Origin of the sequence: Acinetobacter terrae (assembly GCF_002135195.1) — a bacterium.
GTDB lineage: Bacteria > Pseudomonadota > Gammaproteobacteria > Pseudomonadales > Moraxellaceae > Acinetobacter > Acinetobacter terrae.
This window is the reverse complement of the sequence record NZ_NEGF01000006.1, coordinates 1-57,671: the sequence shown is the minus strand read 5'-3', so window position 1 is coordinate 57,671 and position 57,671 is coordinate 1. Positions and strand designations below refer to the sequence as shown.

The window sequence follows — 57,671 nt, the reverse complement described above, 5'->3', positions numbered from 1 at the left end:
CTCAATTCCGGTCTCTATGTACTTGCACCCAGTCTACGTCAAATTGTTGAAAAATATCCAAAACTCCATGATAGACCTCTCACACCATTACTGCACTTTTTAGTTGGTGTTCTAAACGGTTTACTGGGGGATTATTTATTAAAATATCAAAACCCGCTTGCCTTACCGATGGTGCTATACGACCACTATGGTGAACTGCAAAAAGGTGATCTATCCGGTCGGGTAGTGATCTTTGTACATGGTTTATGCATGTCCCATTTAAAATGGTCCAAACATCGATATGGCGGCATTGGTGAGAAGCTTTTGGCACAGCGTGACAATAACACCATGCTCTACCTCAACTACAACACCGGGCGTCGTATCTCTGCCAATGGCCGTAGTCTTTCCCATACCTTAGAAGATTTGGTTCGTCGCAACCCGCTGATTACCAGCATTGATTTAATTGGACATAGTATGGGGGGCTTAGTATTACGTAGCGCCTTATTTTATGCCAAACAAAACATGTACCCATGGGTACATCTGACAGAAAATTTGATCTGTTTAGGTTCACCGCATCATGGTGCCGTTTTGGAACGTTTTGGTTTTATCCTGCAGGATAAACTGGGACATTTCCCCTTTGTGAAAATCATTCGCCATATCGTCAATATTCGCAGTAACGGTATTTTGGATTTGCGTTATGGCAGCGTACGTGATGATGATTGGGAACATAATCATGCGCGAATCGGCGGTATGGATGACAATCGCAAACCTGCTCCCTTGCCTTCCCATATCAACACCTTTTTTGTTGCCGGTTCAATTGCGTATGAAAATAGAAAAAATCGTCCTTTAAATGTGCTGGGTGATTATCTGGTCAGTATTAAAAGTGCTTTAGGCGAACATCCAAATCCACGCTTTCAATTGAAAGTGCCTGAATCCCATAAAGCGATTTTCTATGGCTTAAATCATTTTGAACTTCACTATCACCCCAGTGTGGCTGAACAAATTGTGAAATGGCTTTATCCACCACAAAATGAGCAAGTGAAAGAACAGGTGCATGAATACAGGCTGAAATTGGAAGATTTGTCTGGTATTGCCCTAACTTAAATGGGTAATAAAAAAGCCAACTTAAAGTTGGCTTTTTTATGAAAATCTTTATTTCTTTTTGGCAGATTTTTGCGTTACAAACGGATATTTACGCAACAATTGCCACAAACTAATCACAGCAAGCACCGCAAAAAAAGCCAATGACCACACTGGAAGGGATTGCCCCAAGAAAGTCCAGTCCACTTTGGCACATTCACCTGAACCTGTCAGCACTTGTTCAAACACCGACTTTAATGGCAACGTTTCTACCCAGTAATCTAAGCCTGGACCACAACTTGGAACTTGATCGGGTGGCAAGTTTTGCAGCCAAACATGACGTGCTGCCACGCCTGCTGACCAAAGAATACTGATTGAACCCAACAAGGTATAAATACGTTTAACCGCATTTGAACTCGGGTTATGCAAAAAAGCGACCAGAGAAACAATCCCCAACCCAATCAGTCCAATGCGTTGAAATACACACAGCGGACAAGGTTCAAGCCCTTGTACATGCTCCAGATACAGCGCAAACGCCATTCCAATGACGCTGGCTAAAAACAAAAAACCACTCACGAAGCGATAACTCCATTGCATGGTGAATCCTCTTAATTTTATCGATAATCGGCAAGATATTGCTCAAAACTGAGACTGCTATCTTGCTCGAGTTGCTGTTGCTGTTGCAATGACTGCCCCGCTAAATCATCAAAATAAGACAATGTATCCGGGCTTAATTTATGCTGCTCATAGGTCGTTGCATGTTGTTGTGCCATGAAACTACCAAAGCTCCATGTGCCGCCATTTTCTAAAGTATCGGCAATCACTTGAGCAGACAGGGTTTCATCCACTTCATCAATACGTTTCAGCATGACAGTCAATGCGGCTGAATACATGTCTGTACTATAGGTCGCATCCAGTAAATCAGCCAAAGGTTGCATTTCTGTGACCTGAGCACGTGACCAGTCTTCAATGGCATGTTCACCCGTTGCATCAATAATCAATGCATTTGGCGCACGACCACGATTGACCACTTCCGCCTGATTGCGCTCAATCTGTTCTTGTTCTTGATCCAGTAATTCTGGGCTATCTTGTAATAAACAATGCAGTGCCAACACTTCCAGGAAAGCCGCTGTGTGTTCATCGATCCCAATCGGGCTATATGGATTGACATCAACCGCACGCAATTCAACATAGCTTACTCCGCGATTTTCAAGCGCTTCAGATGGGGTTTCCCCAGCTTGAGGCACCTGTTTCGGACGGACTAAGCTGTAGTATTCATTTTCAATTTGCAGCACATGGTCATTAATTTGAATTGGCTCACCCTGTTCATCAGTTAAACCTAAACGGCTAAACGGTGCATACGGGGTTTTTACTGCTTTTTTCAAGCCTTCTAAATAGCCAGACAGACTATTGTAGTGAATGCCCAATTGTTTCTGTGCAGAATTCTGATAACCAAAGTTGCCCATACGCAGTGCTGTCGCATAGGGAAGGAACAAAGTTCCTTTTAATAATGGCAATAAATGATGTTCACGCCCGATCATAAAACATTGACACACTGAAGGACTGGCACCGACCAAGAACATCACCAATGGGGTTAAACGAATAAAGTTACGAATTAAACCAAAGTAACGATGACTGCGATAATCCTGTAAATTTAAACTTTTTAAAGCTTCATCGCTTTCATGCTGTTGCAGCGCTTCAAAAACTTGATCAGGGAAAGATAAATTATAATGTACCCCTGAAATGGTCTGCATGCGACGACCATAACGCACGCCTAAACCACGACGATATAAAGTCTTAAAGCGACCGACATTAGACGTGCCATATTGGGCTAAACGAATACTGTCTTCGTCATCATCGAGCATACATGGCATCGACAATGGCCAGAGCTTTTCACCATTTTCCAAATGACGATGGGCAATGGCATGAATATCTTCTAAATAATCTAATGCTTTTTCAATGCTGTCTTGCGGAGGAGTAATAAACTCCATCAAGGCTTCAGAATAATCCGTAGTGATGTGCGGATGTGTTAAAGCCGACCCGAGTGCTTTTGGATGCGATGCTTGCGACAAAAAACCATTGCTTTGCATACGCAGGCTTTCGCGCTCAATACCGCGCAACATGCCTTTAAACAGCGAAGAATCCACCCAAGCTGGTAATACAACTTGAGAGGTCGATTCGGGTTGACTCATTACAATCTCGCTTATCGGAAGATAACTAATAAAATAAAATCATCAGTTTATATCAGTATAACGTGATTTGGGACTGTCACATTACACCCTGTATAGTTTTCAAGCAAAATGTCGATTTTATTTCTGGCAAATTTTTATCACAAAGTTACTCTATAAGACACCTACATTTTGTGATTGTATTGAATAATAAGTGCTAAGGAATTGTAAATATTATGAATTATCGGGATATTTTGGACTTTTGGTTTAATCCGGAAACACAACCCTTATGGTTTGAAAAAAGTGATGATTTTGATGCATTAATTAATCAAAAGTTTCGAAATATTCACCAGCAAGCTGCACAAGCCGAGCTTTGGTCCTGGCGCAAAACTGCAGAAGGCCGCTTGGCTGAAATTATTGTACTGGACCAGTTTTCGCGTAATTTGTTCAGGGATCAACCGCAAGCCTTTGCCCAAGATGCTTTAGCCCTGACGCTTGCCCAAGAAGCCATTAGCCTGGATTTAGATAAACAATTAAGTCCAGAACAACGTGCGTTTTTATACATGCCCTTTATGCACAGTGAATCGAAATTGATTCATGAATTCGCGTTAAAATTATTTCAGCGACTGGGTAATCCGATGAATCTGGATTACGAAAAAATGCATAAAGCCATTATTGACCGTTTCGGGCGCTATCCGCACCGTAATCAAATTTTAGCGCGTCCCTCGACTGCAGAAGAGCTCGAATTTTTAACCCAACCCAACAGCAGTTTCTAAAAATTTATTGTGTCTCCTCCCTCACACAGTAAATTGTATGGAGGTTTAACATGAAGAACAGCATTATGGGTTTGAGCATGGTAGTGGCAATTGCCCTATCTGGCTGTGCAACCACACCTTCAAAACCGCTGACTTTTGACCAATTGGGTCAATTCAGCAACACGCCTTTAAATGCGCAATCCTATCGCATCAGCTTCCAGGCCCGTCCCAATATGAGTTTTGGTACAGCGGAAGAAATCACTCTGGTTAAAGCCGCTCAAACCACGGTACAAAACGGTTTCCGTTATTTTAAAGTTTTGAATGATCCGAGTAATCGTAACCAGCCACCTCGCCAAGCGGTGGTCTACTCAACTCCAATGTACTATCCATACGGCTATTATCGTCGTTACCCGGGTTTCTGGCCTGACCCATTTTATGATATGCCACGTGTAGTCAATATTGACCCGGTACAAGTTTCCTATACGATTGAATGTTATAAAGATCAGAAAAAAGCACCCGGTGATGCCTTTGATGCCTATTTGATTTTACAATCTTTAGGACCAAAATATGGACTCAGTCCGACTGGACAAGTCTTGGCACCGCCCGTGCCAGCCAAAACAAAATAACCATGCGCCACACATAAACAGGAATACTGCATGACCACAGCGGAAGCGACCACCACTCCTAGTTTGCAACGCAGTAAACGCTTTGCCACCATTGCATTAATCATGGCTGTTGTAACATGGTTAATGCTGATGGTGGTTGCCAAGCTGATTCCTGAATATGTGTGGTTGATTCATATTCTCATGCTCGGTGCTGAAGCGGGTGTGGTGGGTGGCTTAGCGGACTGGTATGCCATTACCGTACTATTTCGCAACCCGTTTGGGAAAATGCCGATTCCTAAATTCATGCGTGATCACACCGAAATTATTCCGCGCAATAAAGCGCGAATAGCCGAGTCGATGGGCCGTTTTGTACAAGAAAACTTTTTATCGCCACAAGTGGTCGAGAAAAGTCTACAAAGCACCGACCTCAGCCTTGCTGTCGGGCAATGGCTAGCCAAAGCTGAAAATAACGCTCAAGTCACGCAAGTCATTCAGCAAACTGTGCCGAAAATTTTTGAATTTGTGGGACAGGAACAAATTGGACGCTTTATTCAAAATAATAGCGTGCAATGGGTTCGTAACACCCAAATCAATACCTTGGCCAGTGAAATGCTGCGCGCGGTGCTGGAAAATGACTTTCATCAGGATGTATTACAACGCGGACTCGATTTAGCCCATGAATGGGTGATGTCTCATCCCGAAGAAACCCGTCAACTCACCCGCACGTTGTTCAAAGAATTAGGAGTATGGAAACTGGCGAAAGGCGCAAGCTGGATTGGCATTGATGTACAGCAACGCACCATTGATTCACTAGTTGAACGCGTTGAATCGATGCTTGCCGACCCGCAGCATCCTTGGCGTCAAAAAATTGAAGACATGGGACATCAGCTGATGCTGGAACTGGCAGATGATGAAAGTAGTGCCAGTCACCGCTTAAATAGCACCAAAGATGCCTTGCTAGATAGTCCACAAGTGCTGAATTTTATTAGCGGTGCGGTAGTCATTCTCTGTGATGCGATTGAAGCCGATTTACGCAAAGCAGATTCAGGCATTGCACAAAACCTACGTGTGGCGATCCAGCAAGTAGGTGAAAATATCATTTCTAACCCTGCTGTACGTCAGTTACTGAATGACCGTATGAGCGGGATAGCAGTTAATTTGAGTGACCAGTACAGTGAAAAAGTCATTCGTTTTATCAGCGAACGAATTCACGAATGGGATTCGCGGGAAATGATCGACAAAATTGAAAATGAAGTCGGTGGCGACTTACACATGATCCGCGTCAATGGCGTGGTCGTGGGTGCATTTATTGGTTTGGTGCTCGGGATTATTCGTGCTTTGGTCGATGTGGTGCTTTAAAGACCTGTTTAAGATCAATAAAGCCTACACATACAAGCAACAAGTATGGAGTAAAAATTGATTTACTTCGGTGGATTCACAGCAGACATATCTACCAGTTTACCTGTCAATTTACGTACAAAAGGTAGTAGTGTTAATACAATTGGAAAAGCAAAAGCCCAAGAAATCATCCAGTTGTGGAACCATAAATTTATAAAACCGTCGATCCAACCCAGATTACGCAGCATATTAATCAAGGAAATAATGCCACTCATCAGGCAAGATAAAATAAACGGCATCACCACCATGGCCCATTTTGCTGGAAGTTTGGGAATATTGCCGATAATCGTTGGACGTTCAGGTTGCATATCGTCTGTTCTGTTCATTCCTTTAAGCCCTCCAATATGCCATAAATCATGCTTTTTGGGATCTTTTCCTTGTTTTATCTCCTGCACCTTTAGGTAGACTGTCGGACAAGATTCATTCAATACAAATGGGTTTACCTAAAGACGGTGAAATTTGCTATATTTACTGTTTTTCCGCGACGTTTATTTTTCGACTGATTATGAATACGGCAATCCAAGCAGCTCTCGATCATGCAGTGCAATCTCTTCAAGCTGAAGGTGTACTCCCATCCGACTTTAATAACAGTGGTAACTTAACGCGAACCAAAGACCGAACTCACGGCGACTTCGCATCAAACATCGCAATGATGGGTTCTAAAGCTGCGGGCATGAAGCCTCGTGATCTAGCGGAAAAAATCCTCGCCAGCCTTCCTGAAGTTGCCGATATCAGCAAAGCAGAGATTGCAGGTCCTGGCTTTATTAATTTCTTTTTAAATGCCGACCAACGCTTTACTGTCCTTGATCAGATTCAGGCGCAAAAAGATCAGTTCGGTCGTACCCAAGCCAATGCTGAAAAACGCATCCAAGTGGAATTTGTTTCAGCTAACCCGACTTCAAGCCTGCACGTAGGTCATGGTCGTGGTGCAGCGTATGGTATGACGGTTGCCAACTTGCTTGAAGCAACGGGTGCAAAAGTTGATCGTGAATATTATGTCAATGATGCCGGCCGTCAAATGGACATTCTGGCAACTTCAACCTACTTACGTTATTTGGAATTAACCGGTCAAGAATTGGTATTCCCTAAAAATGCCTATCAAGGCGACTACGTTAAAGAAATTGCACAAAGCATTATCGACAAAGATGGCGATGCTTATGTACGCCCTGTTGCTGATGTCTATAAAGATGTACCTGAAGATGTGCAATTTGCAGCGGAGCTTGATGCAGATGGCAACAAAGTTGTACTTTCAGGCGATAAAGAAAAACACATCGATGGCTTAATTCATAATTCGCAAAACCTGATTGGCACAGGCTATCGCGTGTTCCATCAAGCGGCATTAAAAGCCATTCTTGATGATATTAAAGATGACTTGGGTGAATTTGGCGTCACTTTCCACCAATGGTTTAGCGAAGCTTCTTTAACTGAAAAAATTGATGAAGCCTTAGAAACTTTAGATCAACGTGGCTTCTTATACGAACAAGACGGTAACATCTGGTTTAAATCGACTGAATTTGGCGATGAAAAAGACCGTGTAGTCAAACGCCGTAATGGTCAAACCACGTATTTCGCATCTGACATTGCTTACCATTTAAATAAATTACAACGTGGTTATACCGATATCGTGGATATCTGGGGTTCAGACCACCACGGTTATATTGCACGTGTAAAAGCTGCGATTGATGCATTGGGTTATGACTCTAAAAAATTGACTGTGCTTCTTGTTCAGTTCGTCAGCCTATGGCGTGGCGGCGAGATGGTGCAAATGTCATCTCGTTCAGGTCAGTTTGTGACTTTGCGTGACCTTCGTAAAGAAGTGGGTAATGATGCAGCGCGTTTCTATTATGTGATGCGTAAATCTGAACAGCACATTGACTTTGACCTTGACCTTGCAGTGTCACAAAGCAAAGACAATGCGGTGTACTACATTCAGTATGCCCATGCACGTATTTGTCGTATGCTTGAAAAAGCAGCATCTACCGATGTTAATTTTAATGCCGTGAATGCACGTCAATTTGCAGTAAGACTTGATCTTGATGCTGAAACTGAAATTTTAGCCAAACTTGCCGCGTATCCTGAAATTGTGATTCGTGCAGCGAACAGTTTTGAGCCGCATCAAGTCGGGAACTATCTGAAAGAATTGGCAGCATTATTCCATGGTTGGTATAATGAGCATAAAGTACTCAATGATGATGCTGACCTTACGCAAGCACGTTTACTCCTTTCAGTAAATGTACAACAAGTCTTACGTAATGGTTTAGAATTATTAGGCGTATCTGCCCCTACATCCATGTAATTAAAATAAAAGGAAGTCCACGTGTTTGGAAAAACGCAACGCGGTGTATCTGAGCGACCGAATAAGCCTAAAAAGCCATTGATTCCGGCATGGCTTGGAACACTTGTCGTCATTTTAATCGTGCTGAGTTTTGCTGTAGCGTTGATGCTATGGAAACCGTGGGCACCTGTTCAGCCGAAGAATCAGATTAATTCTGAACATTACCAAGAAGACACCAACAAAGATTATCGTTTCTACGATTTATTGCCTCAACAACAAGTCACGCCTATTCCTGATCAGGCTGTGCCTGAAACTAAAAACTCAGAAACTGTCGTGATTGTTGAAGCGCCTGAAGAAAAACCGACGATTAACACTGAAGCCACTGAGCCCGGTCTTGAAACTACTGAAGCACCAGTTGCCCATCAGCCAAGTTATATTCTTCAAGTTCGTAGCTATTCTGATCCAGATAGTGCCGATGCTCGTCGCGCTGAAATTATTTTGAATGGTTTATCTGCCGATGTGGTTAAATCGGTTGAAAATGGTCAAACTTGGTATCGGGTGATTTCCGGTCCTTATGATTCTGCTGATGCGGCATTGATTGCACAACAAACCTTACAGCGCAGCGGAATTGATTCTATTGTGGTCAAACGCTAATTTAGAAGATGAAATTATTATAGAACGTAAAAAAGCGCCTCAAATGAGGCGCTTTTTTATGCTTTGTGCTTCCCCCTTTAATAAAGGGGGAATGAGGGGGATTTACTGATAAAAGTAAATTCTTTAAATCCCTCCAACCTCCCTTTAAAAAAGGGAGGCTAAAAGCATTTAAACCGTATGCCCCAAAGCTTCACCCATCACTACAGTTGAGTTGGCTTTGAATGCTGCATCCCACTGCATTTTATCTTGTTCAAATAAAATCACGGCTGTTGAACCTAGATAGAAACGACCCAGCTCTGCACCTTTTTCAAGGAACAGGTTGTGCTGGTTGAGTTCCAGACGACCTGTTGGTTTAACCTTACCTGTCGCAACTGTTTCAATACCCGCAACAATCATGGCACCGACTAAAACTACAGCCATACGACCGAGTTCAGTATCAAACAGACACACCATACGTTCATTACGTGCAAACAAACCCGGAATATTTTCCGCAGTCGTTTGATTCACCGAGAACAATTCGCCTGGTACATATAAAGTTTCAGTTAAGGTTCCCGCAAAAGGCATATGCACGCGGTGATAATCTTTAGGTGATAAATACACGGTTGCGAACTGACCATTTTTAAACGGTTCAGCCAGTTGTGGATCGGCAATTAATTTTTCAACTGAAAAACTTTGACCTTTGGCCTGAAAAATATCGCCATCTTCAATTTTGCCCAATTGTGAAATTGCACCATCCGCAGGTGAAACCACACTGTTAGGATTGGTATCAATCGCACGTACACCGTCTTTTAATGAACGGGTAAAGAATTCATTGAACGACTTATATTTCAATGCATCGCCTTGTTCAGCAATCGACATATCAATGCCATATTGAGCTTTAAAAGCCTGAATGACAGTATTTTTGACAATCGGGTTTTCACTGGCTGCGAGTTTCCCCACCACACGTGATAATTGGTGTTGTGGCACAACACGTTGTGCTTGAATAAATAATTGTTTTTTTAAACGTGATGCGAAACTCAAGACGGTAACTCTCCGGTAATAATCGGACTGTCGAGGCGGTTGCCCCATTCACTCCACGCACCATCATAAGCTTGAATATTCCAACCGAGTAATCGACCCAAGATATAAGCCAAACCTGAACGGTGATGTGACTGACAATAGACCACTACAGGTTCGTTTAAATTGAATCCCAATTGTTCCAAGCGTTGTTGAGTGCGTTCTAAGGGATGTAATTTTAAATGATTTTCACGATTAAGGGCAGTACTCCATTCAAAATGTCGGGCATTTGGAATGTGACCGCCGCGTCGCGCTGCAAGTCGAAGTCCGGTGTATTCATCTTCAGTACGGCAATCCCACACTTGGGTTGTATTGTTTTGAACTTTTTCAAGAAGTTGTGGGTATTCAATACGGTAGCGATCGATTTGAGCCTGATTAATTTCAACCAAATTGTCAACCGGGGCTAATTTTTCGACCTCTGAAGAAGTTGGAAAACCCGCAGCCAACCAGGCATGAATACCACCATTCAGTAAACTGGTATTTTCAAAACCAAGGCAATGCAAATTCCAGATCAGGCGTCCTGCCCATGCCCCACCTTCATCATCATAGGCGACAACATGATGGTCTGGAGAAATATTCAGATATTCAATCAATGCTTTCAAGCCATCAATATCGGGAAGCAAACCTGAAGCTTGTTCTTCTTGGCGAACCAGCTGCTTAGGTTTGACATGAATCGCATGCGGAATATGCAATTGATCATAAACAGAACTACGGCTTAAATCGACAATACGTAATTTCTCATTACCCAGATGTGGCAAGAGGTCTTCTGCTTCAATGAGCAGACCAAAATTAAATGCAGGAACAGTCATACTTTTTCGAGTTTTATTTAGATCAACATTGCTGATCTTAGCACAACTCATTTTCACTATTATGCTGATTTTTTGCATTCTTTTAGCAAAAAATCAGCTATAGAAAAGTCACTGTTATTTAGTTTCAGTGATTTGGAACACCTGGCGTAAATAAGCAAGGAAAGTATCGTTATCGGTCATGGTTTTTCCGGGACTATCGGAAATTTTAGCCACCGACTGACCATTACATTCCACCAGTTTCAACACAATATTCAATGGGGTTTGCCCCAAATCATTGGTTAAATTGGTACCAATACCAAAGCTCACCTGGAAGCGATCTTTAAAGTACTGATGCAAATTCCATGCTTTTTCCAAGTTTAGCCCGTCACTAAAGGTCAGCATCTTGCTTTTGCTGTCCACTTTTAGTTTTTTGTAGTGTGCATAGGCTTTATCGCCCCATTCGTAGGGATCGCCACTGTCATGACGCAAACCATCAAACAGTTTGGCAAAATACAAATCGAAGTCGCGCAGGAAGGCATCCATTCCGACCACATCAGTCAAGGCAATTCCTAAATCACCACGATATTCCTGCACCCAGGTTTCCAGAGCCAGTTTTTGAAAATTACGTAACCGCACATCTAAAGCTTGAAAGGCTTGCAGGAACTCATGTGCCATGGTGCCAATTGGGGTAATTCCCAGTTCTTTGGCAATTAACACATTGCTGGTACCACGGAAAATATAGGGCGAGGCTTGATTAAACTCGGTAATGACATGTTTCTGCCAGGCATAACTATAACGACGACGAGTACCAAAGTCGGACACCAAGAAAGGTGGATCATTCGGATTTTGTTCTTGTTCGTACTTTTTAAGCAAAGCCACTTTGGCCTGCAAACGACGTTCACCTTCTGCCAAAACTTCAGGAGTGCGAATACGGCGGAAATACAATTCGTTAACCAGCGCCAGTACAAAGATTTCAAACATCATCGCTTGTACCATCGGGCCTTCAACCCAAATATCCAAACGGCCTTGATCATCAATACTGGCTTTAATAAAGCGTCGTTTCAGTTGGAATAATTCTAAGTAATCGACAAAGTCACTTTTAATAAAACGCAAGCTACGTAAATATTGCAACTCATCTTCTTTAAACTTGAGCTGACATAAATAATCGAGCTGCTCATTCAAATCATCCAAAATATCCGTGAGTGGATAAACGGTATCTTCTAAATTACGACAACGAAAATGGTAGACGCTATGGGTTTGAGGAAATTTATGCAGAACCACCTGTAACATGGTGAATTTATACAGGTCGGTATCTAATAAGGAATGAATGATTGCGGACATATAACTTTCAGTTTTTATCAACTATCCGCATTAAAGCATATTTTTTTCACTATAAAACCAATGTTTTCGTAAATACAAGAAACTATTGAATAAGTTATATCTCATTGATCAATGACTAAAATAACATTTACTCTTTTCAAATCACTCAAATCCGTCTTAAAAATAAACTTAACCATTTTTAAAAGAGTGTCTCTAAAGCCCAGACGATAAAAAGATACTTTCATCTTTATCCATTCATTTTGATTTTTTAAATTCACCTATACAAATCACGAGTTTTTAAAGCCTTTGAGCACGTATTTGCTACAATTCACAGCAAATTTGAAATAACTGATTTGGTTAAATTATGCGTGCATTATTGCAACGAGTTCTTGAAGCAAAAGTTGTGGTCGATGGTGAAACCACCGGTGAGATTGAAAAAGGCATTTTGGTGTTTCTGGGTCTAGGTAAAGAAGACAATCTGGAAAAGGGCAAAAAGCTGATCGACAAGATCTTGAAATATCGTTTTTTTGATGATGAACAAGGCAAGATGGGCTGGAACGTCAGCCAAGCGGGTGGCGGATTATTATTGGTTTCGCAATTCACCTTAATGGCTCAAACACAAAAAGGCTTGCGTCCTGACTTTGGTCCAGCGATGCCACCAAGTGAAGCCAAAGCACTTTATGAACAATTGGTTGAATATGCCAAATCACAATTTGAGAATGTGCAAACCGGCATTTTTGCAGCCGATATGAAAGTACATTTAGTCAATGATGGACCTGTGACCTTTAACCTGGAAGTTGAATAAACGACGCAAGATATTAGCCATTAAAAAAGCCCTCGAATGAGGGCTTTTTGCTTTAATCCTCCCCTCTTGCGAACTCAGAATATATTCTGAGGATTCTCACCTTTTTAACAGGAGGGGAACGAAAGGCATAAAATCTTATTTACCGGTTTTTTCACGAATAAATGAACGAACCAATTTCATTTTTTCTTGTACTGGTTTAGGCAATTTTGGTGGAATCAATTTGGCTACTTTGTTAAACCAAACCAAAAGACCAAAATCGCCTTCCATTTTAATAGTGCCATTTTGCATGCCTGTCATGAAAGCGGTTGGATCGCCTTTCATTAAGGTTTTTACGCCTTGCTCACTGTCTGCAAACTGCAAAATGAAGTCAGCTTTTTCAGCATCGCCAGACACAGTATCAATTTGTCCATTGTTTACGATAATTTGACGCGCAACACCCAAATCTGTACCAATTTGAATACGGAATTGGCGTTCATGAACTAACTCAATAAATTTTGGACTGGTACGAGCCAATTGCTTCATACGCAAAGCCAAGCCCGCAACTAATAAATCAAGCGGATCCGTGCTTACATCGACCAGTGGTAATTTTACGACAGGAATCGAAGATAGTTTCATGACATTTAAGCCTATTGTAATTGTTGGAAAATTGACGACTTATCCTAACATAAGTTATGTTTTTTGAAGTAAGGCTTTGTATAACAATATTGAACGAACAAAAAAAAAGATGTGCTCCTGGCACATCTTTTTTAGAATTCTTGAATACTTCGGTTTAACGGCTTGAGCAGTGCTGCTGGTCTTCTTCATATACAGGTGTATGTTCAATACAACGTCGTTCAGTTAAGGCACGTTCTGCACGACGATCTTCGCGTAACAAAAGCATGACCACCACAACCATTGCTGACATTAACGCAGTAAGATAGCTATAGGTCATGGGCAATTCAAATACCACTTGTGTACTGAAGCGGACAACTTCAATCAATCCCCAAAACAGCATACCTGCGAACATAAAGCTTAACAAACGACGATAAGGCGAGAAGAAAACAGCTATCAAAGCAGCCGCAATCAAGCTTAAGCCTACGATGGTCGCTAAATTCGCTGTAACCATAAAAACCTCCGTCTAAGATAAGATTTGGACATTGAATATTTGTCTAAACCTGATTCCCGATACCGTTAAATAAATGATGAATATGTCTATATCAATCTCTATGCAAGCATTATGCGTAGTTTTTTAAAGAAAAAAAGTCTTGTATTTTCAGAAAGCGACACACCTTGTCGCAACATTATTTTGTCATTACATTTTTTTATTTTTAACTTTTTCTGGAAGTGAGATGGGCAAGGACTTGCCGTGTCATTACAAAAAAACAACGCCTTAAAAGCATTAAAAAAATATTTTTTACGAACGGATTGATTGTTGTTTTTATCAGCAATTCAATTCAACCGCTCATCGTATTTTGACTCTTTTTACAACGAAAAACGCGACATCAATGTCGCGTTTTGTCAATAAACTTCAATAGTTAGGTGTGATGGTTAGGCACGACTCAGGTCTTTATCGTGCACACCGAGTAGATATAAAACACCATCTAAACCGACGCTTGAAATGGCCTGATTTGCATTTTGGCGAACCAAAGGTTTTGCACGGAATGCCACACCCAAACCGGCAATGGACAGCATCGGCAAATCATTCGCGCCATCCCCTACAGCAATGGCTTGTTCCAGTGAAATGCCCATGCGTTCAGCAAGTTCACGCAGTAAAAATGCCTTACGTGCCCCATCGACAATATGACCTTTAACTTCGCCTGTAACGATGCCATCTTCAACATCCAGGCAATTGGCATGGACTTCATCGATACCCAATTTTTCTTGCAGGTATTCAGCAAAATACTGGAAACCACCTGACAGAATAGCCGTTCGATAACCCAATGCTTTCAAAGTAGAAATCAGGCGTTCTGCACCTTCTGTAACGGTTAAGCGTTCTGCAATTTGAGGTAAAACAGAAGCATCCATGCCTTTTAACAAGGCTACACGGGCACGGAAGCTTTGTTGGAAATCAAGTTCGCCTTGCATCGCACGTTCAGTAATTTCAGCGACTTGCTCCCCCACCCCTGCTTCAATCGCCAACTCATCAATGACTTCTTGTTCAATCAGAGTGGAGTCCATGTCAAAGCAGACTAAACGGCGATTACGACGGTAAGCATTATCTTCTTGAACTGCGACATCGACATTAAGTTCAGTCGATAAACGCAGGCAAGATGCACGCATTGCAGTAGCATCCAACATTTGTCCTTTCAAACCAAATTGTACGCAAGAGCGTTTTGGTCCATCGGCTTGACCCGTCAGCTTTGGACGTTCCGACAAACGCGTTACGGTTTCAATATTAAAACCTTGGTTAGACACAATATTGGTGACTGCTTGTAATTGTGATGCGGTTAATTCTGGTGCAAGTGCAGTCACGATATAACGGGTCTGCCCACCCTCACTGACCCATTGATCATATTCTGATGTAGAGATTGGTTTAAAGCGCACAGTTAAACCAATATCATGTGCTAGAATCAAGATCTCCTTCATGGCTAATGCTGTAGCAGTTTGGTCATCTGACGAAACAACAATACCTAAAGTCAGTTGGTTGTGGATGACGGCTTGTCCAACATCCAAAATTTGTAAGGAATGTACGGACAATACCTGCATTAATCGTGTAAATTGATTAGGCTGGTCTGGTCCCAAAAATGATATAAGAATGATTTCTCGCATGAATTGACTCGGATCTGAGCTACAACTATTGTAAGAATCATAATCGAATTTGAATATAAATGCCTTGGAAGTTTACGTTGAATGCGCCTAGACAAGGGCTATTTGCTAGCCTACTGATTGTAAGTTTTGCTTTACACACCTTTTTACTGGTACTTGCGACGACACACCAACTGAATGCAAATCGCGCCAGTCAGGGACAGCTGATGACCACGCAACTGGTCACAGACAGTCTATCCGAGCTTGAACCTGCCAATACTGTGTCGTTAGCATTATTAGCCGACCGTTATGCAACCAACCCGAGTGTTGCCTCTATTCGTATTTTAGATGCGAATAATCAGGTACTGGCAACAGGTGGCCTAACCAAGACACGTCAAGGTGAAGTCTTTGTTCGTGAAGCACTGCAAAATGAAAAGAAAGTCGGCACGATTGAAATCACTTTAATCCAATCCAGTATTGGTGAAATTTTACGTACCCAATGGCTGGCGATTTTATTATCGCTGATGATTCACGGTCTATTATGGTTAGCTTATCGTGCGATTGCCCGTCCAAGTCGAACTGAATATTTGGCACGGATCAATAATGAATCACGTCTAAAACATGAAATTCAAACCTTGACCCAGGCTTTAGAACAAGAGCAACACAATGCCGCTGTCGCAGTGGCTCAAGCACAGCATAATGCCCAAGCAAAAAGCAAAACTAAAGAATCTAAACCTGTCGTCCTTGATGACAATTGTGTTGCATTAAATATTCAGTTTTATGATCCAAAACAACTTCTGGATTCGGTCAATAAAACAGTATCCGTTCCTTATTTCAATTTATGTCAGATTTTCCTGAATAAAACGGCTGAATTGTGTGTTCAACATTACAAATTAAACAGTTCAGATATTTCAACCGTACATAAATTTGATGAACATGGTGCAACCATCAGCATGTCGGTAGAAACACCCAATGCAGTGCAATGCTTGGTAATGATCAGTACCGTATTCCAGTTATTGTCAGATGTATTGTACAAACGCTATCGTGAAGAAAAGCGCTTTGTTTTACAAACCCGTAGTGCAATTTCAAGTCATGTCGAGGCTATGCACCTGACTCCTGTGCAAGCGGCAGAACGTCTGGTTCAACAGTTGGCGGCAAAAGAAAGCGCAATTCATTTACCGAATGAATTACTCAAAGATATTTCCGACCGTTACCAGTTGGTCAGCCTGCCAAATCCAACCAATGTACTGACCCGTCATGCCTTTATGATGAACGGGATGGACAGTGAAGTGGCAGAATTGGCACAAACGTTCAGAACTGAAATTTTAAAAGCCAAACAGTCCAAAGCTTCTTAAAATGGATTCATAAAAAAGCCGAGCTGATGTGCTCGGCTTTTTTTCGTCTATTGAAAATAGAGATTTTATTAAACCACTATTTCATTTTATTGACTTTACTGGCCCAATACGTCGCCAATGCAGGTCCTGAAATGTTATGCCATAAACTAAAAATAGCACTCGGCACAGCAGTAATCGGTGATGCCGCAAAATGCACCGCAGCCAAAGCGACGCCCAAACCCGAATTTTGCATGCCGACTTCTATGGCAATGGCTTTACTGTCAGCATAAGGCAGTTTAAACAGTCGACTTGCCCAAAAACCCAGTAAATACCCCAAACCATTGTGTAACGCGACCACGCCTAAAATCAGTAAACCTGATTCCAAAATTTGTGCCTTACTGCCCCCAATAATGGCAGCCACAATGGCAACGATCGCAAACACAGAAATAAGCGGCATCACTTGAATGTAAGCATCTACTTTTTGTTTCAGCACTGAACGAACGATTAAACCCAAAATAATCGGGAAAAGTACAACCTGCAAAATTGAACCCAGCATTGACATGGCATTAATTTCAATCCATTGACTCGCTAGCAGATAAAAAATTGTAGGCGTCAACACAGGTGCTAAAATGGTTGAAACAGAGGTACATGCGACTGATAAAGCGGTATTGCCTTTAGCCATATAGGTAATCACATTCGATGCTGTTCCGCCCGGACAGCAGCCCACCAGAATCACACCAATGGCAATTTCGGGTGGCAACTGAAATAATTGACACAACAGATAAGCCAGTCCCGGCATCACCACAAACTGTGCTACAACACCAATCACCACTGCTTTGGGACTTTGTAACACCCCTTTAAAGTCATCTACCGTCATGGTCATGCCCATTCCGAACATGATGATGCCGAGCATCCAGGTGATATAGACTTTAAGCCAGACAAAAGCTTCAGGCACAATTAAAGCGATACCCGCGAACAGCACCACCCATAGGGCAAAGGTTTTTTGAATAAATTGCGTAAAGCGCAAAAAAGCTGACATGATTCAATCCAATATTCATTCTAGCATCTGGTCTAAATGTTACCTTCTACAACAAGCACGAAGAAATTATTGATGATTCCTTTCGCCTAACTGCACACTTTATAATGCCTGTTGCTGAATAATATCTTTGACCAAAATACGTTTTACCCCTGCTGCGAGCATATCTTGCCAGGCATGTTGCAATGAACCATCGAGGTCAATGCCCTTGGTTGCATCTGAAACTACATAAGCCTTAAAGCCTAATTTACAGGCATCGATTGCCGTCCACGCCACACAAAAATCTGTCGCAATGCCGACGATAAACACCGTATCAATGCCACGTTCTTTTAAATAACCCGCCAAACCGGTTGTAGTCTTTTGATCCGCTTCCATAAAGGCAGAATAACTGTCGATATGCGCATGGAAACCCTTGCGAATAATCAATTGTGCAATAGGTAAGTTAAGTGCTGGATGCAGTTCTGCATCTGGCGTGCCTTGAACACAATGCGCAGGCCACAACACTTGGGTTCCATAATCTAATTTGATGGTTTCAAAAGGCTGTTTATCTGGATGGTTTTCAGCAAATGAAATATGATTTTCTGGATGCCAATCTTGGGTAATCACAATATTGTCAAAACACTGCGCCAATTGGTTAATGTTCGGAATGATTTGATCCGCATGTGCTACGGCTAAATTACCCCCCGGGGTAAAACCATTTTGTACATCTACTACAATCAAAGCGGTATTTTTTTGCATAATTCGCAGTCCATTATTTGCATGTTGTCATTTTTGTTAAGCATATAACAAAATAAATGGCAGTATTGAGGCTTGGCGCTAAAAATAAAATGACTGTGGATTGAAATAATAAAGCGACTTGGGCAAATTCGATCCCATGCATTTTCGATACTAGGCATGTTCAATACTATGCATGTTTAATCCTATGCATGATTCAAAGCAGAGGGGAGATTTTCGATTTGTTTGCGGCTAAAGGATAGAAATAAATTTTAAGTTAAAAAAATAGCCCGCAATCTGCGAGCTATTTTATACATCAAGAAATTAAGCTTGAGTTTGTAAGCGACGAACCAGAATCAACATAAATACGGCTGAAATTACGATACAAGGAATGGCTGCCGAGATGACCCCTGCTGCACCAAAACCTGCGGCAAGTAACTGACCTGCAATTGTGGGCCCAAGCATTGCGCCAACACGTCCCACGGCTGATGCCATACCAACACCTGTTGCACGCACTTCAGTTGGGTACACGATACTACCGAAAGCATAAAGTACACCTTGGCAACCAATAACGAATGCACCAACCAATGCCGAAGCCATATACATTTGTGTCAATGAACTTGCTGCATTCAAGCAGAATAAACCTGCCAAAATACCACCGTACATTAAGATAATTACGTACGCTTTTTTCCAGCGATCCGTCAGCATACCGAGCACAATCGTACCAACTGTTGCACTCATCATGAAGAAGAACTGTGCAGTACTACCCTCTTTACGGCTAAAGCCCAGTTCCATAAACAATGAAGGCAACCAGCTCAACATGATGTAAACCACCATCAATGTGAAGAAGTAGCTCACTGAAATTAAACAGGTGCGCATCACGTTCTGGCTATTGAATAAATCTTTAAAAGAACCTTGAGTCGTTACTGTAGTCGTTTGAGTTGTATTTTGCGCTTTTAAAAATTCACGTGATTCTGGTAAGAATTTAATCATGATTGGAAGCACAATAATCGGCAGCAAACCGCCTAAATAGAAAATGTTTTTCCAATTTGAACCAAAATCCAGACTCGCAATGTAGGACAAAATGGCTGCACCTACAGGCATACCGCAATACATCAACCCCACAGCACGACCGCGGTTTTCAGGTTTTACGGCTTCAGAAGCAAGGGTAATCAAGTTTGGCATTGCCGCACCTAAACCTGCACCCGCTAAAAAACGAACCAGTAAAAGGCTGTTAAAACTGTTTACCCATACGGTACATAAGGTAAATAAGGCAAATACTGCAACCGACCAAATCAGCACCTTTTTGCGACCAATACGGTCCGAATATCGTCCACCAATCAGCGCTCCAGGTAATAAACCCAGAATCCCTGCGCTAAAAAACACCCCCAATTGAGAACTATCTAAGCCAAAAGATTCACGAATACCGGCTGCTGCAATACCTGCCGCTTGAATATCCAATCCTTCAATCACCGCAATTAAAAAACAAATCGCGACGGTAATGACGGAATGTCTGTTATCTGATCTTTCCATTGGAAAATCCTTGTTCAATCAGTGTCCAAAATAGAACTCCATCATCTATGAGTCTGGAAATACAAATAACTACCAATAAGTTGAACAATCTCTAGTTTATGAACAAAAATAATGGATATTTAACGCTTTTAAACCCAATAACGCATAGTCGCAAAAACACTTAATCGCGATTAATCAGCACAAAAAATTTAACACGACAATCAGGATTTTAATTCTGAAAATCATCCTGCGCGAAAATGGTAAAAATAGATTAATAGTTTTAACTGATTATTCCTCAAGTTTTTGATGATGATTTTTATCATTTAAACTCTTAGTTTATATAGCTTTTAAGTCTATGCTCATCTTTATTAAATCTTAAATCCTGATGTTTTTACCCGGAATTGCCGATGTTGTTGGCTTTAAAGCACTTTTATGACAGCTTTAGCGGCACTTTTGAACTACACCAACCTGACACTTATAATGATGCTGATTAAAATTTTAGTGGAGTCAGATTTAAAAAAACCTGACTTTTGTATTGTTCAGTAAATTTTTCCATTGCTTTTCATAAAGTTTTTATATGGTTTGACTAAAGCATATTGTTCTTCATCGTTTGTTCGTTCATAATTTGCATAAGCATTATTCAATTACGCTCAATCGTAGTGAAATTGCTATAAATCAAAATACGCACCCATCCAAATTTATGTTTTTCTACCTCAGCCGGATGGACAAATAGGATATTTTTTCAAAATGACTCAGCAAGCACAGATCATCCAAGGTTCAATTGTCGCAATCGTCACTCCGATGTTTGAAGATGGCAGCGTAGATTGGAAGGGTCTAGAAAAGCTCGTTGAGTGGCATATAGCACAAGGTACCAATAGTATTGTTGCTGTAGGCACAACTGGTGAAGCTTCAACCTTAAGCATGGCAGAACACACCAAAGTCATCGCCGAAATCATTCGTGTAGCCAACAAACGTATTCCTGTGATTGCAGGTACGGGTGCGAACTCGACCCATGAAGCGATCGAACTCACCAAAGAAGCCAAAGAACTGGGGGCCGATGCAGCGCTCCTGGTCACGCCTTATTACAACAAACCTACACAAGAAGGCTTATATCAGCATTATAAAGCTATTGCTGAAGCCGTTGATTTACCACAAATTCTTTATAATGTACCGGGTCGTACTGGCGTCGACATGTTAAATGAAACGGTGATTCGCCTTGCCGACATCCCGCAAATTATTGGGATTAAAGACGCAACCGGTGATGTACCTCGTGGTCAAGCGCTGATTGAAGGATTACGCGGTAAAGACATGACCGTTTACTCTGGTGATGATGCCACTGCATACCAGTTGATGGGCTTCGGTGCAAAAGGCAACATTTCTGTGACTGCCAATGTGGCACCGAAAGAAATGAGCCAGATGTGTGCTGCTGCACTTGCAGGTGATGCAGAACGCGCTGAAGTTTTAAATAATAAAGTTGCAAATTTACACAATATTCTATTTTGTGAATCCAACCCAATTCCTGTGAAATGGGCACTTCATGAAATGGGATTAATTGGTACCGGTATTCGCTTACCATTAACTCCTCTTGCAGAACAATATCGTACACCGTTGCGTGAAGCACTGAGCGCTTCTGGTGTCATTAAATAAAGAGCACAACACTATGCAATTACGTTTTGGTTTAACCCTTGCACTTTCAGCATTCAGTTTAGTGGGTTGTAGTTCAATGGGAATCAGCAATGGTTCACTGGATTATAAAAATACTGCAACCCTTGAACCCCTGAAATATCCTGAAGGCTCAATGGTTCGACCTGCAACGCCATTGTATCCGTCTCCGATGGTTGACCCACTTGCAATTGAACATGCGCCTCAGCTTGAAAATAAACGTGGCAACCGTTTTGCTCTACCTCGCCCTGACAAAGCTCAGGCAAATGCGCCAACAGATAGCCAAGATGACAGCACAAATGTCAGTCGTCCACAATTAGTACGTGATGGAAATCAAAATCCATTGCTCAAAATTGATGGAAATTCTGCTACAATTTGGCAGTACACACTTGCTACCCTCAGCAGCCTTAACCATACCATTGTTGGTCAAAGTAAAAATCGTTACGAAGTAACTATTAAGGTCGATCAACAGATCTATGTATTAAGACTGACGTCTGTAGGAACAAGCAACAACATAGCTGTGTTCAATGCCGATAATAGCTTTGCAGACCAAGAAAAAGCTGCAGAACTGTTAACCCAGATTTACCAAAATTGGCCAGCCTAGTCGTACTAGGCATTTTTTTTTGAAAAAGGTTCCCCCATGTTGAAACAAACCTTGCTCTATACTGGTAAAGCGAAATCTGTTTATGAAACAGACAGTGCAGATCACCTAATCCTAGTCTTCCGTGACGATGCATCTGCATTTAACGGCGAAAAAATCGAACAGCTGGATCGTAAAGGCAAGGTGAACAACCGTTTTAACGCCTTCATCATGGAAAAATTGGCTGCTGCTGGCATTGAAACTCACTTTGAAAAACTTCTTTCTCCGACTGAAGTTTTAGTGAAAAAATTGAAAATGGTTCCTGTTGAATGTGTGATTCGTAACTACGCAGCAGGTAGCTTGTGCCGTCGTTTAGGCGTGGAAGAAGGTAAAGAGCTTGTTCCGCCTACTTTCGAATTGTTCTTCAAAGACGATGCTCTTGGCGATCCAATGGTCAACGAATCTCAAGCGATTGCTTTGGGTTGGGCGACTGCTGAACAACTTGAACAAATGAAAGTACTGACTTATAAAGTAAACGGCGTACTTAAAGATTTGTTCGACAAAGGCAACATGCTGCTTGTTGACTTCAAACTTGAATTTGGTGTGTTCCACGACCGTATTGTTCTTGGTGATGAATTCTCTCCAGACGGTTGCCGTCTATGGGACAAAGACACCAAGAAAAAACTCGACAAAGACCGTTTCCGTCAAGGTTTAGGCGGCGTTGTTGAAGCTTATGAAGAAGTAGCTACACGTTTAGGTATTGATCTTTCTGATATCTAATCAGTACGCTGATTCAAAAAACCGAGCCTGATGGCTCGGTTTTTTATGTTCCATTAAATCGTAAAAATAAATGTTACTAATAAAAATGATCGTTTTTACATTGTTAAGTTAAGCCCGTAATATAATTTGTATACCAAGCAACATCGGAATTGAATCTTCCTCTGATGCCTTGCCGAGCAGATTCCTGTTTACCCTCTAGGATGTATCTCCCCTAAGACATCCTATTTTCCGCCCAACTCGCTCTGAGTTGGGCTTTTTTTTATTGCTGCTGTTGTTCCTGCTGCCAGCGACGTTGCTGAAGTTTTTCACCTTCCACTTCACGTTTATTCCGCGCAGACTCATACAACTTGGTGCCTTTCAATTCAGGCGGCAAATATTCTTGCAAGACAAAATGCTCAGGATAATTGTGAGGATAGAGATAATCCACGCCATAACCCTGCTCTTTCATCAATTTGGTCGGTGCATTGCGTAGATGCAAGGGCACGGGTAAATTCGCAGTTTTTTCAGCTAAATCTAAAGCCTTATTAATGGCTAAATAGGTACTGTTACTTTTGGCACTGGTTGCCAAATACACGGCACACTGCCCCAAAATAATCCGGCATTCCGGCATGCCCACAGCTTGTACCGAACGGAAACATTCTCCTGCAAGAAGCAGTGCATTCGGGTTCGAGTTACCAATATCTTCAGAAGCGGCGATCAGCATACGACGTGCAATAAAGACCGGATCTTCGCCACCTTTGAGCATGCGTGCCATCCAATATAATGTCGCATCCGGATCACTACCGCGAATCGACTTAATAAAAGCAGAAACCAGATCATAATGCTGCTCACCGGATTTATCATAGCGGGCAATATTTTGCTGCGCAACTTTCACCACAATGGCATTGGTAATGACATTTTCAAGTTCTGGTTCAAAGGTGCTGGTGATGAGATCGAGTAGGTTAAGTGCCTTACGCGCATCTCCCGCAGCAAATTGAATTAGTGCTTCATATTCTTCAATTTGAATAGAGCGTTCTTTTAAAAAAGCATCATTTTGCAGTGCTTGATTCAATAAGGTCTGAATCGCATCGGCATCTAAAGCATTCAGGCTATACACCTGACAACGTGATAACAACGCACTATTCACTTCAAAAGAAGGGTTTTCTGTGGTTGCACCAATCAGCGTGATTTTGCCTTTTTCCACTGCATTCAATAAGGCATCTTGTTGTGACTTATTAAAACGGTGAATTTCATCAATAAACACCACAGGTTTGAGTAAATCCCCACTTTCAGCAATGATTTCACGGAGTTCTTTCACGCCTGTATTCAAGGCAGATAAACTGACAAAAGTTCGATCAACCGCCTGCGCAAGCAGCAAAGCAATGGTGGTTTTCCCGACTCCCGGCGGTCCCCAAAAAATAATCGAGGGTAAATGCCCTTGATCAATCATTTGGCGTAACGGTGCCTGATCACCTAATAAATGATCTTGACCAATAATTTCTGATAAATCACGCGGACGAAGCCGTTCAGGAAGTGGAATATGACTATCTGACATCTTGTTATTTCTTGAGTGTGCTTAAAACAAGTCTACTATGTAATTTTAATATCGCGTATTTCAATTGAAATGTTTTACAAAAAAATCATACTGTTTTTTAAAAGAATGGGCAATATTATTGATCATTATTGTGTCTGTTGTCTGAATTTACTTTTAAATAGAACTAAGTAGATTTACTGTGATAATCAAAATTAAGAAAAATATGCTTAATAATTCCACTTCTTATTTATGAAGTACATAATCATTGCGTGAAATGCATGACGCTTTTTGACATTTTGGTCGTTTTTAATGGGTGAGCTGCATGAAATATATTTTCAAAAACAAGCCAGTACCGCTTATACAGAATTTTAAAATTAAGCCAGATCACACCACTCAAGCCAATAATGCTCAATTAAATACAAAAAATTTAATTCTTCAAAATGTATTAGATCAATTACCGCAACTTATTATTAAGCCGATTAGATTAACGCACCCAACGGACAATATATTCTTCAAGATCATCTTCATTGACTTCGACTTCTGAAATACAGCGCCCTGCTGCCGACTTTTTCGCTTTAATCACACTCTCACGTGTACCGGTATTTAAATAATGCCAAGACGGTAATTTCTTGCCTTCTTTTAAGCGGCGGTAAGCGCAACTTGGTGGTAACCAGTGAATCGTGGCTAATTTTTCAGGCGTCAGTTGAATACAATCAGGAACATAGTCAAGACGCTGTGCATAATTGCTACAACGCGCTGTTTTACAATCTAAAAGTTTGCACGACACTTTGGTATAGGCCACTTCGCCGAGTTCTTCATCTTCCAGTTTGATCAGACAACATAAACCACAGCCATCACAAAGTGCCTCCCACTCGGTGGGATTCAGTTCCGCTAAAGGATATTTTTTCCAAAATTCCGGACGTAATTGTTCAGTCATAAAACTAAAAAGAAGGAGAAGTTAGGCATTATTATAACGTGTTCAAGTTCACAATGTATGGATGTTATTTTTACTTTGAATCATATATTTACTGTCAAAGTGAACATTTTTTAAACACAAGCATAACACTTTTAGGAATTTCTACGCCCTATACTGAATCTACTTTGAAAACAACAACACATGGAGAAAGCTTATGTTTCGTTGGGCGATTATTTTTGCAGTGATTGCACTTATAGCCAGTCTACTAGGTTTCGCTGGTGTCGCAGGTTTATCTAAAGATTTTGCAATTATCTTACTCGTCGTTGCGGTTATTTTAGCAATCGTCGGCTTCCTTTCCCGAGGAAAAATATAATTCCTCATGTTTAAAAAACATATTAAATCTCGTCAAAAGAGCCTATTTAGGCTCTTTTTTCATATTAAAAATTCAGCTCTTGCATCATAAAAAAACCTGAATTAAATTGAGCAAAATTAAAGTAATTTTCACCCATTTAATTCAGGTCACTCTTTCAGGATAAAGGATAGATTCTTTATCTATTCCTTATGGTCTTAAATGACGTGGTCTAAACCCGGTTACGAGCAGACCAATCGCATAAGCTAAAACGCCCACCACACAAAGTCCGATTACTTCGAAAACACGAATCCATTGCGAAACATCGCCGTTATACCAAGTTAAGGCATACCAAAGTGCAGCGATCATGATTGCATTGGCAATGGCAAACTGTAGGAAAAGTTTTTTCCAGTGCGCCCCAAAACGAAAAATATTGCGTTGGTGCAGATAAAAATACAGCATCCCGGCATTCACCAGTGCAGAACCTGAAGATGCCAAGGCCAATGCCATATGTTCTGCTTCCCAATGAATCAATTTAAAGAAGCCAATAAAGATCACGTTTAAAATCGCATTGGCTGCAACAGCCATTAAGCCTACACGAACTGGTGTTCGGGTATCTTGTTGCGCATAGAAACCTGGAGCAAAGACTTTAATCAACATAAAGGAAATCACCCCTGCACTCATACATTGCAAAGCCAATGCCGTCATTTGAGTATCTTCAAGGGTGAATTGCCCGCGTTGGAATAGTGCTTGAATGATTGGAGTCGATAGCATGAACAAGGCAATACTGGCGGGAATACCGACCAGCATAATTACTTTGGCCGCCCAGTCGATCATGCCACGGAACTTCGTTTTATCTTGCTCGGCATGACGCATAGAAAGCGATGGCAGGATAACCGTACCAATCGCAACACCAATTAAACCTAAAGGTAATTCAGTCATACGCTCGGCACTGTATAGCCATGACACTGAACCGTCTTGCATGAAGGATGCCCAGATGGTGTTCAGCAGCAAATTGATTTGCGTCACCGAAACGCCAAAGAGTGCAGGCAGCATCAGTTTCATTATGCGATCCACACCTTCATGTTTAAAATCAACTTTAGGTGGAATCAGCAGATTTTTACGCCATAGCTCCGGGATTTGAATGGCCAGTTGCAATACCCCTGCAACCACGACCGCCCAACCCAAGGCCATAATCGGTTCAGCCATATATGGCGTTAACCACCATGCCCCTGCAATCATGGTGACATTCAGTAAAACTGGCGCAAAGGCAGGGGTCGAAAATGAACCATAACTGTTTAAGATACTGCTCGCAAAAGCAGTCAGCGACATAAATAACAAATATGGAATCGTCAGACGGAACATATCCGTGGCTAAAGCAAATTTTTCCGGATCACTATGAAAACCCGGTGCATAGATATACATAATTGCAGGGGCAGCAACCATCGCAATAAAAGTTAGCAGGGTCATAAAGGTTGCGAGACAACCAAATACCCGACTAATCAGAATTTGAACTTCAGCATGCGTTTTCGTGGTTTTATATTCGGTTAAAACTGGAATAAAAGCTTGTGAAAATGCCCCTTCGGCAAACAGCCGCCGAAAGAAGTTCGGGATACGAAAGGCAACCACAAAGGTATCGAAATCTTTACCTGCACCAAACACATTCAGCAAAACCACATCTCGGACTAAACCCAAAACCCGAGACAACATGGTCATTGCACTGACAATAAAGGTCGACCGCCACAGCGCCATCGTTTCCACCTAGTCTTAAAATAAGTCGCTATTGTAAAGAAACTCCACAGGAATTTCGTTGTTAAATCATAAAGTCGAACAGCTATTGATCTGCTTTGCATTGTTGGATTAATGCTCTGGTTTTCGGCCAATCAAAAAATGGACCCGGATCAGTTTTACGTCCTGGGGCAATATCTGAGTGCCCGGCCAAATGTTGTAATATCTTCGGATAGGTTGCCTGTAATGTTGCAATCACTTCTGCCAACAGGCTGTATTGCACCTCTTCAAAAGGCTGGTCATCGCTGCCTTCAAGCTCAATGCCAATCGAATAATCGTTACATTCTTTTTTAGCTAAATAGCTCGAACGTCCTGCATGCCAGGCGCGATCATTGAAATTCACGAATTGCAAAACTTCGCCAGTGCGCAAAATTAACAGATGTGTCGAAACCTGCATGCCTTCAATGCTCTGAAAATAAGGATGCTTTGACCAATCCAGCTGATTTTGAAAAAACTGTTCAATATAGCCGCCACCAAATTGTGAGGGGGGCAAACTGATATTATGCACCACCACCAACTGAATTTCGGCGTGTTCGGGACGTTGATTATAGTTCGGGGATGGTACTTGCCTTGCACCGATTAACTGACCATCGATGACCTGAAAAGACGGTGCCTGTTGCATATTCCTATCCTGAGTCTTATTTTCGCGTAAGTAGATGATTTTAGCGCAATCCTAAAACTTTAAGCTTAAAATCTCAAATTCCAAAGATAAAAATGCGTTGAAAAAACATTTCTTTTAAATGAACAATGCTAATATAACGCGCAATTTCCATGGGTTAAAAAAGATACGGAATTCTAATGAGCATATCTCAATCTTTGTTGGAACACGCAATCCAGATCAATATTCAACAGGCTTTACAAGAAGATATTGGCGAGGGTGATATCACCGCTTTATTGACCCCTGAAGATGAGCAAGCCACTGCAACCATCATTAGCCGTGAAGACATGGTGCTTGCTGGTCAGCCTTGGGTCAATGCACTCATTCAAGCTTATGATGCCAATGTGCAAGTGACATGGCTTAAAAATGATGGCGAGCGCGTACAAGGCAATGAAGCCTTTTTGAAATTAGCCGGTTCGGCACGTAGCTTACTCACGGTTGAACGTCCTGCGCTGAATTTTGTACAAACACTGTCTGCGGTAGCCACTAAAACAGCTGAATATGTCAAACAATTAGAAGGTTTAAATACCAAATTGCTAGATACCCGTAAAACCCTTCCCGGCTTACGTATTGCGCAAAAATATGCTGTCGCCATTGGGGGGGGGCAAAACCATCGTCTCGGTTTGTTTGATGCCTTTTTGATTAAAGAAAACCACATTATGGCAGCGGGCGGTATTGCGCAAGCAATTGCCAAAGCACACAACATTGCACCGGGTAAGCCTGTGGAAGTTGAAGTAGAAACTTGGGATGAACTGAATCAAGCCCTAGAAGCCAATGCCGATATCGTGATGCTGGATAATTTCAGTCAACAACAAATGATTGATGCGGTTAAGCATGTTGCCGGTCGTTGCAAATTGGAAGCTTCGGGCAACATCACCATTGAAAATTTACGTGAAGTAGCCACGTCTGGTGTCGACTATATTTCGATGGGGGTTTTAACCAAGGATGTCAAAGCGATTGATTTATCTATGCGCTTTAATGCTTAAGTCTGCTCAGTATCATTTTGCGGTTTAGATTTTTGTTTAGAGGTTGAATCCTGAATTTCACTGGATGGTGTGTTCTGTTGCCAAGCGGATTGGATCGATTCTTGTTCTGAAACCCTTGGATCACTGGTCATCAGTGCCAGAGTTACCACGGATACAACCAAGATGATGATATTTAACATCTGATGCTCCTGTAAATAAGCATCAGTCTAGCCACTGAATATGAACTGGATCTTAAGCCTGCGTTTCAAAAGGGGCGGAAATTGCAGCATTTTTGTATCAAGCTTTTGACTAATCCATAAAAAAACGCACCTTAAGATGCGTTTTTTTATTTTCAAATAAACAACTTACCAGCCTAAAGCTTCCTGTTGTTTTTTAATCAATTCTTGAATGCCTTTTTCCGCCAATTCAAGCATCTCGTTACATTGTGCACGAGTAAATGGTTTTTCTTCAGCAGTACCTTGCACTTCAATAAACTCACCTGCTTGTGTCATCACCACATTTAAGTCAGTTTGACAGCTTGAATCTTCTTCATAACAAAGATCCAACAACGCTTCGTCTTGGTACATACCTACAGAAATCGCAGCCACCAAGCCTTTCAGTGGATCTTGCTTGATTTTCTTTTTCTCTAGCAATACATTCATCGCATCAATAAGAGCTACGGCTGCACCGGTAATAGATGCGGTACGTGTACCGCCATCTGCTTGAATCACATCACAGTCAATTGTAATGGTGTTTTCACCCAGTTTTTTCAAATCCACCATGGCACGTAAGCTACGACCAATCAGACGCTGAATCTCTTGAGTACGGCCACTTTGTTTACCACGGGCAGCTTCACGGTCACTACGGGTATGGGTTGAACGTGGCAACATACCGTATTCAGCGGTTACCCAGCCTTGTCCCTTGCCTTTAAGGAAACGTGGCACCGAATTATCAATACTTGCAGTACAAAGAACTTTAGTATGACCAAATTCAATCAATACTGAACCTTCCGCATAACGCGTATAGTTACGGGTAATTTTTACGTCACGTAATTGATCTAAAGTACGTTGGTCGATACGCATAATGGGTTCTCTTTGGCTAAAATTCATTGCGGCTTAGTATAACAGAAGCAAGCTAGAAGGTTTTGCCGGGACATTGTCCATTGGCAAAAACCATAAAATCATGCTGCTTTTATTTAGCCATCAGTTGAATGAAACACCCATTATGCACGACCTCAAAATCCCTCTCTATTTCACTTTAAAAGCGAAATAATGTTTTTAACTTTTGTTTGGATTGCACAACCGAGGCAGTCCAAGAGTTTGGTAATGAACATTTGGCTAAACGTACCCAAACACTGCCAAACTGTTTCATGAAACTGGCTTCATTATAGTTAATTCCATACTCTGCGCATAAGGCACGAATTTTCGGTGCAGCTTCTGCATAACGATTAGCAGGCATATCCGGGAATAAATGGTGTTCAATTTGATGACTCAAATTACCACTTAAAATATGCAACCATTCTGTGCCAGTAAAATTACTCGATCCGCGAATTTGGCGTAAATACCATTCCGCACGGGTTTCATTTTCAGTATTGTCCAGTTCAAAGGTTTCTGCATCTTCAGTGAAGTGACCATTAAAAATGACCGCTGATGCCCATAGACTACGAATCACATTCGCTACAGCATTGCCGGTAAATACCGGGATGGCATTTGGACCGGCAATTAATGGGAAAAATACATAATCTTTGGCTACCTGACGTACCGCTTTTTTACGGAATTTCGCTGACTCGATCCAAACCTCTTTCCAGGTTTTGGTTTTATAGACAATCGCATCTTCTAAATGTAAATTTTGTAAGCCCACATACCATTCAAAAAACACCATTAGCTGAATGGTTAAAGGAATATTGAATAAAAAACGCGGTTCCCATTTTTGTGACTCACTGACACGAATCAGGCCATAACCGACATCATGGTCTTTGCCGACAATATTGGTATAAGTATGGTGAATATAGTTGTGCGTATATTTCCAGTCATCCCCAGTCGACATGGTATCCCAGTCATAATTGGCACCATTCAGATTCGGGTCATTGAGCCAGTCAAACTGACCATGCATCACGTTATGGCCTAATTCCATATTTTCCACGATTTTGGACAGCCCCAACAAACCGGTACCCGCTAACCACACCGGTGGAATCCAGCCGCCGAACATCAACATTCCGCGTGACGCAATTTCGCTATAACGGACAAAATCACGAATTTTATAAATGTATTTGGCATCTTGCTCGCCAATGCTGTCCATAATGTCACGGCGGATCGCATCGATTTTTTGCCCTAATTCAGCAATTTGTTCAGCACTCAAATGTCTTGATTTACTATTTTCTGGAAACTTAACTGACATATTCATTGTTTTTCTCCGAAGCGGGAATCAGGCACTGCTTTTGTACAAAGTGCGAGAAGTCGCTTAAATGCCCTAAAATTATTGTATTTAAAGGTTGATCACGACCGGACTGACGGCTTGGCTAATACACAACTTAATTTGGGTATTGCTATCGTGGTCAATTTCACCGGTAAGTAAGTTTTTGGTTGAGCCGCTGACTTTAGTACAGGTACAGGTATTGCAAATCCCCATACGACAACCATGTGCCGGCTTCAAACCTGCCTGTTCAGCGCTTTCAAGTAAATTGGTTTTTGCTTCAAACTCTTGTTGTGCACGTAAAAATACCACCGGTTGCACTGCTGCTTTTTCATCCACAACTATCTGAAAATATTCCTGTTTTAATTGATTAGCAATACCCAGCTGTTGATAAATCTGATTCAGGCTTTGCATCATGCCTTTGGCACCACAGGCATAACTCTGGCGTTGCCCGAAATCCGCAACTGTACTTTCAAGCAGTTCTACACTTAGATGTTGTTTCTGTACAAGTGTATTGAAATGGTGATACTGAAACTGTGAATATTGTTCTGACAATTGCTGTAATTCGGTATGAAAAGCGTCATCACGGGTAAAATACAGCAGATCAATTTGACTCAGGTTTTGACTGAGTGCCTGTTGTAATAGCGAATAAATCGCTGTGATGCCACTACCTGAAGCCAGTAATAGAATAGAATCTTGAGATGACGTTAATGTGAAATCGCCCTGAACTTGAGAGATTTCCACCACGCTGCCCACTGCCAAATGGGTTAAGGCATTGGATACTTTACCCTGACGTTTCACTGCAATCACGATGTTGCCAGTCTCGGTGATTTTCACAATCGAATAATTACGTTGCTGACGAACACCTGCAATCACTAAAGTCACTAAAATACTTTGTCCAGCACGAAACGCTTTTGTATGAAAGTTATGATTTGGCTGAAGCTGAATTTGATAAAAGTCTTCACTCAGCATGTTTAGCTCAACAATACTGGCTTTCACTTTTTTCCATGCCCAAACTGGATTCACTTTTTCAGCAATAAAATCGACGAAATCTTCTCGGATCCATTGCGGTTGGTACTGCATCACATGACTCATATGAGGTTCCTCTTTTTTATTGCTGGTTATTTATTTGAGTGTACAAGTGTTCTTACAGTGAACACTTGTACACTATAATTATTTTTTAATTCAGTCAACACATGTTCACTGACATTCGTCGTTTAATTTGTTTTTTTTTGATAGACTTCATGCAGAATTTTTTTAGGGTAGTCGAATGTCGATACGGGATGAGCGTAAACAACAAAGCCGCCAAGCACTTTTGGATGCCGCGCTTGCTTTAAGCACGTCTGGACGTTCTTTTAGTAGTATCAGTTTGCGTGAAATTGCTCGTCATGTAGGGCTGGTACCTACTGCGTTTTATCGCCATTTTCAAGACATGAATGAGCTTGGACTGGAATTGGTCGATCAAGTTGCCCTGCATTTAAAAGGCATTTTGCATCAACTTGGACAAGCCTATATCTATCAACCCAACACCAAAGCGAAAATCAGCCTAGACCTGTTTTTCCAGGCGGTTGAGCATAATCCTGAACCTTGGGTATTTATGATTGCCGAACGCTGGGGTGGATCAGAAGTAATTCGTCAGGCCATTGCACGGGAAATTAATTTTTTAATTGAAGACTTGGCCAATGATTTATGCAAAATGGAAACTGTACAGCACATCCGCAATGTACAATACCTGCAGGTGATTTCTAATATTTTAATTAATTTATCCTTTACCTGGGCGATGACCTGGATGGACATCAATCGTCACTATCAAGCCGAAGAACGTTTAGAACAACAAAAACAATTTAAATTACAAACCATGACTCAGGTGCATGTGATTTTTCGTGGTATCTCGAACTGGGATACTTCAAAGACAATCACTGAGTAATTCACTAAAAATAAAACGTAAAAAAACCCGCAATGAACGGGTTTTTTAGCGCATAAAACTTATTTCGCTTTACGTTCTTTTTCCACCAGGTAGCTCACCACTTGAGTCACTTTAGCATCTTCACCTTGAACTACATATTTACCATTCACAACCACTGCAGGAACACCGCTCAATTGATATTGCTGTGCCAATTTCTTAGATTGCGCTACTTTTGAAGTAATCGCGAATGAATTAAACATGCTGTTGAATTTTGCTTCAGGTACGCCATATTTCACAAAGAATTTAGCTTGTGATTTTTGGTCAAAAATCTGTTGACCACCCGCATGAATCGCATGGAATAAAGGCAAGTGAGTTCTCTTGCGAACGCCTAATGCTTCAGACACATAATAACCGCGAGCACCTTGCTCCCAGACTGGATTCATCGCAGCAGGTGTACGCACAAAGTTGACATCTTTAGGAATTTTTCTGAGCCAAGCTTGCATATGTGGCTCTAATTTAAAGCAGTGGGGGCAGCCGTACCAAAAGAACTCACGTACTTCAACTTTGCCAGGAACTTCAACTTTGCCCGGGTTGGCAACCACGGTGTAATCTTTACCCGCGACAAAATTGGCAGCCATTGCCGTGCCTGAAAAGGCAAAAACAGCAGTAGCAAGACTACCTAAAAGGAATTTTTTCATTGAACTTATTGTCCTCTAAATCGTTATGATTAATTTATGCGATTACTATAAATCAATTATGCCGAATTCGTTTTCATTCTGTGAACTTTTTTAAGGCTTTTATCGCTTTTTTGAGAATAAACGCTACACTAAGCCCCTATAACTTTTTTTAAAATATAACGACTTGATTGAGGTGGTACCGATGTCGCAATTGAATGTTGATCCACAAGAAATTGCCAAATTTGAAGCATTCGCAGCCATATGGTGGGATCAGCATTCTGAGTTCCGTCCACTGCATCAAATTAACCCTTTACGCTTAAATTGGATTGATGAACATTCAGGTGGCATTGCCGGCAAAAAAGTCCTCGATGTCGGCTGTGGTGGCGGCATTCTGTCTGAAAGCATGGCACGTCGTGGTGCCCAGGTTTTGGGTATCGACATGGGTGAAGCACCCTTAAATGTGGCACGTATCCATGCAGAACAAGAAGGCGTTGAAAATATTGAATATCGCCAGGTTCCAGTAGAACAATTGGCTGAAGAACAAGCCGGACAATATGACGTGGTCACTTGCATGGAAATGCTGGAACATGTACCCGATCCAGCATCGATTATTCTAGCTTGCCAAAAGTTGGTCAAACCGGGTGGCCATGTGTTCTTCTCGACCATTAACCGTAATCCAAAATCTTATTTATTTGCGATTATTGGCGCGGAATATGTGTTACGTATGCTAGCTAAAGGCACGCATGATTATCATAAATTCATCAAGCCTTCTGAACTTGCGCATGACATCCGTAGTGCGGGTTTAAAACTAAAAGATATGACCGGTTTACATTTCAATCCGATTACCAAACGTTATTGGCTGGCGCCGAATGTGGATGTGAACTACATGGTTTATACGGTAAAAGAAGGTGCCTAATGAAAGCTGTACTGTTTGACCTAGATGGCACCCTGATTGACACCGCGGCCGACTTTATTCGCATTATTCAAGACATGTGCCGCGATAAACAATGCGAGATCGTGGCTGCAGATTTGATTCGTACCCAAGTGTCTGAAGGCGCACGTGCCATGGTAAAACTGGTCTATCCGGAACTGGATGTTGAAGACCCAGTTTTCCTTGCGCATAGACAACGTTTTTTAGACTTGTATGGTGAAGATATTGCCGTGGATACTGATCTGTTCGAAGGCATGTATCCCCTGCTTGAAGAACTGGAAAGCCAGGATATTCCTTGGGGCATTGTCACCAATAAACCACGTTGGTTAAGCGAATCCTTGCTTAAAGCACTGAACTTGACTGAGCGCTGTGCGGTTCTGGTTTGCCCTGAAGATGTCAGCAAAACCAAACCCGATCCTGAACCGATGTATCTGGCAGCCAAGCACATTCAGATTCAGCCAGAAGACTGTATCTATGTCGGCGACCATCCGCGTGACATTGATGCCGGCCGTAACGCAAATATGTACACTATCTTGGCGGGCTATGGTTATTTACCATTGCAACACAAAGATGACTTAACAGCATGGCAAGCTGATTGTATAGTCAACACAGTTGCCGAATTACATCAAGTGATTAATCAGTTGGTCTCATCAACGCAACATAATAATTCTCTGATTTCATAACGACATAACAATATATAAACGAGGAGGTAGGCAATGAAATATTCAGAATATCAACCTCGCCCCGATCTGTTAAAAGATCGCATTATCCTGATTACAGGTGCGGGCGATGGTATTGGTCGTGCAGCTGCAATTAGCTATGCCCTGCATGGGGCAACCGTCGTACTGCATGGACGCACTTTAAATAAGCTTGAAGTCATTTATGATGAAATTGAAAGCCTGGGTGCGCCGCAACCGGCTATTTTGCCTTTGCAACTCTCCAGCGCCTCTCCTCGAGACTATGAGTTACTGGTCGATACTTTAGAAAAACAATTTGGTCGCTTGGATGGCATTTTGCATAATGCCGGTATCCTGGGTGAACGCACAGAACTTGCCCATTACCCGATTGATGTCTGGGATGATGTGATGGCGGTGAATCTGCGTGCGCCATTTTTACTCACTCAAGAACTGTTACCCCTGCTGCATAAATCAGAACATGCCTCTGTGGTTTTTGCCAGCTCTGGTGTAGGTCGCGAAGCACGTGAGCGTTGGGGCGCATACTCGGTATCAAAAATTGCCATTGAAGCGGTGAACAAGATTTTTGCCAAAGAAAATGTTTATCCAAATGTGCGATTTAACTGTATTAATCCGGGAGCAACACGTACTGCAATGCGTGCCAAAGCCTATCCAGATGAAGATCCGAAAACCTTAGCAACACCTGAAATGATCATGCCGGCTTACCTGTATTTAATGGGTGATGACAGCTTACATCTGAATGGTCAAAGCATTGATGCACAGGATTAATCCTTAAAAAGATCAAAAGGGAGTCATGCTCCCTTTTTATTTTATTGCCGCTCCATTAAGGAGAAAATTTTCAGATAAATAAAAACTTATAAATCGTATTTTTAAATAACTTTCATAATAATATTCGTTTTTCCAAATCAGTAAAATAAGCCTATGCTCACTCCTATTGAAGAACACAGCATATGAGGAACAGGTTATGGCTGATCAAAAACGTAAAATTGAAACCATTCGTTGTATTAAAAACTTACAGCTTTCAAATACATTGATTACAGGTCTTGATGATGCAGGACAAGCAGAAGCAATTGCACAGGCTGTGAGCTCACTTCAAGATTTGGCTGAGCAATGGAACTAAAGCAATTTTATTGAACAGTCGACATAGGCTGTTCAGGCCTTTTGCCAGCACAATTTTGAATAAATAAAAGCAATATCAAAAAATTGATACAAAGTTTTCATCAATGCCCTGTTTTTCTAGTATTTAATATCGACTATAAAATTCTTAAGATTTTTAAATCGTGAGATATTTCTGCATAATATCCTTATTATCTCTGCATTTTTTAAGAAATTAGGGATTTATCTTCACAGTTTCTCTGCAATTTTTTCGTACATTAGCATTATTGAAATTAATAAATTTTCTATGAGGGTTCAACATGAAAAAGATTTTGACAATTTTGGCAATCTCTTTCAGTGCATTGATGGCAAACAGTGTAACCACTGCTGCACCTCACGATAAACACGATAACAATCGTGGTTGGGATCAACCGCGTCATCAGCAGTCGAATAATGGGCGAGATTTTCGTAACCATGATGATGACGATGATCGTATGCAAGATAAACGCCGTGGTCGTGAAGAGCGTGGGGTAAAACGTCTACAGCAGCATAAATGGCAAACCGGTTATGTCATGCCACAGCATTATCGTGGTAATGGTTATAAAGTCGATTACAAAAGCCATGACTTGCCAAAACCCTCGCGTAACCAGCAGTGGTACAAAATCAATAATGACTACATTTTAGTGGATACTGACAGTAATAATATTGTGCGTATTCAAGGTTTCTAAACTCAGTTTTAAATTCTCCAAGCTCAAACTCCGGTTTGAGCTTTTTTTTGTTTTGCATCCATCGTTCATTTTAACAGCAAGTCTTTAACTGCAAGTTTTTCAACATTTTACAATCTTCTTTTTTTCTCCATGAATTTCACAATTCAACTATAAAGCTCTCATTTTTTATCTCTACTTTTTAGTTAATTTAGTTTCAACGAAATAACTGTTCTCTCTGAAAATTAGGTGAAAGATATGAAAAAAATTCTAACAACAATTGCGCTTTCTTTATCTGCATTGATGGCAACTTCAGCAATGGCAGCACCGGATCATCGTTATGATGATCATCAACGTTATAATCATGCTCCATCAAAGCCTGTAAAACAGGATGATCACCGTTGGGACAATAACAACCGTTATGACCACAATCGTTATGACAACAAACGTTATGATAATAAACTTGTAAACCCAAGTCGTGATTGGCGTACAGGTCAAAGCTTCCCGCGTGTATTTAGCTCATCTAGCTATAAAGTCAGCGATCGTGAAGCACACCGTTTACCCAATACTGGCCGTTATCAACAATGGTACAAAGTCAACGGCGACTATGTCTTGGTAAATGAACGTACCGACCGTATTGTACGCATCATCAACTAAAATCTGGTTTAAGTTTCCTCTTCCCTAAAAAACACCTGAATTCGATTCAGGTGTTTTTTTATTTTTAGCTTCCCCTCAATCATTTTTTGATTAGAATCAGAGAAGGAAATTTTTTAATTTTGAGATAGGTATGCAAACGAATTCATCTGAAACATCACAAAGCACAACTTTGCAATATGTGCATTGGTTTCGACATTCTGCGCCTTATATCAATGCTCACCGCAATAAAACCTTTGTTATTATGTTTGATGGTGAAGCGGTTCAACATGAAAATTTCCAGCATATTATTCATGACATTGCTCTACTGCATTCTTTAGGCATTCGTCTGATTCTGGTTCATGGCGCACGTTCACAGATCAATCAGAACTTAAAAGCCAGTGGCATTCAAACGCCATTCCATAATCATCGTCGTATTACCACGCGCGAATCTTTAAGTTGCGTGATGAATGCCGTAGGTTCTATCCGTTTGCAAATTGAAGCGCTGCTTTCGATGGGGCTTGCCAACTCACCGATGTACGGCGCACGTATTGATGTCATCTCAGGCAATTTTGTCACTGCAAAACCTTATGGCATTCGTGATGGTGTGGATTTCCAGCTTACCGGTGAATTACGTACCGTGGATACCGAGGCAATTCAACGCCATCTTAAAAATCATAATATTGTATTGCTTGGCCCAACCGGTTATTCCAACACAGGTGAAGTGTTTAACCTGGTCGCGGAAGAAGTCGCCACCAATACCGCTATTTTGCTTAAAGCGGACAAGTTGATTTTCTTGGGTAAACAACAAGGTCTGGTGAATGAATTCGGGCAATTGCAACGCGAAATTCCGCCTCATCAACTCGATCAGCACATTTTGCAGTACCAAGACTCCAATCCAGATATTGCTTTGCAGTTACGCGGTGCAAAGAATGCCTCACTGCAAGGCGTGCGTCGTGTGCATCTGATTTCTTATACCTATGATGGCGCATTGCTGGAAGAATTGTTCACCCGTGACGGTGCAGGCACAATGATGACCGATGCACATTATGAAGAAGTGCGTACTGCAAATATTCAGGATGTCGGTGGTCTGATGAATTTACTTCGCCCTCTCGAAGAAGAAGGCATTTTGGTGTATCGCTCACGTGAACGATTAGAAAGTGAAATTGAGCAATTTTCTGTGATTGAACGGGATGGTATGATTTTAGCCTGTGCCGCGCTTTACCCGATTCCAACTTCAGCCAATGAAATTAAATCGGCTGAAATTGCCTGTGTCGCTGTAGATCCAACCTATCGCAAGTCGAATCGTGGTAGCCAAATTCTGCATTATCTGGAAGACAAAGCGAAAAGTTTGGGCATTCAACAACTGTTTGTACTGACCACACGTACCGCGCACTGGTTTGTCGAGCATGGCTTTGAACCTGCGAGTGTCGACGATCTGCCGAATGCACGTCAGGCTCTGTATAACTACCAACGTAACTCTTTGGTGTTCAAAAAGTCACTTTAAAGTGGCTTTTTTTTATGCTTGTTATATCTTTATTTTATATATCTTTATCTATGTTTTTGCGAATTTTGTGACAATTTGCTTATGCAGTTTTTGTATAACCTTATAACAGCATGATATTTAAAATTAAATTAAATTAATATCAACAACTTAAACCATTAAAACAGCCTATTTTATTTTTCTTATAAATCACATTTTTACATAAGTTTTTCTTTTTTTTATTTATCTTTTTTCCTCATTAAGAATTCCTATTTTTTTATTTTTTTCGAAAAAGATAAAGCTTTAGCTTATGTGTTCAATATTCAACATTTCATTGTTGCGGAGCACACATTCATGAGCGCCATTCAAGCAAAATTCTGGGCGAAATCGCTGGTCCTTTCTTCAGTAGTTGCTGGCGCAATGATGATGTCAGGTTGTGGCAAAAAAGAAGCTGAAACGGTGACTTTAAATATCGGTTTCCAAAAATATGGCTTGTTACCAATTATTAAAGAACGCGGCACTTTAGAAACAGCATTGAAAGACCAAGGCATCAATGTGAAATGGGTCGAATTCCCTGCAGGTCCACAATTGCTTGAAGGTTTAAATGTCGGCAGTGTTTCCTTGGGTGAAGCAGGTGAAGCTCCTCCTATTTTTGCTCAGGCCGCCAATTCGAATCTGGTTTATATCGCCAACCAACCGGAAGCGCCTAAAGCTGAAGCGTTAATTGTGCAAAAAGATTCAGCCATTCAAAACATCCAGGATTTAAAAGGTAAACGTGTTGTCCTGAATAAAGGCTCAAACGTGCATTACTTATTACTCAAATTATTAGAAGCCAACAATCTGAAACTGGATGACATCCAAGTGGTGTATTTACCGCCTTCTGATGCACGTGCTGCTTTTGAAAAAGGCGCAGTGGATGCCTGGGTGATTTGGGATCCGTTCTTTGCAGCTGCTGAACAGCAGATTGGTGCCCGTGTCATTGCCACAGGTGAAAACTTGGTCAGCAATCATCAATTCTATTTGGCAGACCGTAAATTTGCCGAACAACATCCGGATGTACTCAAAGCTGTAGTCAATGAATTAAACACCACAACCCAATGGGTGTCCCAGCATCAAGACGAAGCAGCCAAACTTTTGGAAAAACCAACAGGACTCTCTAACGGTATCCTAAAAACATCCATTTCCCGCATGGGCTTTGGCGTGCAACCGATTTCAAACGACGTGGTTAAACAGCAGCAATATGTTGCCGACGCATTCTATAACCAGAAACTAATTCCAAACAAAATCAATATTCAATCCGCAATTTTAGCGAAGTAATGACACAACAATAGAGGACTCGACCATGACTCAACATCAGCAAGATAATAAAGCAATTACCTGGTTTAAAACATCCAGTCATGGCATGAATGCGATGCTGATTGCTTGCGCGATGTTGGGTTCAAGTGCAGCTTGGGCAGTCGATCCTTCTGTAAAACAGCTACGCGTGGGCTATCAAAAAGCTTCGCTCAATCTGGTGATTGCCAAACAACAGAAGCTGTTTGAACAGGAATTTCCAAACGCAAAAATTTCATGGAATGAATTTCCGGGTGGTCCGCAAATTTTAGAAGCGCTGGCAGTCGGTTCTATTGATATCGGTGCTACAGGCGATACGCCCCCTGTATATGCTCAGGCAGGCAACAAGCCATTGCATTATTTTGCTTATGAAACCGCAAAACCTTTGGCTTCTGCCATTTTGGTGCCCAGCAATTCCAAAATCACCCAACTTAGTCAGCTAAAGGGTAAACGCGTTGGGGTTCACCGGGGCTCAAGCTCACATTATTTATTGGTGCAAGCAGTACGCAAAGCAGGTTTGCAATGGACCGATATTCAACCGATCTGGTTAAGCCCTGCCGATGCACGTGCCGCTTTCCAGAAAGGTGCCATTGATGCATGGGCAATTTGGGATCCCTACTATGCTTCGGCTCAAGTGGAAGATAAAGCCAAAGTACTGGCTTCAGGTAAAGGCTTAAGTCCAAATTACACGTTTTATTTAGCTTCAGGCGATTTGGTTAAAAATCACCCACAGGCATTAAAAGGCATTATCAAGCAAGTGAACGTTGCCGATAAATGGGTACAAAGCAACAAGGCTGTGACTGCAACTATCTTTGCCCAAAGCACAGGTCTGAAACTGAATGTCAGCCAGACCTTTATCCAGCGTCGTCCTAATCCATCAAATGCTGCACTACTTACTCAAAAAGTGATCACAGACCAGCAAGAACTTGCAAACCGTTTTAGCGAACTCAAGATCATTCCGAAATCTATTCACATTCAGCAAGCCGTTTGGGCAGGCAAATAATCTAAGGATCAAAGCAATGAAAATTTTCTGGTTTATTCCTACGCATGGTGACAGTCGTTATTTAGGCACAAGCAAAGGCGCGCGTCAGGTCGATCATGCTTATATGAAACAGATTGCCGTAGCCGTAGATAACTTAGGTTACGAAGGCGTACTGATTCCAACGGGTCGTTCGTGTGAAGATCCGTGGATTACTGCTGCAAGCCTGATTGATGCAACCAAAAATTTAAAATTCCTGGTAGCTTTACGCCCAGGTGTAACCACGCCTGCTCTTGCTGCACGTATGGCGGCAACTTTTGACCGTTTATCCAATGGTCGTGTATTGCTTAACTTAGTCACCGGTGGTGATGAGCAAGAGTTGAAAGGTGACGGTGTCTATGAAGATCATGCAACACGTTACCAAACAGCAGCGGAATACACCAAAATTTGGCGTGAAATTTTAACCCGCTCGCATACAGGTGAATCGTTTACTTTCCACGGCGACCGCTTACAAGTCGATGATGCAAAACTGCTTTATCCACCGGTGCAAAAACCATATCCACCCCTTTGGTTTGGCGGTTCTTCTGATGCTGCGATCGAGCTTGCTGCAGAACAGGTTGACACTTATTTAACTTGGGGCGAGCCACCAGCAGCAGTAAAAGAAAAAGTTGAAACCATGCGCGCTAAAGCCGCTGCACGTGGTCGTACTTTAAATTACGGTATTCGTTTACACGTGATTGTTCGTGAAACCAATGAACAGGCATGGGCGGCGGCTGAAGAACTGATTCAATATGTTGATGATGCCACCATTCAAGCGGCTCAAAAGAAATTCAAACAAATGGATTCGGTGGGTCAGCGTCGCATGGCTGAACTGCATAATGGCGATCGTAGCAAACTTGAAGTCTCTCCGAACCTTTGGGCAGGTGTAGGTCTTGTTCGTGGTGGTGCAGGAACAGCATTGGTCGGTGATCCACAAACAGTTGCAGACCGCATTCAAGAATATGCTGATTTGGGTATCGATACCTTTATTTTCTCAGGCTATCCACATCTTGAAGAATCCATTCGTTTTGCTGAACTGGTGTTCCCACTGCTTCCATTAGAAACCCGTCAAAAATTGGCACAACCAAATTTGACCGGTCCTTTTGGTGAAATCGTGGCAAATAACTACGTGCCAGATGAGGCGAAAAAAGAAGTGAAAACTAAGGAGCCGGCTTAATGAGTAAAAGCATTTCTGCTGAAACCTTGGCAAAAACCAAGGTTTCACGTGGAACACAATTTGGGCAGCATTTGCTGCCCTGGTTGTTCCCGATCGCCCTGATCGCGATTTGGCAAATTGCATCCCGCACCGGTATTTTAGAAAGCCGTATTCTGCCTGCACCGAGTGCAGTGGTAAGCGCATTCTGGCATCTGTCGATCACGGGTGAACTTTGGCAACACGTTAAAGTCAGTGCAGGACGTGCCTTACTCGGATTATTCGTGGGTGGTGGCTTGGGCCTATTACTGGGCTTGCTGAATGGCTCTTCTAAAATGGCATCGACCCTGCTCGATACCACTTTGCAAATGATCCGTAATATCCCGGCTTTAGCATTAATTCCTTTGGTGATTCTATGGTTCGGGATTGATGAATCAGCCAAACTTTTTTTAGTTGCTGTTGGTGTGTTCTTCCCAATTTATATCAACACCTATCATGGAATTCGTTCGGTTGATCCACAACTCATCGAGATGGGTAAAAGCTATGGTCTGACCCGCTGGCAGTTATACAAAGAAATTATTTTACCGGGTGCCATGCCGTCCATTCTTGTCGGTTTACGCTTTGCATTAGGTCTGGTTTGGGTATTGCTCATCGTTGCAGAAACCATTTCCGCACAATCAGGTATTGGCTACATGACCATGAATGCACGTGAATTCTTACAAACAGATGTGGTGTTGGTGGGGATTTTACTTTACGCCCTGCTTGGAAAATTGGCCGATGTATTGGCAGTAGGCTTAGAAAAATACTTACTACGTTGGCATGCTGGATATCAAAAATAAGGAATAAGTCATGACTGATTTAAGTATAGGGCGACATGTAGCTGAAGATCCGACCGCGCCAGAACAGCCTGCAACTACAGATATCAATCCAACAGCTGTGGTCGGTGCAGAAATTCTGATTGAGCAACTGCATAAATTTTATGCTGATGTAACGGTTCTAGAAGATTTAGACCTGCATATTCAACCAGGTGAATTTCTTGCGATTGTTGGACGTAGTGGATGTGGTAAAAGTACCCTGCTTCGTCTGATAGCGGATTTAGAACAACCCAGCTATGGTGAAATCAAGTTTAAATCGGCACGACATATTCGCGAAGGCATTAGCAGTGATGACATCCGGGTCATGTTCCAGGACCCACGACTTTTGCCGTGGCGTAGCATTGAACAAAATGTCCAATTGGGTTTAGCCAAAGAGCATCAAGGCAATGCCTCTGCCCTGTTAGAGAAAGTTGGACTGAAAGAGAAAACCGGATTGTGGCCTTCACAACTTTCAGGCGGTCAGCGTCAGCGTACCGCGCTCGCTCGCGCATTGTCGCATAAGCCGCGCATCTTACTGTTAGATGAACCACTCGGTGCACTGGATGCGTTAACCCGTTTAGACATGCAGAGCCTGATTGAAAAACTCTGGCATGAGCAAGGCTTTACCGCCATTTTGGTGACCCATGATGTCAGTGAAGCAGTACAACTGGCCGATCGAATTATTTTGCTCGATAAAGGGCATATCGCTAAACAATTTAAGGTGGACTTACCACGACCACGTAAAAAAGATTACGCTTTTACCGAATTAGAGCAACAAGTTCTCAATGCTGTATTGGCGACATGATTTTTTACATTTGAAATGAGCACATTCTGACAATCGGTTTGGGCTCATCTCATGATTTAGGTTGTATAAAGCTCATCTTATTCTTTAATTAATTTAATCATTCATTTATCAATCTAGTATTTAACTTAAGCGTTCAATAAAATACAAAAAATCAATCTTATTGAATTATTTAACGATCGTTATTGCGCTACTTTATGCACTCTTTTAAAGCATCTTTGTACATTGCTCGAAAACTTGGCAATTTAATAGTTGATCTAAAAAATAAATCGTCAATATTCATAAAATTAAAACTTTTGCCTGTGCACAAATCTGATGATTTGCCGTACAATTTAAGGTTCCACTTTTAATTGTTTTTTAATGGCCAATGGAACAAAAAAAGAGTACTCAAAAACGACATCAACTGCTAAATGCAGCACTGGATGTATTTTCCCTTTACGGTTTTAATGGGGCAAGCTTAGACGAGATTGCTCAGATTGCTGAAATGCACAAATCCAATATTTTCTATTATTATGAAAATAAGGAAGCCTTGTACGTTGAAGTACTCACCACGGTATTACAAAAGTGGCTTGCTCCACTGCAAATGCTAGAAACAGAGCTTGAGCCTGAAGAAGCGATCACCAATTATTTATTGCAAAAAATTGAGGTTTCGCGTACCCAGCCAAAAGCATCTCGACTGTTTGCTTTGGAAGTGATTCAAGGTGCGCCGCATATCTTGCCAATTTTAAAAGGTCCGCTTAAAAAACTGGTGAAGCGTAAAGCCAAAGTCATTACCATGTGGCAAGAGCAAGGTAAAATTGCCAAAGAAATTGATCCCGAGCTTTTAATTTTGAATATTTGGGCGATTACCCAAAACTATGCAGATTTTGCGACCCAAATGGAAATGGTGACAGGCAAGACCTTGCGTAACCGTAGTATGCAGCAGCGGATCATCCAGCATACTGTCCATCTGATGTTATACGGCGTGATTCCTCGCCCATGATTCTTAAATTATAATTCTTAAATTATCGTCTAAGATAATTTTGGCATACGACCATAGACAACTATGGTCGCCGAATTTCCAACTCCACTCTGATTATTTGACCGTTTGATATAATTTTAATAATTTTTGCGCACCCAATAATAAATTTTCTTCCCAATCCAAATGCGCTGTGTCATTGGCACCATCGGTAATATATTTCACTGAAATTAATCGTACGCCCAGCTTCTTGCATACTTTTGCAATTGCGTAGCCTTCCATATCCACCAAATGACAGGGTACTTTCGGCGTACCTGTTTCAAAGCTGTCCCCGGTTCCACAAATGCCTTTTTCCAAATGCTGAAAATAGGACTCTAAATGAATTTCCGCAGGATGGTCATCATCCATAGGTGTCACCCCCACTGCAAAACCCAGTGGCGATACATCCATATCACGTTGCACAAAAGTCGTCACTTCCACCAAGGCATGCGCATCAAATTGAGAACTTCCCGCTGAACCCAAGTTCAGTAAGGTTTTACAGCCGGTTTTCTGAATCACTTCAAAAGCTTTAAAAGCTGCATTGACTTTGCCAATACCACTGTAATGCACTTGAATCCCCGCTTGTTCAAACAAACCTTTCGATTCATTGGGAAGTGCCATGATTAAAGCCAAATCCGACATTGCGATACCTTATTTATTTACCAACTCAAAACTGCACACATTAGAAAAGAATTAGAGAAAGAGTGCAAATTTTAAAATCCACCTTTAATCAATCTGCATTTTGATCTTTCTACACAACTATTTTTCGGTAGATATCCGATAATTTTTTTGGATGAAAACACAACAACAAGACGAACGCTCAAGATTATGGCAATATATAGCCCTGATAATTTTTCACTTATTGATTCGCCCATGAAGCTGCTCCGCCTGAATGCTTTAGCGCCAAATTTTCAATTGCCAAAAACTGCCGCTACGATTGGTAATTTTGACGGTGTACATTTGGGTCATCAGGCAATGATTGCACAATTAAAACAACTCGCCGCAGCACAAAATTTAAAAACCCTGGTGATGATTTTTGAGCCACAACCTTTGGAATTTTTTAAAGGTTATGAAGCGCCGCCTAGAATTAGTTCATTACGTGAAAAAGTCGAATACTTAACCGAACTGGGTGTCGACTATATCGCGATTGCGAAATTTGATAATCATTTCCGTAGTTTAAGTGCTGAAAGCTTTGCAGATATTCTCAAACAAAAACTCAATGCAGAACATCTGGTTCTGGGCGACGATTTCCATTTCGGTAAAAACCGTCAAGGCAATAGTGAGTTTCTGCGAGCTTACGGTTTTCAGGTCACTAATTTACATACCATTGCATTGGATGGACACCGCGTCAGCTCGACCCGGATTCGTCATACCTTGCAAGCGGGTGATTTAGCTTTGGCTGCCAAATTATTGGGTCGTCCGTATAGCATCACCGGCCGGGTACAATATGGCGACCAGATTGGACGTACCATTAATTTCCCCACCATTAACATTCGTCTAAACCGTCATAAACCCTGTTTAAAGGGGATTTACGGCGTTGAAGTATTATGTGAAACCGAATCTTTAAAAGACAAAGTAAAAGCCGACAATCCTGAAAAACTGGGGATTGCAGGCTATGAACCGACTGCCCTATTTGGTGCAGGACATGTTGGTACACGACCAGCCATCAAACAGGAACATCCTGAATGGCGATTAGAAGTACATTTTCCTGATGTTTCTGCTAATCTGTATGGCCTGTTAATGCGGGTGACGTTCTTGAACTATTTACATGGTGAAAAGGACTACCCTTCGCTTGAAGCATTGAAAGCGGGAATTGATGACGATGTTGAGAAACTGCTTGAGTTTCGACAAAATACGCCCGATTTCCCCTTTTAAATCCCACATTTTTTATTGTAAAACGCGTCAGCCTAAGACTGATTAAATTGGAAGACAACTTGCATGAGCGATAAGCAAACTCCTGAAAATGCAGTGGATTATAAAGCCACGCTAAACCTCCCAGGTACTGAATTTGCGATGAAAGCAAATCTCGCAGTACGTGAAGCAAAATGGTTAGAAGAGTGGTATGCCGACAACATTTATCAGCAGATTCGTGCATCGCGTATTGGCAAGAAAAAATATGTGCTTCACGATGGCCCTCCATACGCAAATGGTCAAATCCATTTGGGTCATGCGGTAAATAAAGTACTCAAAGACATCATCATCAAAAGCCGCATTATGGATGGTTTTGATGCACCCTATGTTCCGGGTTGGGACTGTCACGGTTTGCCGATTGAACTCAAAGTTGAAGAAAAAGTCGGTAAAGTCGGCGTTAAAGTGGATGCTGCAACGTTCCGTAAACATTGCCGCGAATATGCCTACACTCAAGTCGAATTACAGAAGAAAGACTTTGTGCGTATGGGTGTGTTTGGTGATTGGGACAATCCTTACCTGACCATGAATTTTGCCCAAGAAGCCAATATCGTGCGTTCATTGGGTGAAATCCAAAAACAAGGTCATATCCAACCGGGCCTTAAACCAGTCAACTGGTGTCTGGACTGTGGTTCTGCATTGGCAGAAGCTGAAGTTGAATACGAAGATAAAAAATCAGATGCAATCGACGTGGGTTTCAGCGTTGTTGATTTAGCAGATTTATCAGCGCGTTTAGGCCTAACTGTTGCCGATTCAACAGATATCGTGATCTGGACCACAACACCTTGGACTATTCCTGCGAATCAGGCGGTTGCCCTGCATGCCGACATTGAATACCAACTGGTTAAAGCACGTGGCGATGAAAAAGCAGCGCAAAACTTTATCTTGGCTAAAGATTTGGTTGAATCTGCTACTGAACGTTACGGCTTTACCACCGTTGAAGTAATTGCTGATTTTACCGGTAGCAAACTTGAGAACCTACAATTACAACATCCTTTAATTACTGAACGTCAGGTTCCTGTAATTTTAGGCGAACACGTGATTGCAACCAGTGGTACAGGTGCGGTACATACTGCACCGGGCCATGGTGTAGACGATTATAAAGTTGGCTTACTATATAACTTAAAAGTCGATAATCCTGTCGGCGGTAACGGTGTGTATTTACCGACTGCACCTGTTTTTGCAGGCGAGCACATCTATAAAGCCAATCCAAAAATTATTGCTGCATTAAGTGAAGCCAACAAGCTTTGGGCACATGTGGTGATCAAGCATAGCTATCCACATTGCTGGCGTCATAAAACCCCGATTATCTTCCGTGCGACCCCACAGTGGTTCATCAGCATGGATGAAAAAGGTTTACGCCAAGGTGCTTTAAACGCAATTGAAAACGACATCAGTTTTGTCCCAGATTGGGGTAAAAACCGTATCGAATCGATGATTGAAGGTCGTCCGGACTGGTGTATCTCGCGTCAACGTACTTGGGGCGTGCCAATCCCGTTCTTCGTGCATAAAGATACCAACGAATTACATCCGCGTACCCCTGAACTGATCGAAATCGTTGCAAAACTGATTGAACAAGAAGGCATTGATGGCTGGTATAACCGTGAAGCGAAAGACTTTATCGGTGCCGATGCTGAACACTACAATGCAGTACGTGACACATTAGACGTATGGTTTGACTCGGGTACAACGCATTATGCGGTACTTCGTCAACGTGAAGAATTGACTGATCCTGCTGATTTGTACCTTGAAGGTTCAGATCAACACCGTGGCTGGTTCCAGTCTTCATTGCTCACTTCTATCGCGATTAACAACCGCGCACCTTACAAAGGCTTGTTGACTCACGGTTTCGTGGTCGATGAAAAAGGCCGTAAGATGTCGAAATCCATCGGTAACGTGATCACACCGCAAGACATCATTAAAGATATGGGTGCAGACGGTTTACGTTTCTGGATTGCATCTTCAGACTACCGTTATGAAATGACCGCCGGTAAAGAAATCTTTAGCCGTGCATCAGATGGTTATCGTCGTATTCGTAACACCTTGCGTTTCTTGTTGGCGAACCTGAATGGTTTCCAACCGGCTACTGATGCATTGCCAGTCGATCAGTTGATCGCGCTGGATCAATACATCCTGCAACGTGCTGCTGACGTACAAAAAACCATTCAGCAAGCCTATGAAGATATGAACTTCCATATCGTGGCAAGCTCGTTGACCAACTTCTGTATTAATGACTTGGGTGGTTTCTACCTCGACATCATCAAAGACCGTCAGTACACCACCAAAGCGGATTCTCAAGCGCGTCATTCTGCACAAACTGCACTGTATCATTTGGTACAAGCTTTTGTCCGCTGGATGGCACCGATCTTGACCTTTACCGCTCAAGAAGCTTGGCCTTTAATTCCGGGTCAAACTGAGAAATACGTGTTCACCACTGAATGGTATGACATTCCTGTTGCATCGAAAGCCAACCTGGTTTCAGAAGCTGATTGGCAAACCATGATTGCGGTTAAATCTGCGGTGAACAAGCAAATTGAAGCAGCACGTAATGCCAAACTGATTGGTTCGAACTTGTCTGCCAAAGTTGAACTTTGGGCAAATGCTGAATTGAAAGCGGTGCTTGATCAGTTAAGTGATGAACTTCGTTTCGTTCTGATCACATCGACTGTCATTGTAAATGCATTTGATGAAGCACAAGGTGAAGCAACAGATCTTGAAGGCTTACGCGTGAAAGTATCGGCTGCAGAGGGCGAAAAATGTGCCCGTTGCTGGCATGTTCTTCCGGATGTGAATACACATCACGAACATCCAGGTCTTTGTTCCCGTTGTATTATTAACCTTCCTACAGGTCAAGGCGAAGAGAGAAAATATGCCTAATCCGCAAACTAAAAAGGGCTTATTCCAATTCTACCCACACAATCTAGTGTGGGTGGGTTTATCCATTGTCGCGATTATTCTCGACCAATGGACCAAATGGATTGCAACGACACAGCTGAATTATGCAGATCCTGTGCCGGTACTGCCCTTTTTAAATTGGACATTGCTACATAACTATGGCGCAGCCTTTAGTTTCTTGTCTGATGCCGGTGGATGGCAACGTTATTTCTTTACTTCACTGGCAGGTTTAGTGTCTGTAATTTTTGTATTTTGGCTGATGCGTATGCCGAAAAAAATGGTGATTTTACCGATGGCGATTGCCCTGATTTTGGGTGGTGCGATCGGTAACTTAATTGACCGCGTTTCTTTAGGTTATGTGGTCGATTTCATTCACGTTTACTACAATAACAGCCACTTCCCTGCTTTTAATATTGCAGATAGTGCCATTACTGTAGGTACTATTTTGCTGCTGATCGATACATTTTTCCTAGAAAAGCAACGTATTCAACGTGCGGAAGCGCAACACAATGACTGAAATTATTAATCCAAACGAAGAAATTCGTATTAATGATGGCTCGAAAGTAGAGCTTCATTTTTCGGTGGCCATTGAAAATGGTGCGGAAATTGATAACACTCGTAGCCGTGAAGAACCGGTTAGTTTGGTGATGGGCGATGGCAGCTTATTACCGGGGTTTGAAAAAGCACTCTTTGGTTTACGTGCCGGTGACCGTCGTACCGTGAGTCTTCCTCCTGAAGATGCTTTCGGTCCTTGGAACCCTGAAAACGTACAAAAATTTGATACAGTTAAATTCGAACAGACACCGATTGTCGGTCATATGATTGAATTTGAAGATAAAGCCAAACAAAGCTTATTTGGTGTAGTGAAATCAGTGGGTGAAGACATCACCGAAATTGATTTCAACCACCCGCTTGCAGGCAAGGACATTACCTTTGAAGTGGAAATCTTTAAAGTGACCCCTGCCGGTCAGCAAGCTATTAAACTGATGTAAAAGATCATCTAACTGATGATTTTTTAAAAGCTCCTTCGGGAGCTTTTTTAGGTTATGAAGATACAAATCCCTAATATTCAGCCCCTAATATTCATATTAATTTAGACCCTAGCTAACTTTATAAAAAATACAGGTTCGATATGAAAATTCAAATTATTGTCGGTAGTATTCGTGAAGGTCGTATTGCGATTAAAGTCGCGCGCTGGGTACAACGAAGTATCGAAAGAGCCAATTTCAGTACAGTTCAGGCTGAACTGGTCGATTTAAAAGAATGGAACCTGCCTATTTTTTCAGGGGCACATCCACCGATTACCGGTATTTATGATCAACCGCAACAACAGGAATGGGCAGACAAAATTGCTTCGGGTGATGCCATTATTTTTATTAGCCCTGAATATAACCATGGCTACAGCCCTGCACTTAAAAATGCTTTGGATTACTTAGGCAAAGAATGGCAAGGCAAACCTGCTGCTTATATTGGCTATGGCGCAACCAACGGCTCACGCTCGATTGATCAAATCCGTCAAGTCGGAACGCAACTCGGTTTAGTCGATAGCAATGCGGTAATTGAAATTCGTGACATCTTCTCACGCAATAAAACTGAAGAATTCGAACCTAATGAATTTGATAACAAAAATCTAAAATCCGTTTTGGATAAACTGATTCAATACGTGAGTGCTTAATATTTTCGATATGAATGTACGTTTTAGCTTACAAGAGTTGCCGAATATATCCACTTTTCACATATTACTTTTCACACTATATTTAATTCATAGCGAGACAGGATGTCTTCATAGCTTAAAACTAAAATGATAAGTGATGACAACAGCAGGATGCTGATAGGTACGACAGGAGTTATACCTACAAAGTGAATATAAAGAAGCCTCGACAGGATGTCGGGGCTTCTTTTTTTCAAAATAATTTAATTCTTCTTATAGTCATTTAATATCATGATTTAAAGTGAACCCGCCACCTGTCGAAAAGCGCAATTAAACGACCAAAATTTACATCATGCTGAAATATCAAATTTATAATCAAATTCAGCAAAAACAATTATCCATAACACCTTTATGAACGATTAGAATCGAGTTAAAGATTATTCTAGGCATCATAAGCAAAACAATAAAAATACTTGAGAGAGAAATTATGCAATTAGAACATCATTTTCTGAATGATTATGCAAAAGTATTCATGGCTCATCCCGACAACAATGCATGTCATGATTTAGCACAATATATTGAGAACAATCTTGAAGAGCTGATGCAACAAATCCATCAGCATGGCATCTTGATTTTTCGAGGATTTAACATCCAGCAAACGGATGAATTTCATCAACTCATTGAACAAAAATTCAAGTTACAGCCTTGGAATTCCTTTAATCCTAATATGCCGGGTTGGGTTGCATCGTGGATGCGTAAATACAGTGAAAGTATTTTAGGCGCGGGCGATTATCGACGCTATATTGACCGTAATACCGTTCAATTAGGGCCAGTAGAGAACTCTGTACAAGGTCCGCATGTGGAAGGGGGTGTCCGTTCTGAACGCTCGCGCTATATCGCTTTATATTGTCAGGAACCATCAACTTATTTGGCTGAAACTGGGTTTAATAATCTGGAGAAAATTTGGGAAAATTTTCCTGAATCAGTGAAGCAAAAATACCAAGGCACCTGGAATCATTTTTCTTATGTCTCATCACGTAAAATTAATTTTATCGATCGAATTTTACTGAAAAAAAGTCCTTTTAGCGTGAGTATACTACCTGACAAGAAAGCCAAACTCACCTTGCAACGTGCTCCTCTGGTAATTAAGCATCCTGTTACCCAAAAGCTGGCGCTACAACCTTGGGCGTTTGCCAACAATACCAATCCATTTGCTTATCAGGCTGCACAAAATTGTTTTGAAAATCGTGGTGATATCCAAATCGATTCCACTGCGGATGGTATGCAGCTGACCTGGGAGATTTTTAATCAGCAGGGTCATAAAGTTGAATGGGCAGATCAAGAGAAACAAGCCTTTTTTGATGCGATGTATCAAGATGCCCTGTTATTACAATGGCAGAAAGGTGATGTTGCCATTGTCGATAATATTAAAATTGCCCATTGGCGCATGAATGGTGAACAAGGCAACCGTAAACTCATTCAGATTCAGGCCAATGTATTTAATGCTGATGATCATTATGCCGCGTAATTCAATCAGATGATTTACGCAAATACCTTTAAAAGCCCGACATTTCAATAAGGGCTTTTGGATGAAATTATTTCGCAGTCATTTTGAGTAATCGGGCGTTTTTACCATCTTCAATGACCCAAATTGCACCGTCTGGAGCTTCCAGCAAACCACGGATACGCTGTTTCATATTTAAGCGCTGAACTTCCTTCACTGGCTTCATTTCGGTATCAACAACTACAATAGCCTCTGAAGATAAGCCACTGATCAGGGCCTTATTTTTCCAGGCAGGAAATTGATTGCCTTTATAAAATATCAGGCTAGATGGAGAAATCACGGGAGTCCAGCTGATTTCCGGTGCTTTAAATTCAGGTCGGGTATTATGGTCAGGGATATCTTTCCCATCATAATGATCACCATTCGAAACAACGGGATAACCATAGTTTTCACCTTTTATGATGAGATTGAGCTCATCGCCACCTTTAGGTCCCATTTCAGCCACCCAAAGCTGACCTTTACGATCAAATGCAATACCTAGAGGGTTGCGATGACCCAAAGTCCAGACCTGTTTGGCAATCTCGCCTCGGTTCATAAATGGATTACCTGAAGCAGGTGTACCATCATCATTTAAACGTAAAATTTTGCCTAAATTCGATTGCATATCTTGCGCAGGATTAAACTTTTGACGTTCTCCTGAACTGATCCAGAGCTTGCCATCTGGGCCAAATAACAGCCGATGGCCATAATGTCCCTGACCTTGTACTTTAGGCACTTGTTGCCAAATCGTCCTTAAATTTTTAAGTTTCGGCTGTTGAGGATTGGATAAATCCAATTCGCCACGTGCAACCACCGCCCCATAGCCACCCTGTCCTGCTGCTGCATAGCTGATATAGACTTGACGGTTCTGTGCAAATTGCGGATGCAAGGCAATATCTCCCAAGCCACCTTGTCCACCATAAACCACTTTAGGCACACCTTTGATTTCGACTTTTTGCTTGGTTTGGGGATCAAATAATTGTAATTTGCCTTTTCGCTCAGTAATCAGTAAACGACCATCTTTTAAAGATGCGATGGCCCAAGGTTCATTAAACTGTGCAATCGTACTAAGTTGATAACTTTGTTGTATTTTTGAGGAGGATTGCTGTTTTTGCTGTTCCTGTGGAATGTCATTTTGTGCATGACAAGCCGTTAAGCCATAAAAAGTTAAACTTAAACATAAAATGGCAGCTGTGGGAATTTGGTTCATACTTTATTCTTCTTTAATGAACATCATGACCAATTTAGCATTACCAGACAAACCACTACATATAAAAAACCAAGTAATCGTAAAAAGATATGACATTTCACTTGATGAATTGATCAAGCCAAATCAGGTTTTCTATGGCTTACTGAATACAGGATTGATCGCGTTTAATTTTTGCTTGGTAGAGTTGCTGATCTGCTGTTTTCATCAAGCAATCTACACTTTTATAGATATGTACAGAGTCCATAATAGCCACGCCTACACTAATCGTAATAAAGTCTTTTCCTGCTTCACGGTTGATATGTTCGAGTTGAAGTTCACGTATAACCCGACACAATTTTTCTGCAAATTTTTGAGTCTGTTCCATATTCAAATCAGATAACAAAATAGCAAACTCTTCCCCACCATAGCGCGCTAAAAAACCGGATGCCGGCAAAATTGAACCTATCGTCTTGACCAAAGCTTTTAAAATATCGTCACCTTTAAGATGACCATAATGATCGTTATATTTTTTAAAATAATCGACATCAATCATATAAAATCCCAACGATGATCCGGCTTGAATCGCCTGCTCAAAGCGTTGTTGTATCTCTATATTTAATGCATAACGGTTATAAGCACCGGTTAAGGCATCGGTACGAACTTGATGTGCCAATTGCTCATTCAGTTGCATTATGGCCTGAGTACGCTCCTGGACTTTTTTATCGAGAGTTTTATTCCACTGCAATAGTTTCTTATTCAACAATTCAGTTTTATAGCTCTGCACAGCATAATCACGGCTGAGCTGCAAGGTGACCACCATAAAATATATACACGAAGTATAAAAAGCGATTTCAACCGAATCGATCAGCTTTAACCCTAATAAATAATCATGTATAAAGGTAAGACAGACTAAAACAATGGCAAATGCATTGGCCTTGGAATAGGGAATTTGATCCCGATAGATCCGATAAACCGCATATAAAAGATTGGCAAAAATCAGGAATGAAATGGCAAAACTTTGAAAAAAGAAGCTTTGAAAGACCAAAGGCTGTTGAGTCAGAGTCACTACTATATTGATACCGATCATTACACAGGTGATCTGTAATAAGAAACGGTGAATGAGCTGATGAGGCAATAGAAAAATATAGAGCAGAAAGAATAGGCAAACCAATTCAGTCAGTAAATATTCAAGTCGTGTTCCCCAAAGCCAAGAAATATTGGTAAATAAGGTATAAATAAACGGAACAGCAAAAAAACTACGCAGACTCAGACATAAAATAAACAGTCCCAAGAACAGCCAAATATGACTAGGCTGCCTCTGTGCAATACGATACAGCGCAAACAACACCATAAAGCAACCAATCATCAGCAATACACCACTCACAATAGTAAGGGGAATCACTTGGCGATAAAATTTGTACAGAATCGGTTTATTGAAACCAATAAAAATACTGTTTTCTAGACCACCCCGAATATGCTGAAAACTTGAGACTTGAATGGTAATTACTACATCGGTTTTATTTGGAAAAAATGACACCAATTTAGGTGCCATTTCTGTTTGATGATGTTCCTCTACACCAACTTGCCCAACTTTGGTGAGTAAACGATCATCTACAAATAATTGATAGGCCCCATACTGATATGGGATATACAAATAGATTTGTTGCCCTACTGCAGACTCAGGTAATTTAAAATGTTGCTGAAAGGTCGCTAAACCATCTTTCTGCCCTGAAATACTAAGAAATGATGCGGGTAATTGAACTGTTTTAATAATTTTGAATGGAGAAATCTGCGACACTTCAGAGCCAATGATCAGTTGATTAGGATAATAATTCCATACACCATCAAGTCGTGCATTATGGTGTCTATCAAAATTTAAAGGTGTTGAAGCATAGACTGCTGTACTCGGCAGAAATAGGCATACAGAGAAAATAGCACTGAGAATAAAGCGGAACATGCGGAAAAGATAAGGAGGGATTAAGTGGAAAAGTATAACATTTAACCTTAAATCAATAAGCTTATTTGACCGGCCTAAAATTTAGTCTTTGATTCAAAAGATAATTTAATCAAAATCTAAAGATTTACCTTAATTTTTCTCTTTATTCCGCGCATAAAAAAACACCCTGACCGATTAGATCAGGGTGTTTTCAGGAATAATGAGCTGGCGATGACTTACTCTCACATGGGTAACCCCACACTACCATCAGCGCAAAGAGGTTTCACTTCTGAGTTCGGGAAGGGATCAGGTGGTTCACTCTTGCTATTGTCGCCAGCACAACTGTTTATGATTACTCGCTATGGTCTTATTTACACTGGGTGTATGCCTAGCTTTGGTCAAAAGAGTTATTAACAGATATATTTGAGTCAAAGTTTAAGGAC

General features: G+C 41.5%; 57 protein-coding genes and 1 rRNA gene (1 of these 58 running past the window's edge). 33 read left to right on the top strand and 25 right to left on the bottom strand.

Features of this window, described 5'->3' with window-relative positions:
• Window positions 1-1,083: the 3' portion of a PGAP1-like alpha/beta domain-containing protein gene (locus tag B9T23_RS08420; protein WP_086193783.1), read on the top strand. Its footprint begins 249 nt before the window's first position; the window shows 1,083 of its 1,332 coding nt (coding positions 250-1,332); the start codon falls outside the window, past its left edge; the stop codon is at window positions 1,081-1,083.
• 48 nt (window positions 1,084-1,131) lie between these two features.
• On the opposite strand, the gene B9T23_RS08415 is transcribed toward B9T23_RS08420, so the two are convergent.
• Together B9T23_RS08415 and gshA are read right to left on the bottom strand one after the other, a co-directional pair.
• On the bottom strand, window positions 1,132-1,656 hold the full coding sequence (locus B9T23_RS08415; RefSeq protein WP_086193782.1) for a disulfide bond formation protein B: 525 nt from the start codon (window positions 1,654-1,656) through the stop codon (window positions 1,132-1,134).
• Between the two features lie 17 nt (window positions 1,657-1,673).
• A complete protein-coding gene (gene gshA / locus B9T23_RS08410; protein WP_086193781.1) occupies window positions 1,674-3,251 on the bottom strand; it encodes a glutamate--cysteine ligase in 1,578 nt (525 codons plus the stop codon).
• A gap of 212 nt (window positions 3,252-3,463) precedes the next feature.
• On the opposite strand from gshA, the gene B9T23_RS08405 reads away from it, so the two are divergent.
• Genes B9T23_RS08405 through B9T23_RS08395 form a run of 3 tightly spaced genes read left to right on the top strand, consistent with a single transcriptional unit; the run spans window position 3,464 to window position 5,946 of the window.
• Entirely contained in the window at window positions 3,464-4,003 is a 540-nt protein-coding gene (locus B9T23_RS08405; RefSeq protein WP_086193780.1) for a DUF924 family protein, read from the top strand.
• Between the two features lie 50 nt (window positions 4,004-4,053).
• On the top strand, window positions 4,054-4,608 hold the full coding sequence (locus B9T23_RS08400; protein WP_086193779.1) for a CC0125/CC1285 family lipoprotein: 555 nt from the start codon (window positions 4,054-4,056) through the stop codon (window positions 4,606-4,608).
• Window positions 4,609-4,638: 30 nt separating this feature from the next.
• Entirely contained in the window at window positions 4,639-5,946 is a 1,308-nt protein-coding gene (locus B9T23_RS08395) for a DUF445 domain-containing protein (protein WP_086193778.1), read from the top strand.
• Between the two features lie 62 nt (window positions 5,947-6,008).
• Here B9T23_RS08395 and B9T23_RS08390 read toward each other — a convergent pair whose 3' ends face one another.
• Window positions 6,009-6,293 (bottom strand): DUF2798 domain-containing protein, encoded by a 285-nt coding sequence (locus B9T23_RS08390; protein WP_086193777.1) that lies wholly within the window; start codon window positions 6,291-6,293, stop codon window positions 6,009-6,011.
• Between the two features lie 197 nt (window positions 6,294-6,490).
• Between B9T23_RS08390 and argS the strand changes: the two genes are divergently transcribed.
• Window positions 6,491-8,281: an arginine--tRNA ligase gene (argS, locus tag B9T23_RS08385; protein WP_086193884.1), complete on the top strand. Its 1,791-nt coding sequence runs from the start codon at window positions 6,491-6,493 to the stop codon at window positions 8,279-8,281.
• A gap of 21 nt (window positions 8,282-8,302) precedes the next feature.
• Window positions 8,303-8,914 carry an SPOR domain-containing protein gene (locus B9T23_RS08380; protein ID WP_067725364.1) on the top strand — a complete coding sequence of 204 codons (612 nt, stop codon included), beginning with the start codon at window positions 8,303-8,305 and terminating at the stop codon, window positions 8,912-8,914.
• Between the two features lie 168 nt (window positions 8,915-9,082).
• On the opposite strand, the gene asd is transcribed toward B9T23_RS08380, so the two are convergent.
• From asd to pncB, 3 genes are all read right to left on the bottom strand, one after another.
• Complete coding sequence (asd, locus tag B9T23_RS08375) at window positions 9,083-9,934, bottom strand: archaetidylserine decarboxylase (RefSeq protein WP_086193776.1); 852 nt, start codon at window positions 9,932-9,934, stop codon at window positions 9,083-9,085.
• Window positions 9,931-10,779, bottom strand: a complete 849-nt coding sequence (locus B9T23_RS08370) for a sulfurtransferase (RefSeq protein ID WP_086193775.1) — start codon at window positions 10,777-10,779, stop codon at window positions 9,931-9,933. The genes asd and B9T23_RS08370 overlap by 4 nt, the downstream gene beginning before the upstream one ends.
• Window positions 10,780-10,893: 114 nt before the next feature.
• Entirely contained in the window at window positions 10,894-12,099 is a 1,206-nt protein-coding gene (gene pncB, locus B9T23_RS08365; protein ID WP_067725357.1) for a nicotinate phosphoribosyltransferase, read from the bottom strand.
• 343 nt (window positions 12,100-12,442) lie between these two features.
• On the opposite strand from pncB, the gene dtd reads away from it, so the two are divergent.
• Window positions 12,443-12,883, top strand: coding sequence for a D-aminoacyl-tRNA deacylase (gene dtd, locus B9T23_RS08360; protein WP_067725355.1), 441 nt, complete (start codon window positions 12,443-12,445; stop codon window positions 12,881-12,883).
• Between the two features lie 135 nt (window positions 12,884-13,018).
• Here dtd and B9T23_RS08355 read toward each other — a convergent pair whose 3' ends face one another.
• From B9T23_RS08355 to serB, 3 genes are all read right to left on the bottom strand, one after another.
• Window positions 13,019-13,498 carry an SCP2 sterol-binding domain-containing protein gene (locus B9T23_RS08355; protein WP_067725353.1) on the bottom strand — a complete coding sequence of 160 codons (480 nt, stop codon included), beginning with the start codon at window positions 13,496-13,498 and terminating at the stop codon, window positions 13,019-13,021.
• A 154-nt stretch (window positions 13,499-13,652) separates the two neighbouring features.
• The gene (aciT, locus tag B9T23_RS08350; protein ID WP_086193774.1) at window positions 13,653-13,988 is read right to left on the bottom strand and encodes a ciprofloxacin tolerance protein AciT; all 336 of its coding nucleotides are present in this window, start codon (window positions 13,986-13,988) and stop codon (window positions 13,653-13,655) included.
• Between the two features lie 422 nt (window positions 13,989-14,410).
• The gene (serB, locus tag B9T23_RS08345) at window positions 14,411-15,631 is read right to left on the bottom strand and encodes a phosphoserine phosphatase SerB (RefSeq protein WP_067725348.1); all 1,221 of its coding nucleotides are present in this window, start codon (window positions 15,629-15,631) and stop codon (window positions 14,411-14,413) included.
• Window positions 15,632-15,708: 77 nt separating this feature from the next.
• Here serB and B9T23_RS08340 point away from each other — a divergent pair, with 77 nt between their 5' ends.
• Window positions 15,709-16,962: a hypothetical protein gene (locus B9T23_RS08340; RefSeq protein WP_086193883.1), complete on the top strand. Its 1,254-nt coding sequence runs from the start codon at window positions 15,709-15,711 to the stop codon at window positions 16,960-16,962.
• Window positions 16,963-17,038: 76 nt separating this feature from the next.
• Here the strand turns inward: B9T23_RS08340 and B9T23_RS08335 are convergent, their stop codons facing one another.
• The 3 genes from B9T23_RS08335 to mhpT form a co-directional block, all read right to left on the bottom strand.
• On the bottom strand, window positions 17,039-17,980 hold the full coding sequence (locus B9T23_RS08335) for a bile acid:sodium symporter family protein (RefSeq protein ID WP_086193773.1): 942 nt from the start codon (window positions 17,978-17,980) through the stop codon (window positions 17,039-17,041).
• A gap of 99 nt (window positions 17,981-18,079) precedes the next feature.
• Window positions 18,080-18,715, bottom strand: a complete 636-nt coding sequence (gene pncA / locus B9T23_RS08330) for a bifunctional nicotinamidase/pyrazinamidase (protein ID WP_086193772.1) — start codon at window positions 18,713-18,715, stop codon at window positions 18,080-18,082.
• A gap of 300 nt (window positions 18,716-19,015) precedes the next feature.
• Entirely contained in the window at window positions 19,016-20,224 is a 1,209-nt protein-coding gene (gene mhpT, locus B9T23_RS08325) for a 3-(3-hydroxy-phenyl)propionate transporter MhpT (protein ID WP_086193771.1), read from the bottom strand.
• 726 nt (window positions 20,225-20,950) lie between these two features.
• Here mhpT and dapA point away from each other — a divergent pair.
• Genes dapA through purC form a run of 3 tightly spaced genes read left to right on the top strand, consistent with a single transcriptional unit; the run spans window position 20,951 to window position 23,225 of the window.
• Window positions 20,951-21,850 (top strand): 4-hydroxy-tetrahydrodipicolinate synthase, encoded by a 900-nt coding sequence (gene dapA / locus B9T23_RS08320; RefSeq protein WP_086193770.1) that lies wholly within the window; start codon window positions 20,951-20,953, stop codon window positions 21,848-21,850.
• 13 nt (window positions 21,851-21,863) lie between these two features.
• Window positions 21,864-22,469 carry a lipoprotein-34 precursor (NlpB) gene (locus B9T23_RS08315; RefSeq protein WP_086193769.1) on the top strand — a complete coding sequence of 202 codons (606 nt, stop codon included), beginning with the start codon at window positions 21,864-21,866 and terminating at the stop codon, window positions 22,467-22,469.
• Window positions 22,470-22,505: 36 nt separating this feature from the next.
• Window positions 22,506-23,225, top strand: a complete 720-nt coding sequence (purC, locus tag B9T23_RS08310; RefSeq protein ID WP_067725336.1) for a phosphoribosylaminoimidazolesuccinocarboxamide synthase — start codon at window positions 22,506-22,508, stop codon at window positions 23,223-23,225.
• 259 nt (window positions 23,226-23,484) lie between these two features.
• Here purC and B9T23_RS08305 read toward each other — a convergent pair whose 3' ends face one another.
• Both B9T23_RS08305 and B9T23_RS08300 read right to left on the bottom strand, forming a co-directional pair.
• Window positions 23,485-24,759 (bottom strand): replication-associated recombination protein A, encoded by a 1,275-nt coding sequence (locus B9T23_RS08305; RefSeq protein WP_086193768.1) that lies wholly within the window; start codon window positions 24,757-24,759, stop codon window positions 23,485-23,487.
• 463 nt (window positions 24,760-25,222) lie between these two features.
• Entirely contained in the window at window positions 25,223-25,675 is a 453-nt protein-coding gene (locus B9T23_RS08300) for a YcgN family cysteine cluster protein (protein ID WP_086193767.1), read from the bottom strand.
• A gap of 193 nt (window positions 25,676-25,868) precedes the next feature.
• Here B9T23_RS08300 and B9T23_RS08295 point away from each other — a divergent pair, with 193 nt between their 5' ends.
• Window positions 25,869-26,027 carry a DUF1328 domain-containing protein gene (locus B9T23_RS08295; RefSeq protein ID WP_067725328.1) on the top strand — a complete coding sequence of 53 codons (159 nt, stop codon included), beginning with the start codon at window positions 25,869-25,871 and terminating at the stop codon, window positions 26,025-26,027.
• A 186-nt stretch (window positions 26,028-26,213) separates the two neighbouring features.
• Here the strand turns inward: B9T23_RS08295 and murJ are convergent, their stop codons facing one another.
• Both murJ and ampD read right to left on the bottom strand, forming a co-directional pair.
• Entirely contained in the window at window positions 26,214-27,764 is a 1,551-nt protein-coding gene (gene murJ, locus B9T23_RS08290; RefSeq protein ID WP_171263080.1) for a murein biosynthesis integral membrane protein MurJ, read from the bottom strand.
• A 73-nt stretch (window positions 27,765-27,837) separates the two neighbouring features.
• Complete coding sequence (ampD, locus tag B9T23_RS08285) at window positions 27,838-28,413, bottom strand: 1,6-anhydro-N-acetylmuramyl-L-alanine amidase AmpD (protein WP_086193765.1); 576 nt, start codon at window positions 28,411-28,413, stop codon at window positions 27,838-27,840.
• Window positions 28,414-28,589: 176 nt separating this feature from the next.
• Between ampD and nadC the strand changes: the two genes are divergently transcribed.
• On the top strand, window positions 28,590-29,435 hold the full coding sequence (gene nadC, locus B9T23_RS08280; protein WP_086193764.1) for a carboxylating nicotinate-nucleotide diphosphorylase: 846 nt from the start codon (window positions 28,590-28,592) through the stop codon (window positions 29,433-29,435).
• Here nadC and B9T23_RS08275 read toward each other — a convergent pair.
• The 4 genes from B9T23_RS08275 to B9T23_RS08260 form a co-directional block, all read right to left on the bottom strand.
• Window positions 29,432-29,614, bottom strand: a complete 183-nt coding sequence (locus tag B9T23_RS08275) for an ABZJ_00068 family colistin stress protein (protein WP_086193763.1) — start codon at window positions 29,612-29,614, stop codon at window positions 29,432-29,434. The genes nadC and B9T23_RS08275 overlap by 4 nt on opposite strands.
• A 165-nt stretch (window positions 29,615-29,779) precedes the next feature.
• Window positions 29,780-30,496: a ribonuclease PH gene (gene rph, locus B9T23_RS08270; RefSeq protein WP_067725320.1), complete on the bottom strand. Its 717-nt coding sequence runs from the start codon at window positions 30,494-30,496 to the stop codon at window positions 29,780-29,782.
• Between the two features lie 175 nt (window positions 30,497-30,671).
• The gene (locus B9T23_RS08265) at window positions 30,672-31,817 is read right to left on the bottom strand and encodes a fatty acid desaturase family protein (RefSeq protein WP_086193762.1); all 1,146 of its coding nucleotides are present in this window, start codon (window positions 31,815-31,817) and stop codon (window positions 30,672-30,674) included.
• A gap of 81 nt (window positions 31,818-31,898) precedes the next feature.
• Window positions 31,899-32,921 carry a ferredoxin reductase gene (locus tag B9T23_RS08260; RefSeq protein ID WP_086193761.1) on the bottom strand — a complete coding sequence of 341 codons (1,023 nt, stop codon included), beginning with the start codon at window positions 32,919-32,921 and terminating at the stop codon, window positions 31,899-31,901.
• 175 nt (window positions 32,922-33,096) lie between these two features.
• Here B9T23_RS08260 and B9T23_RS08255 point away from each other — a divergent pair, with 175 nt between their 5' ends.
• A complete protein-coding gene (locus B9T23_RS08255) occupies window positions 33,097-33,753 on the top strand; it encodes a TetR family transcriptional regulator (RefSeq protein ID WP_086193760.1) in 657 nt (218 codons plus the stop codon).
• 59 nt (window positions 33,754-33,812) lie between these two features.
• On the opposite strand, the gene B9T23_RS08250 is transcribed toward B9T23_RS08255, so the two are convergent.
• Window positions 33,813-34,430 carry a thiol:disulfide interchange protein DsbA/DsbL gene (locus B9T23_RS08250; protein ID WP_086193759.1) on the bottom strand — a complete coding sequence of 206 codons (618 nt, stop codon included), beginning with the start codon at window positions 34,428-34,430 and terminating at the stop codon, window positions 33,813-33,815.
• 181 nt (window positions 34,431-34,611) lie between these two features.
• On the opposite strand from B9T23_RS08250, the gene ubiG reads away from it, so the two are divergent.
• The 13 genes from ubiG (at window position 34,612) to B9T23_RS08190 (ending at window position 46,091) form a co-directional block, all read left to right on the top strand.
• Window positions 34,612-35,325: a bifunctional 2-polyprenyl-6-hydroxyphenol methylase/3-demethylubiquinol 3-O-methyltransferase UbiG gene (gene ubiG / locus B9T23_RS08245; RefSeq protein WP_067725310.1), complete on the top strand. Its 714-nt coding sequence runs from the start codon at window positions 34,612-34,614 to the stop codon at window positions 35,323-35,325.
• Window positions 35,325-36,023 carry an HAD family hydrolase gene (locus B9T23_RS08240; RefSeq protein WP_086193758.1) on the top strand — a complete coding sequence of 233 codons (699 nt, stop codon included), beginning with the start codon at window positions 35,325-35,327 and terminating at the stop codon, window positions 36,021-36,023. Before ubiG ends, B9T23_RS08240 begins: the two co-directional genes overlap by 1 nt.
• A gap of 33 nt (window positions 36,024-36,056) precedes the next feature.
• Window positions 36,057-36,803 (top strand): YciK family oxidoreductase, encoded by a 747-nt coding sequence (locus tag B9T23_RS08235; RefSeq protein WP_067725307.1) that lies wholly within the window; start codon window positions 36,057-36,059, stop codon window positions 36,801-36,803.
• A 196-nt stretch (window positions 36,804-36,999) separates the two neighbouring features.
• On the top strand, window positions 37,000-37,155 hold the full coding sequence (locus B9T23_RS16790) for a hypothetical protein (protein ID WP_165493775.1): 156 nt from the start codon (window positions 37,000-37,002) through the stop codon (window positions 37,153-37,155).
• 295 nt (window positions 37,156-37,450) lie between these two features.
• A complete protein-coding gene (locus B9T23_RS08230; RefSeq protein ID WP_086193757.1) occupies window positions 37,451-37,858 on the top strand; it encodes an RcnB family protein in 408 nt (135 codons plus the stop codon).
• A 234-nt stretch (window positions 37,859-38,092) separates the two neighbouring features.
• Window positions 38,093-38,491 (top strand): RcnB family protein, encoded by a 399-nt coding sequence (locus B9T23_RS08225; RefSeq protein WP_086193756.1) that lies wholly within the window; start codon window positions 38,093-38,095, stop codon window positions 38,489-38,491.
• A 130-nt stretch (window positions 38,492-38,621) separates the two neighbouring features.
• Window positions 38,622-39,974, top strand: a complete 1,353-nt coding sequence (argA, locus tag B9T23_RS08220; RefSeq protein ID WP_086193755.1) for an amino-acid N-acetyltransferase — start codon at window positions 38,622-38,624, stop codon at window positions 39,972-39,974.
• 330 nt (window positions 39,975-40,304) lie between these two features.
• On the top strand, window positions 40,305-41,267 hold the full coding sequence (locus B9T23_RS08215) for a sulfonate ABC transporter substrate-binding protein (protein ID WP_086193754.1): 963 nt from the start codon (window positions 40,305-40,307) through the stop codon (window positions 41,265-41,267).
• An 85-nt stretch (window positions 41,268-41,352) separates the two neighbouring features.
• The gene (locus tag B9T23_RS08210; RefSeq protein WP_228145914.1) at window positions 41,353-42,285 is read left to right on the top strand and encodes a sulfonate ABC transporter substrate-binding protein; all 933 of its coding nucleotides are present in this window, start codon (window positions 41,353-41,355) and stop codon (window positions 42,283-42,285) included.
• Between the two features lie 16 nt (window positions 42,286-42,301).
• Complete coding sequence (gene ssuD / locus B9T23_RS08205; RefSeq protein ID WP_086193752.1) at window positions 42,302-43,477, top strand: FMNH2-dependent alkanesulfonate monooxygenase; 1,176 nt, start codon at window positions 42,302-42,304, stop codon at window positions 43,475-43,477.
• Window positions 43,477-44,292: an aliphatic sulfonate ABC transporter permease SsuC gene (gene ssuC / locus B9T23_RS08200; protein ID WP_086193751.1), complete on the top strand. Its 816-nt coding sequence runs from the start codon at window positions 43,477-43,479 to the stop codon at window positions 44,290-44,292. Before ssuD ends, ssuC begins: the two co-directional genes overlap by 1 nt.
• 10 nt (window positions 44,293-44,302) lie before the next feature.
• Window positions 44,303-45,112 (top strand): ABC transporter ATP-binding protein, encoded by an 810-nt coding sequence (locus tag B9T23_RS08195; RefSeq protein WP_086193750.1) that lies wholly within the window; start codon window positions 44,303-44,305, stop codon window positions 45,110-45,112.
• 364 nt (window positions 45,113-45,476) lie between these two features.
• A complete protein-coding gene (locus B9T23_RS08190) occupies window positions 45,477-46,091 on the top strand; it encodes a TetR/AcrR family transcriptional regulator (protein ID WP_067725289.1) in 615 nt (204 codons plus the stop codon).
• Between the two features lie 93 nt (window positions 46,092-46,184).
• On the opposite strand, the gene B9T23_RS08185 is transcribed toward B9T23_RS08190, so the two are convergent.
• The gene (locus tag B9T23_RS08185) at window positions 46,185-46,748 is read right to left on the bottom strand and encodes a phosphorylase family protein (protein ID WP_086193749.1); all 564 of its coding nucleotides are present in this window, start codon (window positions 46,746-46,748) and stop codon (window positions 46,185-46,187) included.
• A gap of 231 nt (window positions 46,749-46,979) precedes the next feature.
• On the opposite strand from B9T23_RS08185, the gene ribF reads away from it, so the two are divergent.
• From ribF to B9T23_RS08155, 6 genes are all read left to right on the top strand, one after another.
• A complete protein-coding gene (gene ribF, locus B9T23_RS08180; protein WP_086193882.1) occupies window positions 46,980-47,981 on the top strand; it encodes a bifunctional riboflavin kinase/FAD synthetase in 1,002 nt (333 codons plus the stop codon).
• Between the two features lie 63 nt (window positions 47,982-48,044).
• On the top strand, window positions 48,045-50,891 hold the full coding sequence (ileS, locus tag B9T23_RS08175) for an isoleucine--tRNA ligase (RefSeq protein WP_086193748.1): 2,847 nt from the start codon (window positions 48,045-48,047) through the stop codon (window positions 50,889-50,891).
• On the top strand, window positions 50,884-51,426 hold the full coding sequence (gene lspA / locus B9T23_RS08170) for a signal peptidase II (protein WP_086193747.1): 543 nt from the start codon (window positions 50,884-50,886) through the stop codon (window positions 51,424-51,426). Before ileS ends, lspA begins: the two co-directional genes overlap by 8 nt.
• On the top strand, window positions 51,419-51,901 hold the full coding sequence (locus B9T23_RS08165) for an FKBP-type peptidyl-prolyl cis-trans isomerase (RefSeq protein ID WP_086193746.1): 483 nt from the start codon (window positions 51,419-51,421) through the stop codon (window positions 51,899-51,901). Before lspA ends, B9T23_RS08165 begins: the two co-directional genes overlap by 8 nt.
• 140 nt (window positions 51,902-52,041) lie before the next feature.
• Window positions 52,042-52,584, top strand: coding sequence for an NADPH-dependent FMN reductase (locus B9T23_RS08160; RefSeq protein ID WP_086193745.1), 543 nt, complete (start codon window positions 52,042-52,044; stop codon window positions 52,582-52,584).
• 463 nt (window positions 52,585-53,047) lie between these two features.
• The gene (locus B9T23_RS08155; RefSeq protein ID WP_086193744.1) at window positions 53,048-54,088 is read left to right on the top strand and encodes a TauD/TfdA dioxygenase family protein; all 1,041 of its coding nucleotides are present in this window, start codon (window positions 53,048-53,050) and stop codon (window positions 54,086-54,088) included.
• 67 nt (window positions 54,089-54,155) lie between these two features.
• Here B9T23_RS08155 and B9T23_RS08150 read toward each other — a convergent pair whose 3' ends face one another.
• The 3 genes from B9T23_RS08150 to rrf all read right to left on the bottom strand — a co-directional run bounded on the left by B9T23_RS08150 (window position 54,156) and on the right by rrf (window position 57,566).
• Window positions 54,156-55,313, bottom strand: coding sequence for a PQQ-dependent sugar dehydrogenase (locus B9T23_RS08150; RefSeq protein ID WP_086193743.1), 1,158 nt, complete (start codon window positions 55,311-55,313; stop codon window positions 54,156-54,158).
• 139 nt (window positions 55,314-55,452) lie between these two features.
• Window positions 55,453-57,249 (bottom strand): sensor domain-containing diguanylate cyclase, encoded by a 1,797-nt coding sequence (locus tag B9T23_RS08145; RefSeq protein ID WP_086193742.1) that lies wholly within the window; start codon window positions 57,247-57,249, stop codon window positions 55,453-55,455.
• A 202-nt stretch (window positions 57,250-57,451) separates the two neighbouring features.
• Window positions 57,452-57,566, bottom strand: a 5S ribosomal RNA gene (rrf, locus tag B9T23_RS08140).
• Between the last annotated feature and the right edge of the window lie 105 nt (window positions 57,567-57,671).

What these genes read in the sequence shown, in the direction of transcription:
- B9T23_RS08415 (WP_086193782.1), bottom strand. Translation starts at nt 1,656, where the DNA reads ATGCAATGGAGTTATCGCTTCGTGAGTGGTTTTTTGTTTTTAGCCAGC.
- gshA (WP_086193781.1), bottom strand. Translation starts at nt 3,251, where the DNA reads ATGAGTCAACCCGAATCGACCTCTCAAGTTGTATTACCAGCTTGGGTG.
- B9T23_RS08405 (WP_086193780.1), top strand. Translation starts at nt 3,464, where the DNA reads ATGAATTATCGGGATATTTTGGACTTTTGGTTTAATCCGGAAACACAA.
- B9T23_RS08400 (WP_086193779.1), top strand. Translation starts at nt 4,054, where the DNA reads ATGAAGAACAGCATTATGGGTTTGAGCATGGTAGTGGCAATTGCCCTA.
- B9T23_RS08395 (WP_086193778.1), top strand. Translation starts at nt 4,639, where the DNA reads ATGACCACAGCGGAAGCGACCACCACTCCTAGTTTGCAACGCAGTAAA.
- B9T23_RS08390 (WP_086193777.1), bottom strand. Translation starts at nt 6,293, where the DNA reads ATGCAACCTGAACGTCCAACGATTATCGGCAATATTCCCAAACTTCCA.
- argS (WP_086193884.1), top strand. Translation starts at nt 6,491, where the DNA reads ATGAATACGGCAATCCAAGCAGCTCTCGATCATGCAGTGCAATCTCTT.
- B9T23_RS08370 (WP_086193775.1), bottom strand. Translation starts at nt 10,779, where the DNA reads ATGACTGTTCCTGCATTTAATTTTGGTCTGCTCATTGAAGCAGAAGAC.
- pncB (WP_067725357.1), bottom strand. Translation starts at nt 12,099, where the DNA reads ATGTCCGCAATCATTCATTCCTTATTAGATACCGACCTGTATAAATTC.
- dtd (WP_067725355.1), top strand. Translation starts at nt 12,443, where the DNA reads ATGCGTGCATTATTGCAACGAGTTCTTGAAGCAAAAGTTGTGGTCGAT.
- B9T23_RS08355 (WP_067725353.1), bottom strand. Translation starts at nt 13,498, where the DNA reads ATGAAACTATCTTCGATTCCTGTCGTAAAATTACCACTGGTCGATGTA.
- aciT (WP_086193774.1), bottom strand. Translation starts at nt 13,988, where the DNA reads ATGGTTACAGCGAATTTAGCGACCATCGTAGGCTTAAGCTTGATTGCG.
- serB (WP_067725348.1), bottom strand. Translation starts at nt 15,631, where the DNA reads ATGCGAGAAATCATTCTTATATCATTTTTGGGACCAGACCAGCCTAAT.
- B9T23_RS08335 (WP_086193773.1), bottom strand. Translation starts at nt 17,980, where the DNA reads ATGTCAGCTTTTTTGCGCTTTACGCAATTTATTCAAAAAACCTTTGCC.
- pncA (WP_086193772.1), bottom strand. Translation starts at nt 18,715, where the DNA reads ATGCAAAAAAATACCGCTTTGATTGTAGTAGATGTACAAAATGGTTTT.
- mhpT (WP_086193771.1), bottom strand. Translation starts at nt 20,224, where the DNA reads ATGGAAAGATCAGATAACAGACATTCCGTCATTACCGTCGCGATTTGT.
- dapA (WP_086193770.1), top strand. Translation starts at nt 20,951, where the DNA reads ATGACTCAGCAAGCACAGATCATCCAAGGTTCAATTGTCGCAATCGTC.
- B9T23_RS08315 (WP_086193769.1), top strand. Translation starts at nt 21,864, where the DNA reads ATGCAATTACGTTTTGGTTTAACCCTTGCACTTTCAGCATTCAGTTTA.
- purC (WP_067725336.1), top strand. Translation starts at nt 22,506, where the DNA reads ATGTTGAAACAAACCTTGCTCTATACTGGTAAAGCGAAATCTGTTTAT.
- B9T23_RS08305 (WP_086193768.1), bottom strand. Translation starts at nt 24,759, where the DNA reads ATGTCAGATAGTCATATTCCACTTCCTGAACGGCTTCGTCCGCGTGAT.
- B9T23_RS08300 (WP_086193767.1), bottom strand. Translation starts at nt 25,675, where the DNA reads ATGACTGAACAATTACGTCCGGAATTTTGGAAAAAATATCCTTTAGCG.
- B9T23_RS08295 (WP_067725328.1), top strand. Translation starts at nt 25,869, where the DNA reads ATGTTTCGTTGGGCGATTATTTTTGCAGTGATTGCACTTATAGCCAGT.
- ampD (WP_086193765.1), bottom strand. Translation starts at nt 28,413, where the DNA reads ATGCAACAGGCACCGTCTTTTCAGGTCATCGATGGTCAGTTAATCGGT.
- nadC (WP_086193764.1), top strand. Translation starts at nt 28,590, where the DNA reads ATGAGCATATCTCAATCTTTGTTGGAACACGCAATCCAGATCAATATT.
- B9T23_RS08275 (WP_086193763.1), bottom strand. Translation starts at nt 29,614, where the DNA reads ATGTTAAATATCATCATCTTGGTTGTATCCGTGGTAACTCTGGCACTG.
- rph (WP_067725320.1), bottom strand. Translation starts at nt 30,496, where the DNA reads ATGCGTATCGACCAACGTACTTTAGATCAATTACGTGACGTAAAAATT.
- B9T23_RS08265 (WP_086193762.1), bottom strand. Translation starts at nt 31,817, where the DNA reads ATGAATATGTCAGTTAAGTTTCCAGAAAATAGTAAATCAAGACATTTG.
- B9T23_RS08260 (WP_086193761.1), bottom strand. Translation starts at nt 32,921, where the DNA reads ATGAGTCATGTGATGCAGTACCAACCGCAATGGATCCGAGAAGATTTC.
- B9T23_RS08255 (WP_086193760.1), top strand. Translation starts at nt 33,097, where the DNA reads ATGTCGATACGGGATGAGCGTAAACAACAAAGCCGCCAAGCACTTTTG.
- B9T23_RS08250 (WP_086193759.1), bottom strand. Translation starts at nt 34,430, where the DNA reads ATGAAAAAATTCCTTTTAGGTAGTCTTGCTACTGCTGTTTTTGCCTTT.
- ubiG (WP_067725310.1), top strand. Translation starts at nt 34,612, where the DNA reads ATGTCGCAATTGAATGTTGATCCACAAGAAATTGCCAAATTTGAAGCA.
- B9T23_RS08240 (WP_086193758.1), top strand. Translation starts at nt 35,325, where the DNA reads ATGAAAGCTGTACTGTTTGACCTAGATGGCACCCTGATTGACACCGCG.
- B9T23_RS08235 (WP_067725307.1), top strand. Translation starts at nt 36,057, where the DNA reads ATGAAATATTCAGAATATCAACCTCGCCCCGATCTGTTAAAAGATCGC.
- B9T23_RS16790 (WP_165493775.1), top strand. Translation starts at nt 37,000, where the DNA reads ATGGCTGATCAAAAACGTAAAATTGAAACCATTCGTTGTATTAAAAAC.
- B9T23_RS08230 (WP_086193757.1), top strand. Translation starts at nt 37,451, where the DNA reads ATGAAAAAGATTTTGACAATTTTGGCAATCTCTTTCAGTGCATTGATG.
- B9T23_RS08225 (WP_086193756.1), top strand. Translation starts at nt 38,093, where the DNA reads ATGAAAAAAATTCTAACAACAATTGCGCTTTCTTTATCTGCATTGATG.
- argA (WP_086193755.1), top strand. Translation starts at nt 38,622, where the DNA reads ATGCAAACGAATTCATCTGAAACATCACAAAGCACAACTTTGCAATAT.
- B9T23_RS08215 (WP_086193754.1), top strand. Translation starts at nt 40,305, where the DNA reads ATGAGCGCCATTCAAGCAAAATTCTGGGCGAAATCGCTGGTCCTTTCT.
- B9T23_RS08210 (WP_228145914.1), top strand. Translation starts at nt 41,353, where the DNA reads ATGAATGCGATGCTGATTGCTTGCGCGATGTTGGGTTCAAGTGCAGCT.
- ssuD (WP_086193752.1), top strand. Translation starts at nt 42,302, where the DNA reads ATGAAAATTTTCTGGTTTATTCCTACGCATGGTGACAGTCGTTATTTA.
- ssuC (WP_086193751.1), top strand. Translation starts at nt 43,477, where the DNA reads ATGAGTAAAAGCATTTCTGCTGAAACCTTGGCAAAAACCAAGGTTTCA.
- B9T23_RS08195 (WP_086193750.1), top strand. Translation starts at nt 44,303, where the DNA reads ATGACTGATTTAAGTATAGGGCGACATGTAGCTGAAGATCCGACCGCG.
- B9T23_RS08190 (WP_067725289.1), top strand. Translation starts at nt 45,477, where the DNA reads ATGGAACAAAAAAAGAGTACTCAAAAACGACATCAACTGCTAAATGCA.
- B9T23_RS08185 (WP_086193749.1), bottom strand. Translation starts at nt 46,748, where the DNA reads ATGTCGGATTTGGCTTTAATCATGGCACTTCCCAATGAATCGAAAGGT.
- ribF (WP_086193882.1), top strand. Translation starts at nt 46,980, where the DNA reads ATGAAGCTGCTCCGCCTGAATGCTTTAGCGCCAAATTTTCAATTGCCA.
- ileS (WP_086193748.1), top strand. Translation starts at nt 48,045, where the DNA reads ATGAGCGATAAGCAAACTCCTGAAAATGCAGTGGATTATAAAGCCACG.
- lspA (WP_086193747.1), top strand. Translation starts at nt 50,884, where the DNA reads ATGCCTAATCCGCAAACTAAAAAGGGCTTATTCCAATTCTACCCACAC.
- B9T23_RS08165 (WP_086193746.1), top strand. Translation starts at nt 51,419, where the DNA reads ATGACTGAAATTATTAATCCAAACGAAGAAATTCGTATTAATGATGGC.
- B9T23_RS08160 (WP_086193745.1), top strand. Translation starts at nt 52,042, where the DNA reads ATGAAAATTCAAATTATTGTCGGTAGTATTCGTGAAGGTCGTATTGCG.
- B9T23_RS08155 (WP_086193744.1), top strand. Translation starts at nt 53,048, where the DNA reads ATGCAATTAGAACATCATTTTCTGAATGATTATGCAAAAGTATTCATG.
- B9T23_RS08150 (WP_086193743.1), bottom strand. Translation starts at nt 55,313, where the DNA reads ATGAACCAAATTCCCACAGCTGCCATTTTATGTTTAAGTTTAACTTTT.
- B9T23_RS08145 (WP_086193742.1), bottom strand. Translation starts at nt 57,249, where the DNA reads ATGTTCCGCTTTATTCTCAGTGCTATTTTCTCTGTATGCCTATTTCTG.